Below are 56,126 nucleotides of genomic sequence, written 5' to 3'. Positions count from 1 at the left end.
CAGTTTCAGCCAGAAAATCCTGATCGCCGCTTGCCTTGTGGTAATCGCGGCCTTTTCGGCATTTTCCCTTTACAACGATTACCTGCAGCGCAAGACGCTGCAGGACAATCTGCGCACTTATCTGAGTGATGCTGGCGGCTTGACTGCGGCCAATATCAGCAACTGGCTGTCGGGCCGGGTTCTGTTACTCGAGAACCTGGCCTCCAATCTGGCCGCCGACGATGGCAGTCGTATGATTGAGCTGTTGGAAGAACGCACGCTCAACCGCACCTTCGACTTCAGTTATCTGGGCGAAATGAATGGCGCCTTCACCATGCGGCCGGACTCACAAATGCCGGCTGACTATGATCCACGCACCCGGCCCTGGTTCAGGGACGCCAAGGCCGCCGGACGTACCGTTCTTACCCAGCCTTACACCGACGCCGCCACTGGCGACCTGATCATGACCATCGCCACCCCGTCGGGCAACGATGTGGTGGGTGGTGACCTGAACCTGAAAACTATCTCGACCATCATCAACGCACTGGACTTCAACGGCATGGGCTATGCGTTCCTGGTCAACCGCGATGGCACCATTCTGGTACACCCCAATGCCAGCCTTCAAACCCAGACTCTGAGCCAGATCTACCCTGGAGACACGCCACGCATCAACAGCGAGCTACAGGATGCAGTAATGGGCGGCGAAGCCCGCTTGCTGACCTTCATCCCGGTCACAGGACTGCCAGGCGTGGAGTGGCATGTCGGGCTGTCGATCAGTCGTGATCAGGCCTTTGCCAGCCTGACCAGCTTCCGTATTTCCGCGTTGATCGCCGCACTGATTGCCCTGATCGCCATTGTCGTGCTGCTCAGCCTGCTGATTCGCTACCTGCTAACACCCCTGACTTCGCTAGGCTCGGCGCTGGAAGATATCGCCCAGGGCGAAGGCGACCTGACCCGCCGCCTGCCGGTCACCAGCCGCGACGAATTTGGCCGCCTGGCTGCCGCCTTCAACCAGTTCGTTGAGCGGATTCACGCCTCGATTCGCCAGGTGGCAACCACCAGCCAGGAACTCAACGATGTCGCACTGAATGTGGTCAACGCCTCCAATGCCAATATGGCCAGCTCAGATGAACAGGCCAGTCGCACCAGCAGCGTAGCCACCGCGATCAATGAGTTGGGCGCCGCCGCCCAGGAAATTGCCCGCAACGCAGCAGATGCCTCACAGCAGGCCAGCGGCGCGCGCAGTGGAGCCGACCAGGGTAGTCAGGTCGTGGCCCAGACCATTCAGGCCATGCAGGACCTGTCGGCCAAGATCACCGCTTCCAGCCAGACCATCCAGTCCCTGAGCCACCGCACCGAAGATATCGGTAAGATCCTCGACGTTATCCAGGGGATTTCCGAGCAGACCAACCTGCTGGCACTCAATGCGGCGATCGAAGCCGCCCGTGCCGGTGAGGCCGGTCGCGGTTTTGCCGTAGTCGCTGACGAGGTCCGCAGCCTCGCTCACCGGACTCAGAGCTCGGCCAAGGAAATCCATGACATGATTGAAGAACTGCGCAGCGATGCCAGCACCGCGGTGAAAAACATGGAGGAGAGTCAGCGCTACAGCGAGCACAGCGTCGAAGTAGCCAGTCAGGCCGGGCAGCGGCTGACAGAGATCACCCAGGGGATTGGCGAGATTGACAACATGAATCAGTCGGTCGCCACCGCCACCGAAGAACAGACATCGGTGATCGAAAGCCTGAATATGGACATCACCGAGATCAACACCCTCAATCAGGAAGGGGTGGAAAACCTGCAATCGACCCTGCGCGCCTGTACCTCACTGGAGCAGCAGGTCAACCGACTACGTGAGCTGGTCGGCAGCTTCCGGATCTGAATCCGAGTCGGCGGCGGCCTCCTGGGTCGCCGCCAGATCGGCTACCGCAGCAAAGTCGGTACCGCTGTCAGCGTTCATAGCTTCAGGATCGAAGCGCGCCAGACAAACTCCACCTATGACCGGCGGCAAACCAGCCGCGGCCTGCCCCAACGGGTCATAGTCCTGATCATCATCGCGCCAGAGGCCGGTCATTTGGGGGCACCATGATGATTGTAGGCCTTGACCGCACGCAGAATATCCCGACGACTGATCTGCCCCACCAGCAGACCTTCATCCATCACCGGCAAACGCCGTCGATGTTTCTGAATGAAGTGTTCACCAGCCTTGATGATATCGGCATCGGCATCGATGGTTTCCACCACCACAGTCATCACCGACTCGACCCGACCACCGGCTTCCTCGAAGTAACTCCCGGACAAAATGCCTTTGAGGCAGTCACTTTCGGACAGCAAACCAAGCAAATGCCCCTCGCTATCCACTACCGGCGCACCGGAAATACGATGTTCGATCAAGGTGTCAATAGCCCGGAACAGGTCAGTTTCCGGACTAAATGTCACCAGATCAGTCGTCATGTAGTCACGCACTTTGACTGACTTGAGCATAGGGCCTCCTCTCTTGTCGGAGGGTCCGGCCACAACTTCAAGCCATCGTCAATTAAAAACCACGGTCTTGTTGTCGTGAACCAGTACCCTGTCTTCCAAGTGATAGCGCAAACCGCGTGAAAGTACCATTTTTTCCACGTCTTTCCCGAGCCGCACCATGTCTTCAACGTTGTGCCTGTGGGTGATGCGGGCCACGTCCTGCTCGATGATTGGTCCGGCATCCAGCTCTTCGGTCACATAATGGCAGGTGGCGCCAATCAGTTTGACCCCGCGCTGGGCAGCCTGGTGATAGGGCTTGGCGCCAACGAACGAAGGCAGAAAGCTGTGATGAATATTGATGATCCGATGCGCATAGCGCTGACAGAGTTCCGGCGGCAGAATCTGCATGTAGCGCGCCAGCACAATACAGTCGGCACCCTGTTCATCCACCAGCCGGGTCACTTCGGCAAAGGCCGGCTGTTTGTTCTGCGGATCGACCGGCACATAATGGAAAGGAATGCCGTGCCACTCGACCATGCTGCGCAGATCATCATGGTTGGAAATCACGCTGGTGATATCGCAAGCCAGCTCTCCGCTGTGCCAACGATGTAGCAAGTCGGCCAGACAGTGCGATTCGCGGCTGGCCATCAACACAACTTTCTTGCGCTCGGAGGAATCACTTACCCTCCAGTCCATTGAGAACTCGGCGGCAATAGGAGCAAAAACCGTACGCAAACCATCCAGATCAAATGGCAGGGAATCAGCCCGGATCTCATGACGCATGAAAAACCAGCCCGACAGGTTATCCGAATGATGATTGGCTTCACTGATCCAGCCATTATAGGTGGCCAGCAAGTTACTGACTTTAGCTACAATACCTACCCGATCCGGACAGGCGATTACCAAACGATAGGTACGCATTACTCAACTCCCACACTGCGCGCCTGACAAAGTTGACGCGACCAAGGCGGGCATTCTAGCCGGCCTGATGAATATTTTCAGCACTTGTCGAAAAGGCCTGCGACCTATCGACGCAGTCACATAGTTGTAATTTTCAATCAACCTCATTCCAACCGACACATTGTATAACTTTGTCGTTTTAACTATGATTGCCACGTCATCCCCAATTTCAGGAAACAAGGATCAACTTCCATGTCCAAGTTGCAAGAGTATCGTCAGATCGAAGAAACCATCCGTGAACTTTCCGAACGATTGAAGTCTCTGTCGAACGACGACAAGCTCAAGAAAGAAATCGAGTTTGAAGAAAAACTCAAAGGGCTGATGAGCCAATACGGGAAGTCGTTGAAAGATGTAGTCGCTCTGCTCGACCCGGATAACAAACTGACCCCCGCTGCCAAGGCCGGCAAGGCCACTGCAGGCGCCAAGCGCGCGCGCAAGGTCAAACAGTACAAGAACCCGAACACTGGTGAAGTTGTCGAAACCAAAGGCGGCAACCACAAGACCCTGAAAGCCTGGAAAGAGCAGTACGGTGCCGATACTGTTGAAAGCTGGGCCAAGGTGCTTGGCTAGAAGCACTGAAACAATAAAAAACGCCCATTGATCTGGGCGTTTTTTATTGACTCGGATCACTCCATCTTCACGGCCAGATAACGGGCCAGATCCTCGGCATAGCGCTGCCAGTCTTGCAGCAACTGCTGCTGTTGAGCAGAAGCTTGGGGCATCGCCTCACTCAAGACCCGATTAAAGTCTGCCAGGGTCAATGGTGCTCCGGGCAGCCGCCCCTGAAGCCGCTGCCGACAAAACTGCCGCCACTGTTCCTGCTCGCTTGCAGTCAGAGTATCGGGAAAGTTACGCGCCCGATAACGGAACAACAGATCAACCAACCGCTGGTCACGTAAGGGCCAGGAGTGTCGAGCCAGTGTATCGGGGTCAGCCTGGCGAATGTCCGGCAGCAACTGCCTGTCCGTATCGTTAAGAAACCCGTCATAGAGTTGCAACTCTGGATCAGACTGAGCCTCCTTCTGCTCAGCCGTATCACTGTAAACCTCCCTGAGCAGCGCCTGACCGGTTTCCCGCCATGCTCCCAAAGCCTGGGCATTAGCCAGCAAACGCGGCATATCCAGCCCCAGACGCGCAATATCTTCAGCGCGTAAGACCTTGAGGTCGGCCAGAAACGGACAGCGGTTGATATGCACCAACTTCAGCCCCGGACGCTGCTGCCCCTCGGCCAAATCTTCCTGACGAGCGTATAGGCGCTGACGCAACTGCTCGGCCGTCAACTCATTGAGCAAGCCCGGGTCGGCAGCGAGGTCATAGACAATCAATGCATTGCGATTGACCGGATGCCAGCCCAGCGGCAACACCAGCGCCAATCCGTGACGCTCACGCCCGAAACGACCAGACACATGGACCAGCGGTCGAACGTTGCGCAGATCAATCAGGGCATTAACCGCCGGCTTACGGCGCAGCCCCAGCAGATAGTTGAACAGTTTCGGCTGGGTCTGACGCAACAGGCGAGCCATGGCAATGGTCGCACGGACATCGGCCAAAGCATCATGAGCCTGACCATGATCAATGCCATTGGCGGCCGTCAGCAGCTCCAGGCGCAGGCTGACCAGCCCGTCTTGCTGTGGCCACTCGATGCCCTCGGGGCGCAAGGCGTGGGCGGCACGCAAGCCATCAAGCAGGTCCCAGCGACTATTGCCTGACTGCCACTCACGGGCATAGGGATCATAGAAATTCCGGTACAGGCTGAAACGGGTCATCTCGTCGTCGAAGCGCAGGTTGTTGTAACCCACGCTACAGGTGCCCGGCGTAGCCATTTCATGATGCAGACGCTGAATGAATTCAGCTTCGGGCAGCCCCGCCATGACCCGTTCCGGGCCTATCCCGGTAACCAGACAGGCCATCGGATGCGGCAGAATATCCGGCGACAGCTGGCAATCGATGCACAGTGGATCGTCGACCTCGTTCAGCTCTACATCGGTGCGAACGCCGGCCACCTGCAGAGGCCGGTCACGACGTGGATCGATGCCGGTTGACTCGAAGTCGTACCAGAAAAAACTCTCGGCCATGCCCTTCTCCCTGCAATACAAAGCCGCAGGGTACCCGATGCCGGGCGTTCAGGCATCTTCCGTGTGCATGAAACTGAAGTAGCGGGTCAGCGCGTCGGTCAGTTCGGCAAAGGCCGGCTGGTTACCCACCAGACTGAAGCCGGTATCAAAGTGCCCCGGAGTGACATCCTCGCGACACCAGTGGCTTTGGGCCTGAAAGTCCAGTCGCTGATAGGGATGCAAACTGGACGGCAGGCGCAATTGCAGTTCGAACAGTTCATCGACCATCAACGGCAACGGGCTGATCAGCATAAGGCCCTGATGCGATACATTACCCAAATAGCCTATCGGCCGACCGGTGCACTGATTGAAAACCTGCAGGTAAGCTCCTAGCTGATGCCGGGTGATCTGGCGTTTTTCGATATGCTCCGGGGACTCCGGAACAGGCGTCGTCTGCATATTCAGCAACGCTCCCTGATTTCAGCTTGCAAGGCGTTCTTGCGCGCCTCGACTCGTTTAGGTTCTACCTCCACCCGTGTGCCGTTGGCATCCTCCTCGTACCAGAGGACCCGGCCATCGAACCGCGCCAACTCTCGGCGCAGAGCGTCACAATGGCTTTGTTGCCTGGCCCGCTGTTCAAGTACAGCGGTTTGTCGCGCCGCACGTTCCTCGGTGCGCACATCCATCAGACGTTGGAGATTCTGTTCCCGCTGGCGCACCTGGGCATCACGCTCGACCACCTGAGGTCTCACTTCAACCCGTTGTGCGCCCTCACGCGGGCGCTCACCGAAATGGACCTGGCCGTGCTCGTCCACCCAGCGATAGATCTCGCTGGCGGCAACCGGGCCAAACCACAGCACCAGGCAGATGATGACAAGCTGACGAATTCGCATAGCCGCTAGGGTCCAGGAGCTGATACCAGTCGGGTATCAGTTCGCTAAGCATAGCCCAGCCCCAGGGTACGGCCAAGGGCCATATAGTGAACCGCACACTCAGGGGCGCTCAGGCGGCAAGCGCTGATCCGGCTGGTAATGACCCAATTGACGCAGGGTCTCCAGACGTGCGCCGGCCCGATAACTATACTCACTATTGGGGTAATGCCGGAGCAGGTAACGGTAAGTCTGCGCGGCATCCACGTACAGAGCCTGACGCTCCAGACACAGCCCCCTCAACAATGAGATTTCCGGTTGCAGATGCGGTCGCGAACGGCTGGCCCGCTCGGCCCGGGACAACTGGATAATGGTCAGGGCACAGTCGCCCCGATCATAGGCCTGATAGGCCTGATTCAGGTGACTGTTATGGGCGTTCGAGGCGCAACCGGCCAAAATGCCCAGGGCAAGTGCGGCTAGCAGAGTTTTTGACATGGCAATGATCTTTGCGATGGTTTGTCAGGTTATCGGCCAGTCCCGAGGTTTCTCAAGGGCAACGGTCAAATTGACCCAGATCAGTGTAAGGCTCTGATCAATGGCCTAACCTTGGAACATTCCCTTGAAAGGAGTAGATCATGGATATTCGACACATGCTGGTAGTCATCGACCCCACCAGTGAAGATGAGCAACCCTGCCTGCGTCGTGCCGAGCAGCTGAGCGCTCACTATCCGCAGGCTCGGATCACCCTGTTTCTGTGCGACTACATTCCTGCGCTCGACGGGGGTGTTCTGTTCGACACCCCCGGCCTGGAGAAGGCACGCGCATCGTTGATCAGACATCGTGAAGGCTTTCTCGAGCGGCTGGCCAAACCACTGCGCGACAAGGGCCTCAAAGTCGATACCGAAGCACTCTGGGGCAAGCGCCTGGACCGCCATATCCTGCGCGCCATCGCTGAATACCAGGCTGATCTGGTGCTGAAAACCACCCACCACCACAATGTGCTCAAGCGCCTGCTACTGAGTAATACCGACTGGCAGCTGATCCGCCATAGCGAAGTACCGGTCTGGCTGGTCAAGCAGGCCGATCGACCGCTGCAAAAACTCTGCGCCAGCGTCGATCCGCTGCACGAGGCGGACAAACCGGCGGCACTGGACTTGAAACTGATCTCCCTGACCCAAGGTCTGGCCAAGCTAACCAACAGCCAGCCCCATGTGGTGCACTGCTATAACCCGCTGCCGCGCACCCTGGTTTTCGATGCCAGTGTGATCACCGATTACGATGGTTATGCCGATGATGTTCGCCAACGCCACGCCAGCGCTTTTGAGCAACTGGCCAATCAGACCGGAGTAGACGCCGCACACCGAAATCTGCTGCAGGGCTATCCGGAAGAGGCAATTCCGGCGTTCGCCAGCGACCAGGATATCGACCTGCTGGTGATGGGGGCGGTATCGCGTTCACGTCTGGACAGCGCCCTGCTTGGACACACCGCCGAGCGACTACTCGACGATGTCCCCTGCGATGTGCTGGTGGTCAAACCGGACGGCTTTGTCGATCCCAGCAAGCCGAGCTGAGCCGTTGGGGAAATACTAGGGGCTGTTGACCTTGACATCATGTCAAGGCTCATGATCTGGTTGTCCTATCTTCAGGAGCTGGATCATGAGCACAGTCACCCTCCATATCAGCGGCATGAACTGCGCCAGCTGCGTGCGCCGGATAGAGCAGGCGCTTGGCGCAATTCCCGGGATCGGGACCGCCCAGGTCAACCTGGCCGCAGAAACGGCCCAATTGCAACTTGAACAACCTGAACAACTCGCGGCCGCCTGCGAGGCTGTGCAGCATGCTGGCTATGGCGTGGCTATCGAAGAGCGCCTGCTGAGTCTGAGCAACCTGACCTGCGCCGGCTGCGTACGCCGCAGCGAAACCGCCCTGCTCAAAGTCCCTGGCGTACTCAGCGCCGAGGTCAATCTGGCCAGTCAACAGGCCCGAGTCAGATTGCTCGCAGGCACTGACCCAGACAGTCTGTTACAGGCACTGGTCAAGGCCGGCTACCCCGGTCAGTGGCTGAACCAGCAGGAAACGACGGGCGGCAGTGAAACAGATCCCCAACACCAACGCCTGCAACGTGAACGCCGACACCTGATCGCTGCAGCCCTGCTCAGCGCGCCGCTAGCGCTGGGCATGCTGCCGGAACTGTTCGGCCGCCACGACCTGATGCTGCCTGCCCTGTTGCAACTGTTGTTGGCCTCAATCGTCCAGTTCGTGTTCGGTGCCCGCTTCTATCAGGGCGCCTGGCATGCCCTGCGCAACCGTACCGGCAACATGGACCTGCTGGTGGCCATCGGCACATCGGCTGGCTGGAGCCTGAGCACCTGGCATGTGTTCAGCACCCCGGCCGGTCAGATGCCGGTGCTCTATTACGAAGCATCAGCGATCATCATCAGTTTCGTGCTGCTGGGCAAATATCTGGAAAGCCGGGCCAAGGGCCAGACTCTGGAAGCAATCCGAGCTCTGACCGCCCTGCGCCCGGACAAGGCTCGGCGGCGAACAGCCCAGGGTGATGAACTGGTCGCCCTGAGCGAGATCAGGGTTGGTGACCAGGTAGTGGTTCAACCCGGTGAGCGCATTCCGGTCGATGGCCTGGTGCTCGAAGGTGGCAGCCATGTGGATGAATCGATGCTGACCGGTGAAAGCCTGCCGGTCAGCCGGCAGCCTGGCGACCGGGTCAGTGCCGGAGCGATGAATCAGGACGGCATGTTGCTGCTCGATACCGCCGCCATCGGCCAGGACACCCTGTTGTCGAAAATCGTCCGGCTGGTGGAAAGCGCCCAGGCGTCCAAGGCGCCGATCCAGCGTCTGGTAGACCGAGTCAGTGCGGTGTTCGTACCGGTGGTTCTGGTCATTGCCGTTGCGGCCTGGGCGCTGGGCAGCCTGTGGTTCGGCCCTGAGCAGGCCTTGCTCAATGCCATCGCCGTGCTGGTGATTGCCTGTCCCTGTGCACTCGGCCTGGCCACCCCTACCGCGATTATGGTCGGTACCGGGGTGGCCGCCCGCCATGGCATTCTGATTCGTGACGCTGAAGCGCTGGAGCAGGCCCATCGGGTCGATACGGTGATCTTCGACAAGACTGGCACCCTGACCCTGGGCAAGCCTGTGGTTCAAGCCTTTGAGCCACTGAATGGGGCGGAGCATGATGCTGCGCTAAGCCTGGCCCTGGCGGTTCAGCGTCAGGCCGAACACCCACTGGCCGCGGCCCTGCGTGACTATGCCATCCAGCACGGAATCAGCAGCGCCGACGCCGAGCAGTTCCGGGTTCAGGCCGGTCGCGGTGCCAGCGGTCTGGTCAACGGTCAGTCAGTCTGGCTTGGCAACCGCCTGCTGATGAATGAGTTGGGCGTGGAGCTGAACTCCAGCCAGGCCCAGGCCGACAACCACGAAGCCCAGGGCCATACCCTGTCCTGGCTGGCTGCCGGGCAGCCCGGGCAAGTCAAAGCCCAGGCCCTGCTGGCCTATGCCGACCAGATCAAGGACGGCGCCCGGGATACCGTCGCACAGTTGCGCCAGCAGGGTATAGACACCTGGCTGATTAGTGGCGACAGTCAGGCTGCCGCCAACAGCGTCGGCGCTGAATTGGGAATCAAGCATGTTGAGTCCCAAGTACTGCCCGAGGACAAAGCTCAACACGTTCAGCGTCTACGCGAACAAGGCCGGGTGGTGGCGATGATCGGCGACGGCATCAATGACGCCCCAGCCCTGAGCGCCGCCGATGTCGGCATGGCCATGGCTACCGGCACCGACGTGGCCATGCACAGCGCCGGTATCACCCTGATGCGCGGTGAACCGCAACTGGTCCCTGCGGCACTGGATATTTCCCGGCACACCTGGCGCAAAATCCGTCAAAATCTGTTCTGGGCCTTCATCTACAACAGTCTGGGCATCCCGTTGGCAGCCATCGGCCTGCTCAATCCGATGATGGCCGGCGCCATGATGGCGGCCAGCAGCGTCAGTGTGGTGACCAATGCCCTGCTGCTCAAGCGCTGGCGGCCAGACCTGGATAGAGAACAGCAATGAATATCAGCCAAGCAGCCAAACACAGTGGTCTGACCCCGCGCATGATCCGTCATTACGAGAGCATCGATCTGCTGCCCGATGCCGCTCGCAGCGCGGCAGGTTATCGCCGCTATGACGAACGCGACCTGCATACCCTGCGGTTCATTCATCGCGCCCGTGGTCTGGGCTTTTCGATCGAACAGATTGCCCAGCTTCTGGCTCTGTGGCAGGACCGCGAACGCAGCAGCGCGGAGGTCAAAACCCTGGTCCAGGGACATGTGCTTGAGCTGGAACAGAAGATTGCTGATCTTCAGGCTATCCGAGACACCCTCGCCCACCTGGCGCACTGTTGCCATGGTGATACCCGGCCAGACTGTCCGATTCTCGACAACCTGGCCGCTACCGGAAGCAACGACCAATGAGTCAGCCCATCGACCTGCGCGCCCTGCGCCATTTTGTTGCCCTGGTCGAACACCAGGGCTTTATTCGCGCTGGGGAAGCCATCGGCCTGAGCCAGCCTGCACTAACCCGCAGCATCCAGAACCTGGAGCAGCGCCTGGGTTGCCCACTGATCATTCGTGGCGGCAAGGGCGTGGAACTGACCCCACAGGGACAGTTGGTACTTGAACACGCCAAACGCCTGCTGGCCGGCAGTGCAGCGCTGAAAAACGCCCTGCAACAGTTCAACGATCTGGAGTCAGGCGAACTGCTGATTGGCGCCGGTCCCTTCCCGGCTGCCCGACTGGTGCCTGCAACCATGGGCCGGTTCAATCGCCAGCACCCCGGCGTGGCGCTGAAGCTGGTCATCCAGCATTGGGAAGAGTTACGCGAGCGCTTGCTGGCTGACACCCTGGAACTGTTCGTCGCCGATATCCGGGAGCTGGAGCAGGATCCGCAATTGCATGTGCTGCCGCTACGCCAAAACCCCAGCGTACTGTTCTGCCGGGCCGGCCATCCGCTTGCCAACAAGGCCGGACTAAACAATGCCGACCTCAACACCTATCCACTGGCAAGCTTCCGCTTGCCGCAACCGGTGCATGATTACATGAGCCGCACACTTGCCGGCCGCGAGCCACTGATCAACCTGGAATGCGACAACCTGGACGTACTGATGCGCCTGGTACGCCACAGTGACGCCCTGAGCTTTGCCACACGAGACATTCTGGACCCGGACCTGGCACGTGGAGAGCTGGTATTGCTGGACTGGCCGGAACTGCTGCCCGGTACCAGTTATGGCCTGGTAACCCGGGTCGGACGACCACTGTCGCCGGCCGCCCGGGCTTTCATACGATTATTGCAAGACGAGAACCGTCAACGCCTCAGCGCAGCAGATTGAACAGGCTCAGGCCGTTGATCTTGACGAAGCTCTGCTGTGACGCCTCCAGCAGCACGGTTTGCAGGCTGAGACGGCTGAGTGCCTCGGCATAGTCCAGATCCTGCAGCTCCGAGGTAACCGACTGGTTGATCAGGGTCAGATCAAGGTTCTCATCACGCCGGGTATCGATCACGTTGAGCCGCGCACCCAGTTCGGTCTGTTTGCTTAACACCGTGCCGATGGCATTGTCGATATTGAGCAGACCCACCGCCACTGCGTCGCGGGTGGCCAGATTACCGTCGGGAGTGTCTTCAGCATTTTCCAGTGCCTGGCGCAACACCCGGATACTGTCGAGGATGCCTCGCTTTTCCTCTCCACTGGGGGTAATGCTGAAGCTGTCGCCCGCTGCGGGCTCGCCATTGAGGGTAATGGCTACCCCACCATAGCGGATGGTGTATTCATTGTCCTCGTTGGGGCTTAGCTGACCGGTGACCGGGGGCGCCAACGGATCGCCGTTGCTGTCGACAATCTCGTAGTCCGTGGTGCTGGAAAAGACGATCTGTACCCCACCCAGCGGATAGAGCTGATTGTCGAAGGCCAGCTTGTTCTCCACCTGCCCAAGAGAAATCCGCGCACTACCGGTATTACCCGGATCAGCAGCCGTATCGACCCGGTTGGCATTGGGAATATCGAGAAACAGCGCCTTGCCGTTATCATTGATGGCAATCTGGTTGCCGCTGGCGATCTCGAGAAACCGCTGGCCCTCATCACCCTGATAGCTGTAACTGCCATCGGGCTCGCGGATAAACGGCTGAGTCTTGCCCTGATAACCGGCAAACAGATACTCGCCACGGGCATTCTGGCTATTGAACAGCCCGAACAGCTCGTCTTCACGCTGCTTGAGTTCCTGCGCCAGACTGGCCCGATCACCGCTGTCCAGAGCGCCATTACCAGCCTGTACGGCAATCTCGCGGATCCGCTGCATGATGTTGACCACCGACTGCAACACAATCTCTTCCTGAGTCAGACTGTTTTCCGCAGCATCAAGATTGGCCTTGTACTGGCTTAGCCTGGAGGCCTCCTGATCCAGTTGCAACAGCCGCACCGAGGCCACCGGATCATCGGCAGGCGACAGTATGCGCATCCCGGTACTGATCTGCTGCTGAGTTCGGGTCAGGCTCGCATAGTTGGTCTGCAAGCCGTTGACGCCGTTATTGAAAGCCTGAATGGTCGAAATGCGCATAACCGGCACCGTTAACGGAAGGAACTGATCAATGTATCGAACAAGGAGCGAGCAACCTGAATGATCTGCGCCGAGGCATTGTAGTACTGCTCGAACTTGATCAGGTTGGCCGCCTCTTCATCCAGGTTGACCCCGGCAACCGAATCACGGTTGTTCTGGGCCTGGGCCAGCACTGCGCCACTGGCCTGTTCATCCATGCGCGCCTGAGCGGTCAGGGTTCCGACCCGCTGCACCATATCGCCATAGGAGTCGACGAAGGAGATCCCGCTGGCACCGCCCTGCAAGCCAATCACCGCCTTGTTTTGCAACTCCAGCAGTTTCAGCGTATTGCGGTTGTCCGATACACCTGGTGTACCGGTTGCCGGATCAGCGTTGTAGTTAACGCTGAAGCTATCGCCATCCTGGGGGTTACCGGCCACAGTGAAACGCAGCGTGTGAGTACCATCGGTCCACTCGACCTGATTCGGCTGCCCTGGGGTAATGGTCAGTGGCGAGGGCACGAAGCTGCCGCTACTGGCCGTCAACTCATTGTTATTGACCGTGAAGCTGAATGGCAGCATGGCCTGCAACGCGGCAGTGTCCAGCGGCTGCGGACCATCAATGATCTCAGGCTGACTGATGGTACCGTTACCCCGATTGTTCAGCGCTGCCTCGGCCGTGACTGGCAGAGCTAGTGCCAGTTGCTCAGGCTGGGTCATCACCGTGCCGATGGTGGCGGCGGCATTTCGGGTCGGCGTCAGGACAAAACGGTCCCCGGCGGCAAAGCTGCCGTTCAATGCAGAGATGCTGAACCCATCGACTTCCGGTGGTGGCACATCGTTGATGTTGAATACCCCGACCTGAGTATTGTCCGACAGCCGGCGTAAGGTGAAGGTGTCGGCACTGGTGAACTCCAGAGCGTAGTCGGAGGTGGTCAGCTTGCTGGTATCGGTGATATTCACCCCAAGCAGTGCGCTGTCATCACTGTTGCCGGCCCGGGCCAGGCTGCGCAGAGCAACATACTCGGGGCTGTTAATATTAGTAAACAGGTTGCCGCCGGCATTACCCAGCAGATCCAGACCCTGGCCCAGCTGGTTATTGATCTGTTCGGAAATCGACAGCGCCAGCCGACCGATGGTATTGAAGGCATCATCCAGCACTTCACTACGGTAACGTAGCAAACCACCCATTTCCCCACCGGTAATCAGGTCGGTTACCCCTTGCCGCGACCCGGCATTGACCAGTTGCACCTCAGAGCGTGACGGATCACGCAAACCCGGCACCACTTCCAGCCGCGACGCGCTATTACCAACCACCAGTGGCTGGCCGGAACCAATGAACAAGTTGATAGTGTTGTCATCCTGAGGAACCGCGGTCACCCCGATATAGGTGCTCAGTTGACGGATCGCCTCGTCGCGGGCATCGATCAGATCATTAGGCTGCTGACCACTGGACGCAGCTACCGCAATCGCATTGTTGTAACCGGCGATACTCGCCGACAGCCGGTTGACCTGATCGGAAACCAGCCCCATCTGCTTGTTGATGAAGTTGTTCTGGGTTTCCAGTTGCGCATACAGGCTGTTGAAACGGCTGGCCAGCCCCTGGGATTCGGAAATAACCAATTGCCGGGCCGGAATATTGGCCGGATCTTCGGCAGCGGTCTGTAGCGCGGCAAACAGCTTCTGGATACCCGGGCCAATACCGGTGGTGGTCCCACCGAGCAACGCATCGAGCTGATCGATCTGGCTCTTGTAAGCCTTGACGTCGCTGTTGATCGCGGTGCTGACCTGCAACTGGTTGGTATAGAACGAGTTGTATATCCGCCGCACATCGACGATGGTCGCCCCGGAGCCGATATAGCCGCCACCGGTGAACTGGGCCGGACGGGTGGACTGGATCGCGCCCTGGCGGGAAAAGCCGGGGGTGTCGACGTTGGTGATGTTATGTCCGGTGACCGCCAGATTGGTTCGGGCGATGGACAGGCCACTCAGGCCAATCGATAACAGGTCTGCCATGCTTTACTCCCTGTTCAGCTCAGCTGACGGTTGTCATTGCCGGCTGTAGTCTGCTGGCTGAGCAACTGGCGGGCAATGCGCGATACCTTGCTGGCGTACTGCGGGTCGGTGGCATAACCGGCGCGCTGCAGCTCACGGAAAAAGGCATCAGGGTTGTCGGTAGTCTGCAAGGCCTGCTGATAACGGCCATTGCGGTGCAGGAATTCAACGTAGTCGTCAAAGCTCTGCTCGAACGAGGCATAGGCACGGAAGTTGGCCCGTTCACGATTCAGCGCGCCGTCACGGAACTCATGGGTCATGGCCGAGGCCGAATCTCCCTGCCAGCCGCCATGAGCCTTGATACCAAACAGGTTATGGCTGTTACCGCCGGCAAATGAGCGGCCCCAGCCGGTCTCCAGAGCTGCCTGGGCTACCAGGTAGTGTGGGTCGATGCCAAGGCGTTCAGCGGCACGTTCGGCCATCGGCAGCATGGTGGCAACGAACTCGGCCGGATTGGCAAAGCTGCGCCGCCCGGCAATCGCAGCGTCACTGACTGAACTCTGCGCTGGCGCAGTGCGACTGACACCCTGCATAGCCCTGAGCGGCTGCCAGTTGGTCACGCTCTCGGCCTGGCTAACCGGGCGCTCATTGTTAACCGGAGCGGCGCCCTCTCCCATTACCGCCGGATTACGGCTGATCATCGCCAGCCGCCGACGCGCCAGCAGGGCCGACTGGTCTGCTGCCGGTGCAGCCTCAGCCGCTTGCGAACCACCAGACTGGCCCTTGGGTGACATTTGCCGCACCATCATGTCGGCCAGCCCAACGCCCTGCTTCTCGGCCAAATGCACACTCATCTGGTTGTCGTACATATCCTGATAGAAGCGGGTCTGATTGGTGTTGAGCGGATTGCCCTCGGCGAACACTTCGTTGGCATCGCGCATACTCTTGACCATCATGTTCAGAAACAGCGACTCGAACTGCTCAGCCACCCGCCGCAGGTTGCCCGGGCTGTTGGCCTGGCTACCATGCTTGAGCTGGCTCATGGCATTGAGGTCGGTGTAGTTGAGGCTCTGCTGGCTTGTAAGGTTCATGCTCGCTGCTCCGCTCAGATCACCACCAGGTCGGCATTCAGCGCACCGGCCTGACGCAGGGCTTCAAGAATCGCCATCAGGTCACCAGGAGCCGCACCTACCTGGTTGACCGCACGGACAATCTCATCAAGGGAAACCCCTGGGTTGAACACAAACATCCGGCCGTCGCCCTCCTCGATACCGATCTGCGAGCTGGGCGTCACCACGGTCTGACCGCCACCGAAGGGTGCACCCGGCTGGCTGACCTGCAGGTTTTCACTGATGGTCACGGTCAACCCGCCATGGGTCACCGCCGCCGGCTGAACCCGGACATCCTGACCGATGACGATAGTGCCGGTGCGCGAATTGATGATGACCTTGGCGGCGGCGTTGCCCTGTTCAATGCGCAGGTTCTCGACCATCGACAGGTAGTCGACCCGGTGATTCGGATCCAGCGGCGCCCGGACCTTGATAGCCCCGGCGTCCAGCGCCTGGGCCACATCAGGGCCAAAGGTGTTGTTGATCTGATCAACCACCCGCTTGGCGGTGGTGAAGTCCGGACGATTGAGGTTGAACACCAGGTGATCGCTGGAGGCAAACGGACTGGCCACCGCCCGTTCAACCGTAGCGCCGCCGGGAATCCGGCCAACGCTCGGTACATTGACGGTGATCCGCGAGCCATCGGCGCCCTCGGCACCGAAGCCGCCGACCACCAGATTGCCCTGGGCAATGGCATAGACCTGACCATCGATCCCCTTGAGCGGGGTCATCAGCAGGCTGCCGCCACGCAGACTCTTGGCATTGCCGATCGAGGACACGGTGATGTCGATGGTCTGCCCCGGGCGGGCGAACGGCGGCAGGTCGGCGTGAATCGCCACTGCGGCAACGTTCTTCATCTGAATCCGGGTCCCCGGCGGCACTGTGATGCCGAATTGGGTCAACATGTTGTTGAAGGTCTGCACCGTGAACGGGGTCTGGCTGGTCTGGTCACCAGAACCATCAAGACCAACCACCAGGCCATAACCGATCAACTGGTTGGTCCGCACCCCGGCAATACTGGCGATATCCTTCAAACGCTCGGCATGTACCAGCGGGCTGAGCAGAATCAGGCACAGGGAAAGCAGCAGGCTACGCATGATCGATGCTCCTAGAAAGGCCACAGCGGGCTCATGAAGAACTGACTGAGCCAACCGGGCTGGCTGGCATTGGCAAAGGCACCGGTGCCCGAATAGGTGATACGGGCATCGGCCACCCGGGTCGAGGGTACAGTGTTGTCCTGACCGATATCGTCGCTGCGTACCAGCCCGGCAATGCGGATCAGCTCATCGCCATTGTTTAGGGTGATCCATTTCTCACCGCGCACCCGCAGAATGCCATTGGGCAACACTTCGGCCACAGTCACAGTGATCGAACCTGTCAGGCTGTTGCTCTGATTGGCCGAAGCGTCACCGTTAAAGCTGCGCTCCCCCCCCATGTCAACCCCCATGTTCAGGCCACCCATGCGTACGCCATTGCCAAACAGGGTCGGGGTGCTGATCTGAGTCGAGCTACTCTTGCTGATCTCGTTGTCGGCGCTTTTGCGAGCGGCAGTGCGCTCCTGCAGGGTAATGGTAATGATGTCGCCCACCCGATGCGCCTTGCGGTCGTCATACAGGCTCATTTCAAACCCTGGCTGATAAATCGCACCATTGTTCAGCTCCTGCGGCATCGGCGTGCGCGGCAGTACCGGCGCATAGGCCGGATCGTCCGGGCGCGGCGGAGTTTGCACGCAAGCCACCAGACTCAGGCTGGCCAGCATCAACACAGTGGTTCTCAGGGCGTTCATTTCACATCACTCCCGTCAGAGGGTCTGACTGACGTATTGCAGCATCTGGTCGGCGGTGGAAATCACCTTGGAGTTCATTTCGTAGGCGCGCTGAGTGGTGATCATGTTGACCAGTTCCTCGACGACGCTGACGTTGGAATTTTCCAGGGTGTTCTGCAGCACAGTACCCAGGCCGTTCTGACCGGGGTTGCCAACCTGTGGCGCGCCGCTGGCAGCGGTCTCCAGGAACAGGTTGTTACCAATCGCCTGCATGCCGGCCGGGTTGATGAAGTCGGCGGTCTGGATCAGACCAATCTGCTGAATGCCCGGGTCGCCGAATACGGTGATGCTGACTGTGCCGTCTTCACCGACGGTCAGGGTCTGCACGTCATCGGGCAGGGCAATGCCTGGCTCCAACGCAAAGCCACTGGAAGTGACGATCTGGCCTTCGGCATCCAGGTGGAAGCTACCGTCACGGGTGTAACCGATGTTGCCGTCAGGCATCAGTATCTGGAAAAACCCGCGGCCGTTGATGGCCATGTCCAGCGGTTGCTCGGTAGTCTGCAACGAGCCCTGGGTGAAGATTTTCTGCGTGCCAACCACCCGCACCCCGGTCCCGACCTGCAGGCCAGATGGCAGTTGGGTGTCCTGGGTGCTTTGGCCGCCAGGCTGGCGTTTGACCTGATACAGCAGGTCCTCGAACTCGGGCCGGTCACGCTTGAAACCAGTGGTTGCGACGTTGGCCAGGTTGTTGGAAATGGTGGTGAGCATGGTGTCCTGAGCGGACAGACCGGTCTTGCTTACCCAGAGTGCTGCGTGCATGTTGTTTCTCCGATAACTTTAGCTGATCTGCAACAGGCGCTCGCTGGCCCGGCTGTTTTCTTCGGCGGTACGCATCATCTTGACGTGCAGCTCGAACTGCCTGGCCAGCGCCAGCATTGAGGTCATTTCCGACACCGCATTGACGTTGCTGCCTTCCAGAAAACCGGTAGCTACCCGAATCGCACCGTCAGCCGGCTGCTCCAGCTCACCCTCGACCCTCATCAAACCGTCTGGGCCCTTGCGCAACGAAGCGGGATCGGGATTGACCAGTTTGATCCGGTCAATCTCGGCCAGCACATTGGGCGCCTCACCCTGGGCACGAATGGTGATGGTGCCGTCTACGCCGATTTCGATTTTGTCGGCCGGAGGAATGGCGATCGGCCCGGCATTGCCCATCACCGGCAAACCATTGCTGGTGCGCAGAATGCCGAACACATCGACGCCCAGACTGCCGGCCCGGGTATAGGCCTCAGTGCCGTCCGGGGCCTGAACCGCGATCCAGCCATCACCTTCCACAGCGATATCCAGGTCACGACCGGTTTCCAGCAAGCTGCCCTGGGAAAAGTTGGTGCCCGGGCGCTCGGTCATCGCGTAGGCCCTGGTCGGATAGCTTTCACCGAATACCGGCATCGACCGAGCCTGCTCGAAATCACCGCGAAAACCGGTGGTATTGATGTTCGCCAGATTATTGGCGTGCGCCCGTTGTGCCAGCATGTTCTGACTGGCGCCGGTCATGGAGATGTACAACGATTTGTCCATGGGAACTCCCGGTTCGACAAAGAATTGCCGCTTTAACCTTATTCACCAGGAGTAATGCAGACATCGTGCCAGACCCGCTGAAACACCATTTATTCAGCAAAATCAAAAAGATATAAACTGGCAGAAAATAAAAACGGCAATAGCGGCAAAGACCATTGCCGCTATTGCCGTTCCAGCAAGCGAGAATCAGCGCAGGTTGATGATGGTCTGCGTCACCGCATCCTCGGTTTGAATAGTCTTGGCGTTAGCCTGATAGTTGCGCTGGGCCACGATCAGGTTCACCAGTTGATCGGACAGCTCAACGTTGGAGGCTTCCAGCGCCCCCGACTGCACCACTCCAAGCGTGCTCGACCCTGGCGTACCGATCACCGGTTCACCGGAAGTGAACGACTGCGCCCAAGCCGTTTTGCCCAGCGGCGTCAGGCCCTGCTGGTTGGCAAAGGTGGCAAGAATGAGCTGCCCCTGAACCCGGGTCTGACCGTTGGTGTAACGAGCGAAAATCACCCCGGTGTCGTCAATTTCAAGGCCCGCCAGTTCGCCGGTAGTAAAACCGTCCTGCACTACCGAGTTAACTCCAAAGGTCGATGCATACTGGGTCGAACCGGTCAGATTGATCGCCAGCTGAGCAACCGGCGAGGTGGCACCGGTGGGTTGACCGTTGGCGTCCAGCGGCACCCAGCCGGACAGGTTGAACGGCTGGGCCGTGGTCATTTGCCCGGCATTGTTGAAGTTGACATCAAAACGCGCACCAGCCGAAGGCGCATAAGCCGGATCAGAAGCCAGCACCCCGGTTTGCGGGTCGCGGCCATCGACCAGCACGATCATCTCCCAGGTATTGGCATCGGTCTTGACGAAGTACTTGGTCAGCACATGCGAGTTGCCCAGGCTGTCATAGACATCCACCGACGTCGAACTGTTATAGGAAGTCGAGTCAGTCGGATCGAAGGAAACCTCGGCGGCAGCCAGACCAGCAGCCTCGGCAGCCGCGATCTCGCCAGCGGTCGGGTTGTCCGGATCAGCAGCACCGGCAATCGAGGCGGCATAGGCCTGGTCATAGGCTTCCTGCCACAGAGCCGGACGCACATTGGTCGAATTCAGATTGAGGGTCGAGCGAATCTCGGTGGTGGCATTCGGCTCGGCGGCCCGGGTATCGATCCGCAGATCAGTCCGCACACCCTGGTTGATCTGCCCAGTGACCGGATTGACCCCATACCCCTGCAAGCGCTCACCGAAATTGTTGATGATGTTGCCTTCACGGTCAGTCCCGAAATAACCGGCACGGGTATAGCTGATCGCCCCATTGTTGCTGGTGACGAAAAAGCCATTGCCGTTGATCGCCAAATCCAGGGTGTTCTGGGTAAAGTTGACATTGCCCTGGGTAAACTGCTGGGCCACGTTGCTTAGCAGCACGCCACTGCCCTGCGGATTGCGTCCGGTACCCAGCACCGAGGCGGCATAGACATCGGCAAACTCGGCACGTGACTGCTTGAAGCCAATGGTACCGGCATTGGCGATGTTATTACCGGTAACATTCAGGTCGGCTGACGCCGCCCGGATACCACTCAAACCGATATTGAAGGACATGATCTGGTTCCTTGTATCAATACGTCACAGACGACGTTACTTGCCAATGATCTGAACTTGCGACAAGCCGATACTGCCAAGGCCCGCCACATTGAGAATCAGGTCGCCACCCGGCGTGCCCGGTAGCGATACGCTGTCGACATTGGCCGGCAGCAGAGTAATCAGTTGCTGGTTTTCACCCTCGATGCCAGCTTCAGCCTTGAAGCTATATTTGCCGGGCGGCAAAACATTGCCGTCACTGTCAGTGCCATCCCATTCGAACGCCACCAAACCAGACTGCTGACTGCCAAGGTTGATCCGTTGCACCAGAGTGCCTGCCTCGTCATAGATACCTACAAACACGTTGCTACTGGACTGCGGCAAAACCACATCGCCCTTGATTCCTTCAGCGGTATCGACAATTGCCTTGTCGGTCGGCACGATCACCGTGCGCCCAACCAGCGAGGATGCCTGCAGCGCCTGGGACGATTGGAAACCGCTCATGATCGCTTCCATGCTGTCATTCAGATTGCCGATACCCTCCACCGTACTGAACTGAGCCAACTGGGCAATGAACTCACCGTTTTCCTGAGGCGATAGCGGGTCCTGATTATTGAGCTGAACCACCAGCAGTTTCAGGAACTCGTCCTTACCCAGCTCGCCACCCTTGTTGAAGCGCTCATTGTCGATCTGGTAGTTGTCCAGGGCGCCGGCACCGACATTATTGGTGTACATGATTCAAGGCTTCCTTATCACTGCCCAAGCGTCAGCACGCGCTGCAGCATGGTCTTGGTGGTATTCATGATTTCCACGTTGGTCTGGTAGGCCCTTGATGAAGCCATCATGTTGGCCATTTCCTCGACCACATTGACGTTCGGGTAGTACACATACCCGTCCTCGTTGGCCATCGGGTGATCTGGCTCGTAGCGAGCCTGCAACTCGGCGTCCGACTCGACAATGCCCAACACCTGCACACCCTGCCCCGGCTCACTTTCAGGAGCGAACAGCGACGGCCCGAGGTTTTGCTGACTGCTGAATACGGTGGCGAACACCGGATGCCGGGCCCGATAGGTCTGATCGATACTGCTGGATACGGTTTCAGCGTTGGCTATGTTGCTGGCCACGGTATTGAGCCGCAGCGACTGAGCGCTCATACCGGAACCGGCAATATTGAAAATCTGGGTCAGGGACATGGTTATTCTCCACGCAGGGCAGTCATCAGCCCTTTGAACTTGCTGTCGAGGAAGGTGAAACTGGCCTGAAACTGAATGGCATTCTCGGCAAACTTGGCCTGCTCGACCTGGGTATCCACAGTATTACCATCGACGGCTGGTTGCAGCGGCACGCGGTAACGCAGCCCCGCCGCCTGATCAATCAGGCTTTCAGCAGCAATATGCCGAGCATGTGTCTGGTTAGCCTGAAAGCGTTGGGCGCCCCCCTGTTGCTGAGCCTCCAGCACACTGGCGAATTCCAGATCGCGGGCCTTGTAGTTCGGGGTTTCGGCGTTGGCGATATTGTTGGCCAACACTGATGAACGCTCGGCACGAAACTTCAGCGCTTGCTCATGCAGCCCCAGGGCACGCTCAAAATTCAGGCTCATAGTGACACTCCCACTCCGGCTGCTAGCCGACCGATAACTTTCAGGAGTTCAAAAGCAAAGCCCGTGCCAAAACACCAAGCCCTTTATTTTCAGGGGGATAGAAGAGAAAAAGAACGCCATGCGGCAAGACCTGACCGGCAAGCGGCAAAGCTGGCAACGGCAAAAGCGGCAAAGGCAAAAGGCAAAAGGCAAAAGGCAAAAGGCAAAAGGCAAATTGCCGCCCAGGGCGGGCGGCAATCAGAATCAGCAGAATCAGAGAACCCTACTTGACCTTGTAAACAATCCCCGGACTGCACTGCACCATCTGGTACAGCTCAGGCAAACCATTGAGCGCCTCGGAAGCACCCAGCATCAGGTACCCACCCGGCTTGAGCGTGGCATGCATACGTCGCAGGATGTCCTTCTTCACTTCCGCCGAGAAGTAGATCAGTACATTGCGGCAGAAGACGATATCGAACTTGCCGAGCATGGCGTAACTGTCGAGCAAGTTCATGGCCCGAAACTCAACCCGATTGCGAATCGCCGGCTTGACCGCCCAGCGCCCCGGCCCGAGAGGGTCGAAAAAGCGATTGAGGCGATCCTGGGACAACCCCCGGGCAACCGACAGACTGTCGTATTCGGCACCCTTTGCCGCATTGAGAATTCCGCCAGACAGATCGGTAGCAACGATCTGGGCACCACCGCGCAACTGACCCAGATTGGCGCGCTCGAACTCATCGATCGCCATACTCAGCGAATACGGCTCCTGCCCCGAAGAACAGGCCGCCGACCAGATCCGCAAACGCTGACCGGGATTATCTCGAATAAACTCAGGAATCAACCGGTTCTTGAGCACTTCGAAGGGATAGACATCCCGAAACCAGAGGGTTTCATTGGTGGTCATGGCATCAATAACTGCCTCGCGCAAGCCGCCACGCGGCTGGAACTGAATCCGCTTGACCAATTCACCGAGACTCTTGATGCCTTCCTGATCCATCAACCGATTGAGCCGGCTGGCCACCAGGTACTGCTTGTTGTCTCCCAACACAATGCCGCAGGCTTTTTCCAGAAACTCCCGGAACACCTGAAAATCCTGATTGGATGACGTCACGCAGCTTGCCCCATAATCAATTCAAATCCACTCTCAGGCACCCGCCTCTCCCCTCAGGGCATGCAGCCTGGCGACCACCCGGCCAGCCAGTTCATCCGGCTTGAATTTAGCCAGGAAATCATCCGCGCCAACCTTCTTCACCATGGCCTGATTGAACACCCCTGACAAGGAAGTATGCAGCATCACATGCAAGCCATTGAGACGAGAATCATTGCGAATCTCGGCAGTCAGGGTATAACCGTCCATTTCCGGCATTTCGATATCCGAAACCATCATCAACAGATGGCTGGAAACATCCTCGCCACTATCGGCCAACGCCTTGAGCCAGTCCAGAGCCTGCCTGCCGTCGTTGAGCGCAACCACCTCAACCCCGACCTCTTCCAGGCAACGCTTGACTTGCTTGCGCGCTACTGACGAATCATCAACGATCAGGACCTTGCGCGACACCGCTTCGGCCTGTGTCTGCTCGTCAACCAGGCCCTGAGACAAGTGCTCGTTGACCGGCACGACCTCTGCCAGCACCTTCTCGACGTCGATGATCTCGACCATCTGGTCATCAACCCGAGTCACCGCCGTCAGGTAGTGCTCACGTCCTGTCCCGCGTGGCGGCGGATGAATCTCTGACCAGTTCATGTTGACAATCCGCTCGACCGAGCGCACCAGAAAACCCTGAACCTTGGTGTTGTATTCGGTAATGATCACAAAGGTATTGTCCAGGTTGCTCAGCCCTGGACCGCCAGTTGCCTTGTTCAGGTCGAGAATCGGTAGCGTACCGCCACGGATATGCGCAACACCACGAACCACCGGGTTGAGTTTGGGCATCAAGGTCAGCTTGGGGCATTGCAGCACCTCTTTGACCTTGAACACATTGATGCCGTAAAGCTGGTTGCCCGCCAACCGGAACAGCAAGAGCTCCAAGCGATTCTGGCCAACCAACTGAGTACGCTGATTGACCGAATCCATCACGCCAGCCATGAGCAACTCCTTATAGACATTATGGGTCACGGTAAGCAGAACGGCACGCTTCTTGCTGGATTCAACGCAATGCCAACAACTTGACGGGCAGCAACCTTTGCCATCCAGGTGTATTGTATGCGTTTTCTCAAACAGTGCATGGCTTTGACGGTATTTTTTTCCGCCGCCAGCTCGGCCAATCCGCTGATTGATCAGCTTATCGGCGCGACTACTGCATTTCTTGAGGATGAAATAGAAATGCACCTGGCCCGCAGTGCCCGCGAGGCCCGCTATCAAATCCAGGTCAGCCGACTGGACCCGCGCCTGCGTCTGCCGCAGTGTGCCGACCAAGACCTCAGCGTCAGCCTGGAAAGTCCGGCAGTGCCGGTCGGCCGGGTCACGGTGCGCGTCAGTTGCGAAGGTGAAAATCGCTGGCGACTATTTGTTCCTGCCCAGGTCAGCCTGTATCAGAACGTAGTAGTGGCTGTCCGACCGCTGGGGCGCCATAACGTGATCGGCAACCAGGATATCGCCTTGCTGGAACGGGACATCGGCCAGTTGGGAGACACCTACCTGACCGACCCGAGCCAGGTGGTCGGCATGCGGGTACGCCGCCCGATCAGCGCCGATAGCGCCATCAGTGCCAGCCAGCTTGAACTCGATGAAGTGGTCCGGCGTGGCGACAAGGTAGTGATCAGCGCCGCCAACGCCCAGATAGCTGTGCGTATGCCCGGCGAAGCCCTGGAAGGCGGCATCACCGGCAGTCAGATCCGGGTCCGCAACACCCGATCGGGCAGAGTGGTCACCGCCCGCATTCTGGGCCCCGGGCAGGTGCAGGTGGCGATGTGAAGGAGCAACCGACTGGGTTATACTGCGGCATCAGCAACCTGCGGCATTTTGTGCGCCCTGTCACAGGTTTTTTTCCTAAAGTTTTTCCAACATCGGCCGTTACAGGTGTTGATAGAAAATATTAGGTCCTGAGGACAACAGAATGGTTATTGACTTCAACGCTTCCAACAATGCCAACGGCAGCAGCCGTAGCGCCCAGAGTGGCGCCGCAGCGGGTAAGCGCGATGCTGGGCTCGAAAGCGCCAGCAAAGACCAGGCCAATAAGGCTCCGGCCAGCCCGCCGGCGGCAGATACCGCAGTCAAGCTCAGCAGCCAGGCACAACAATTGCAGGCTATTGAAGAACGCCTGCGCGATTTGCCGGAAGTTGACAGTGAACGCGTCGCCCAGATTCGCCAGGCTATCGCCCAGGGCAACTACAGCGTCGACAGCACCCGTATTGCCGACAAGCTGCTGAACCTGGAAAACTGATCCCCGCCACTCCCCCTGTGCGAGTGGCGGCTAGCGCCAAGGAGCCACCGCATGCAAGACCTTAACGCCATCATTGAGCGTACCCTTGAGCACGGGCGTCAATTCATTGAGCTTCTGGACCAGGAACTGGCCGCTCTCAGCGCCCGCGACCTACAGCAGCTTGACACTCTGGTAGCCGCCAAAGCCCCCGTGATAGAAGCACTGAGCCAACTGGACAGCGCGCTCACCAGCTACTGCCAGAGCCAGGGCCTGGCCGCCACCGGCGAACTTGAGCGTCATATCCATGACACTCACGGCGAAGCCTTGCACACTCAATACCGGGAACTGCTTCAGGCTTTGCAACAATGCCGTGAAGCCAATGAGCGCAACGCCCGGCTGGTTCATCACAACCAGCACGTCACGGTGCGCCTGCTCGACATGCTGCGCAACCAAGGCGAACCCAGTAGCAATTTGTATGATCGCCTGGGTCAAATTCATGGCAGTCAAGGCAGGCCATTGAGCAAGGCCTGAGATGGCTGTCACAAGGCCATCAGCCTGCTATAGTTGACCGATTGTCGTTCGAGCCGAGATACCTAAGTGTCAAACCTGTTTGAAGAAGAAGCTGGCCCACAGCCGCCCCGCGAGATTCGTTCGAGCATCGAAATCCTGGCCCTGCTCAAAGGTTTGCAGCAACACCGTGAACCGCTGAAAATCAGCTTCGATGATCGCCACCAGGCGTTTCAGAGCTTTATCGTCCAATTGGACAATGATCGTCTATGGATCGATGAGTTGATCCCCCTGGAAGGCAATCGCTACATGAGCCAGCAGGAAGCCTTTCAGGTGGACGCCTGGCGTGACGGCGTGCATATTCGTTGGTACTGTCCGAGCGCCCGCCAGGTCATGCTCGATGACGCTCCGGCGTTTGAAACCAGCCTGCCGCTTGAATTGACCTATCACCAGAAACGTGGCGCGTTCAGGGCAGCTGTAGCCCGCGGGCTCAATACCAAACTCGGACTGGTCCACAGTCAGCGCAGCTATGAAGCCAACGGCCAACTGATCGACATATCCGCCACCGGCTGCAAAATCCGCCTTGCCGGTGCCTGGCACGAACGCCTGCAACCAGGCGAAGTGTTCGACCTCAGTTACTTGGAACTACCCGATAGCGGGCGCATGCCGGTAAGCGTGGAAATCCGTCATTGCCACTACGACGCCAACCAGGATGAAACCCAGGTAGGAATCAAGTTCAAGCAGGCCAGTCCCAATATCCAGCGCCAGATCGACCGCTTCGTCAACCAACTCCAGCGCGAGGCCCGCCGTTTTGAGAAGAATGATCTGTTCTGACCCTGTCTAGCCGGGGCGATGATCGGCCTGATCTTCGTCCCGCTCGCTCATTGCAGCCAGCGCATCACCATCGTCCAGCATCTGCTCGACCACCATCTGCTCATCAACCCGCGGATCCAAAGCAGCCGCCAGCGGTGAACTCACTACGTTACCGGCAGCCGGCATAAAATGAACTGGCGCCTCTTCGACCAGATGATCACCCGTTACCGTACCCGGTCTGACCTTGACCACCAGAATCATGCTGCAGCAGGCCATAAACACATAGAGCATCTCAATGCCCCATTGCTTCATCACCAGCGAACCCAGCAAAGGCCCCAAACTGGCACCCAGACCGAAGGTCACCAGCAACATTGCCGAGAGCGGCACCCGCTCCTCCTGCTCAACATGGTCGTTGGCCAACGCTACCGCCAAAGGATAAAGAGTGAAGGCTAGCACCCCAAACATCGCAGTCAGCACCAGCAAGGCAAAATCGGGAGCCGCCGTCAGAGCGATGATCAACACCACTCCGGTCAGCACAATGGCATTCAACTGAATGGTCCGACTGCGTTCAAAACGGTCCGACAACCAGCCTGCCGGCCACTGCGCGCACAAACCAGCACCAATGGCCACGGCCATGAATACCCCGATTTCCGAGGTGCTCAAACCAACACCGCTGGCAAACACCGGAGCAAGTCCATAGAACGCGCCCAGCAGCAAGCCGGCAACCGCGACAGTGGTCAAGGCCTGCGGAATCCGCTGCACAAATAACCGGACCTTGAGTGGTGCCGGGTGCAACGGTGCAGGATGCAGGCGCTTGGTAACCGCGACTGGTACCAGACACAGGGAGAAGCACATCGCGACCAACAGCAGATGCTTGATATCCAGCTCCGGCATGACCGTCAGCACCACCTGCCCCAAGACCAGCCCCAGATAGGTCACTACCATATAACTGGCGAATACCATGCCACGCTGATGGGACTCGGACTGCTCATTGAGCCAACTTTCAAGCACCATGTACTGACACATCATCGCCATGCCGACCAGAATGCGCAGCCCCAGCCAGATCTCGACACTACCGGTCAGAGCGTGCCCCAACACCGATGCTGTAACCACCCCAGCACTAGCCACGAAGGCGCGGATATGACCAACCTGAGCGATCAACCGGTGCCCTACCGACGCACCCAGCACCAGTCCCAGGTAATAGCCGGTCATCATCACACCGATCCACAGCTCGCTCACTCCGTCCTGGGCCAGTCGCAACCCAAGATAAGTACTGAGCAAACCGCTGCCAAGCAGCATCAACAGCGTGGCGAAATACAACGAGGAAAACGCAGTCAAGGTTCTGGGCATCGATCCTCCATGGAAACAACATAACCGACGTATAGAGCCAGTGTAGGCAACGATAACAGGGAAATGGTGCGCAAGGCCGGATTCGAACCGGCGACCTACCGCTTAGGAGGCGGTTGCTCTATCCAGCTGAGCTACAAGCGCACAGGGAACCACTGGTGGAATTACCACTCAAAGAGTGACTGGCCAACGGGGCCGTCGCTGAAATGGTGGCGGCATCTTACCCGAAAGCCAAGCCGCTTGACCACTCTAGACAGGCCAGACCGCCGGATAGTTCCAAAATGCCATCCGTCGGAATTTTGTCACAAAGATAGACATTATTTTGTCGCCAATGTGCCATCTGGTTCAAAAAAAGAGTATAAAGGCAGGCACTGAAGTAGAAATTGCTGTCAAAATTCATCTATGGCGCTGATGCCTGATTGGCAGGTGTTCTGGATGGCAGGAAGCCTCGCGGATTCCAATTGGCCAGTATCGATTAATCTTCAAAAGCGATTATTGTTGCCCTATGAAAACTGCAACCCAAAACTACACTAGCCGTACCGCCGACAAGTTTGTCGTTCGCCTGCCGCAAGGTATGCGCGACCGTATTGCAGACGTCGCCAAACAACATCACCGCAGCATGAACTCGGAAATCATCGCCCGGCTGGAACACAGCCTGCTGGATCTGCCCAGCCTGCCCGAGCATCCGAGCCGCCATGTTCTCAATGACCAACAACTGGACAACCTGAGCCACCCCGAACGCGAACTGCTTTTGCGCTTCCGGGAAATGAGCCGGCGCCAGCAAAACGCCCTGCTCGCCCTGCTGGCCAGCGAATCTGCCTGAGCCTGATCAGCTCACTCGCAGGCACCCCGTACCCGGCTTAGACCGGGCACAAAAAAACCCGCTTTCGCGGGTTTTTTTGTTGGCTGGAGCAGCTTATTAGCCGGCAAAGCTGAGCAGGATACCCGCCGCCACTGCCGAACCAATCACCCCGGCAACGTTCGGCCCCATGGCATGCATCAGCAGGAAGTTCTGCGGATTGGCCTCAAGACCGACCTTGTTCGAGACCCGTGCGGCCATCGGCACCGCCGAAACCCCAGCCGAACCGATCAGCGGATTGATCGGCTGCTTACTGACCAGGTTCATCAACTTGGCCATCAGAACACCAGCCGCGGTACCAACACAGAAGGCCACCATACCCAGTACAAGGATACCCATGGTGGTCAACTGCAGGAACGACTCGGACTTGAGCTGCGAACCTACCGCCAGACCCAAGGCGATGGTAACGATGTTGATCAACGCATTGCGGGCGGTATCGGCCAGACGCTCGACCACACCACACTCGCGCATCAGGTTACCGAAGCACAGCATGCCAACCAGAGGAGCCGCTGAAGGCAACAGCATCGCCACCAGCATCAGCAGCAACAGCGGGAAAATGATCTTCTCGGTCTTGCTGACGACCCTCAGCTGAGTCATGGTGATGGCCCGCTCTTTCTGCGAGGTCAGAGCACGCATGATCGGCGGCTGCAGCATCGGCACCAGCGCCATATAGGCATAGGCCGCCACAGCAATCGGTCCCAGCAGGTGCGGAGCCAACTGCGAGGTCACGAAGATCGAAGTCGGACCATCGGCACCACCAATGATGGCAATCGACGCGGCTTCCTGGATACTGAACTCAAAACCAGGAATACCCCAGGCCGTAAGCGCCAGAGCCCCAAGCAAGGTACCGAAAATACCAAACTGGGCCGCCGCACCAAGCAACAGAGTACGCGGATTGGCAAGCATGGGACCAAAATCGGTCATCGCCCCCACGCCCATGAAGATCAGCAGCGGGAATACTGTGGTTGGTACCCCGGCACTGTAGAACATGTACAACAACCCACCCGGATCACCCATGCCGGCGATCGGCAGGTTGGCGAGAATCCCGCCAAAGCCAATCGGCACCAGCAGCAAGGGCTCGAAGCCCTTGCGAATGGCCAGGTAGATCAAGCCCAGACAAATGACGATCATCACCAGTTGGCCAGGTGCGATATGGGCCAAACCAGTGGTTTGCCACAACTGGAGAAGCTTCTCCATGAACCTTCCCCCTTAACCGATGGTCAGCAAGGTATCGCCGACCGCTACCGCGTCGCCGACCTTGACGTTGACACTGCCAACAGTGCCGGCCTTGAAGGCTCGCACTTCGGTTTCCATCTTCATGGCCTCAAGGATCATCACCAGATCACCCTCCTGGACCTGATCGCCCGGATTGACCAGCACCTTGAAGATATTGCCAGCCAACGGAGCAGCCTGCGGGTCACCGCCACCAGCCGGCAACGCAGCAGGCGCAGCAGCCGGAGCGGCACCATCGGCAGAGACAGGCTTGATACCAGTGATATCACCACCATCGGCAACCTGAACCACGAACTCCTTGCCATTAACGGTCACGGTATAGACTTCCGGCTCGCCCGGCTTGGCCGCGGCACTGACTTCCTTACCTGTCGGCACCGGCTCGAAGGCATCGGAATTGCCACGATTTTCCAGGAATTTCAAACCGATCTGCGGGAACAGCGCATAGGTCAGCACGTCGTCGATTGCATCGGCGGCCAGCTTGATCCCTTTCTCCTGAGCAATTGTCTGGAGCTCGGCGCTGAGCTTGTCCATTTCCGGCTCGAGCACATCAGCCGGGCGGCAGGTAATGGCTTCAGCGCCATCCAGTACACGGGCCTGCAACTCGGCATTGAACGGGGCCGGCGCAGCGCCGTACTCGCCTTTCAGAACACCGGCAGTTTCCTTGGTGATCGACTTGTAGCGCTCACCGGTCAGGACATTGATCACCGCCTGGGTACCAACGATCTGTGAGGTAGGAGTTACCAGCGGGATAAAGCCCAAGTCTTCGCGCACGCGTGGAATTTCGGCCAGCACGGCATCGAACTTGTCACTAGCGCCCTGCTCCTTGAGCTGGCTTTCCATGTTGGTCAGCATGCCACCCGGAACCTGGGCAACCAGAATCCGCGAGTCCACACCCTTGAGGTTACCCTCGAACTTGGCGTACTTCTTGCGCACCTCACGGAAGTAGGCGGCGATTTCTTCCAGCAGATCCAGATTCAGACCGGTGTCGCGATCAGTATCCTTGAAGATCGCTACTACCGACTCGGTCGGCGAGTGGCCATAGGTCATGGACATTGAGGAGATGGCAGTGTCGACATTGTCGATGCCGGCCTCAACAGCCTTGAGGATTGCAGCAGTCGACAGACCGGCAGTGGCATGGCACTGCATGTGAACCGGAATATCCAGAGTCGCTTTCAGGCGCGAGACCAGCTCAAAGGCCGTGTATGGAGTGAGAATCCCAGCCATATCCTTGATCGCAATCGAGTCCGCCCCCATGTCCTCGATTTGCTTGGACAGGTCGACCCACATGTCGATGGTATGTACTGGGCTGGTGGTATAGGAGATCGTGCCTTGAGCGTGCTTGCCCTGCTTCTTCACAGCCTTGAGGGCGGTTTCAAGATTGCGCGGATCGTTCATCGCGTCGAATACCCGAAACACATCTACGCCATTGACGGCGGCACGCTCAACGAACTTTTCCACCACGTCGTCGGCATAGTGCCGATAACCCAACAGATTCTGACCGCGCAACAGCATTTGTTGACGGGTATTGGGCATGGCCTTCTTCAGCTCACGGATACGCTCCCAAGGATCCTCTCCCAGATAACGGATACAAGCATCGAAGGTCGCTCCGCCCCAGGACTCAACCGACCAGAAACCAACCTGGTCGAGTTTGCCGGCAATCGGCAGCATGTCTTCCAATCGCATCCGGGTCGCAAGGATCGATTGATGGGCGTCGCGCAAGATTACATCGGTAATGCCCAGGGGCTTCTTGGTATCGGTCATAGGGTTATGGCCTTTGTTTGTAATGGGAAACCGTGATTAAAGAAAAATGGGTGTCAGGAGCGGCGCTTGGCGCGGTGCTGCTTGATCGCGGCACCGATGACGGCGATGGTCTCGGCATCGACCGCAGCCGGAGCGGCAGGCCGGGCAGCGGCGGCAGCCGGTGCAGGGGCCGCTTCAGGGAAAAAGCGTCCCAGAATTCTGGACATGAGGGTTGTCGCGATCACCAGGATCACCAGGAAAGTGAACACCGAGCCCATGCCGATGAGCATCAGTTCCACACCTTCAAGCAGCAAGTCGGACGAAGTCATTGTATCTCCTGCAATAATAAGGCACGCCAATCGGCATGCCTTTAAGATATCAGCGGAACAAATCGGCGACTGATCAGCCGCAACCCTCCCAGATTGATCCCGCCTATAGCAAAAACCGGGCTAATGTATCCTGATGTGACATTTTTAGCAATCCAGGCGACATCACTGACCACTCGGTCAGCCTATTTCAGAGCAGGAAGATAGTTGCGAGCCCCAGGAAGATAAAAAAGCCGCCACTGTCAGTAATTGCGGTGATCATAACACTTGAGCCCAGCGCCGGATCACGCCCCAGGCGTAGCCGGATCAAGGGTATGAATACCCCCATAACAGCAGCCAGCAACATGTTCAGCGTCATTGCCGAGAGCAGTACGACCGACAACGGCAGATTGCCATAGAGCAGATAGGCCACTCCAGCCAGTACCATTCCCCAGAACAAGCCATTGAACAGCGCCACACCGACCTCTTTGCGCAACAGCCGCTTACCGTGAGCGACCTGAACCTGGCCGGTGGCAATCCCGCGCACGATCATGGTGATGGTCTGATTACCCGAGTTGCCACCAACCCCGGCAACGATTGGCATCAAGGCTGCCAGCGCCACCAACTTCTCAATCGAGCCCTCAAACAAGCCAATCACCCGCGAAGCGACCAGCGCAGTACAAAGGTTGATTGCCAGCCAGGCCCAACGGTTGCGCACCGACTTCCAGACCGAGGCGAAGATATCCTCCTCTTCGCGCAGACCCGCCGCATTCAGCACTTCAGCTTCACTCTCCTCACGGATATAGTCGACCATCTCATCGATAGTCAGACGCCCGCACAGCTTGCCCTTGGCATCCACCACCGGCGCCGTCACCAAATCATAACGCTCGAACGCCTGGGCAGCCTCCCCGGCATCATCCTCCGGATCGAACACCACCGGATCCTCGGCCATGACTTCCCCCACCAGAGCATCGGGGGAACCAACCAACAGCTTCTTGATCGGCAACACGCCCTTGAGAGCGCCTTCGGTATCAACCACGAACAGCTTGTCGGTATGGTCAGGCAACTCATCGAAACGTCGCAGATAGCGAATCACGACCTCAAGGGTGACATCATCGCGAATGGTCACCATATCGAAGTCCATCAACGCCCCAACCTGATCCTCGTCATAGGACAAGGCCGACTTGAGTCGCTCACGTTGCTGGGCATCCAGCGTATCCATCAGCTCACGAACCACATCGCGCGGCAGATCCGGAGCCAGATCAGCCAGTTCATCAGCATCAAGGGAATTGGCAGCCGCGATGATCTCGTGGCTGTCCATGTCGGCAATCAGGGTTTCCCTGACCGCGTCGGAGACCTCAAGCAGGATGTCGCCATCACGCTCGGAACGTACCAACTGCCAGATCGCCAGACGCTCTTCCAGCGGCAGCGATTCTAAAATGAAGGCAACGTCAGCCGGGTGCAACTCGTCGAGCTTGCGCTGCAGCTCAGCCAGGTTCTGCTGATGCACCAGATGCTCAACCAACTCCTGATGCTGACCCTCCTGCTTGTGCACGAGGTTCTCCACCAGACGATGGCGATTGAGCAACTGCACCACCTGGTCCAGCCGGTCCTGAAGACTTTCCGGAGATTTTCTGTTGAGCTCTGACATAGCCATACTTCCATGACAGGACAAACCAGCGCTGGTCGACCCTTGCGAATCAACGATAGCCAACGCTTCCAAGCCTAGCAGGCTTTGGACGCCGGCTCAGCCTCGGCGGCCACCCTTCGGGCAAAAAAAAACCCACTGACATGTCAGTGGGTTTTCTGTATGGCGCACTCGGGAGGATTCGAACCTCCGACCGCTCGGTTCGTAGCCGAGTACTCTATCCAGCTGAGCTACGAGTGCGTTGTGGGTGCGAATTATAGGGCTTTTAAACCACCTGTCAAACATTTTTTTCTTTAATTTCAGAAACTAACGTTTGACGCCACTACAACAAGCAAAAGTGGCGGAGAGGGCGGGATTCGAACCCGCGATACCCTTTTGAGGTATACTCCCTTAGCAGGGGAGCGCCTTCAGCCTCTCGGCCACCTCTCCGTAACACGCGCAGAATACTAACTGCGCGCCGCCGCGAATGCAACGAAAAATTCAATAAAATTAGCTATTTGGTTCTTCATCCTTTTCTTTCTGGATGCGCTGGTAGATTTCCTCGCGATGCACCGCCACTTCTTTCGGGGCGTTGACGCCAATTCGCACCTGGTTTCCTTTGACACCCAGTACGGTTACAGTCACTTCATCGCCCACCATCAGGGTTTCACCAACCCGTCGAGTCAGAATAAGCATTCCATTTCTCCTTGCTTTGATCAGGACACAGCAGTCTGCAAAAAACCGGCTTGTTGCCTGTCGATACAGCCGGGACGGCTAGTCATCTTGACTGCTATCCCTGCCCCGTGTTCGTCCGCTTTAGTCGCAGATTGTTTCCACGGTTCCTCGACCGGCGGACACGGCAGCCAGACACCGTGCCCTGAGGGGCAAAAAACCCCAACCCATCAATCAGATTATAGGTGATCGCCAGCTGCCGCTTCGGCATCCAGGTCGAATGCGGTGTGCAAGGCACGTACCGCCAGCTCCAGATACTTCTCGTCGATTACTACCGAGATCTTGATTTCCGAGGTGGAGATCATCTGAATATTGATACCGTCGCGCGACAGCGCCTCAAACATTTTGCTGGCAACGCCAGCATGGGAGCGCATGCCAACCCCAACGATCGAGACCTTGGCGATCTTGTCGTCGCCACCGACCTCCCGGGCGCCGATATCTTCGGCCACCTTGCGCAGAATGTCTTCCGCCTTGCGCAAGTCATTGCGGTGCACGGTGAAGGTAAAATCGGTAGTGTTATCCTGAGCCACGTTCTGAACAATCATGTCCACTTCAATATTAGCGGCACTGATCGGCCCCAGGATCTTGAAGGCCACACCCGGGGTATCAGGCACACCACGAATGATCAGCTTGGCTTCATCACGATTGAAGGCAATACCGGAAATGACTGGTTGTTCCATTGAAGCACCTTCCTCAAGGGTAATCAGGGTCCCGGGACCCTCTTTGAAGCTGTGCAGCACGCGCAGCGGGACGTTGTACTTGCCGGCGAACTCGACCGAGCGGATCTGCAGCACCTTAGAGCCCAGACTGGCCATTTCCAGCATCTCCTCAAAGGTGATTTTGTCCAGTCGACGGGCGCGCTCCACTACTCGCGGATCGGTGGTATAGACCCCATCCACATCAGTATAGATCTGACACTCGTCAGCCTTGAGCGCAGCGGCCAGAGCTACTCCAGTGGTATCGGAGCCACCACGACCAAGCGTAGTAATGTTGCCTTGCTCATCGACCCCCTGGAACCCTGCAACAATCACCACCCGACCCGCCTCAAGATCAGCGCGGATATTGGCGTCATCGATATGCTGGATGCGGGCCTTGTTGTGGGCGCTGTCGGTAACGATGCGAACCTGGCTGCCGGTATAGGAAACCGCCGGCACGCCCCGGGACTTCAGGGCCATGGCCAACAGACCAATGGTTACCTGCTCACCGGTGGAAACGATGACATCCAGCTCACGCGCATCAGGCACTGCCTGCATTTGCTTCGCCAGATCGATCAAACGGTTGGTTTCGCCACTCATGGCCGACACCACGATCACCAGATCGTGACCCTGCGCCTTGAACCCCTTGATTTTCTCGGCCACCTGGGCAATGCGTTCAACGCTACCCACCGAGGTACCACCAAACTTCTGGACAATAAGTGCCATGTGTTGCACCAACCTCCATTAAAGTCGGTTATCCCGACCCCGCCACCAGGCACCGACAGGTGCCTGCCCCAAACTACTGTTGCGCCAACCACTCCAACGCCCCGGCGAGCGCACCATCGAGCGCCGCCACGTCGGTACCGCCGCCCTGGGCCATGTCCGGACGTCCGCCACCCTTGCCACCAACATTGGCAGCAGTGTTGCGGATCAGGTCACCAGCCTTGACCCTGGCCGTCAGATCCTGAGTGACCCCGGCAACCAGCACCACCTTGCCATCCAGTTCGCCGCCAAGCAGGATCACCGCCGAGCCGAGCTTATTCTTCAACTGATCAACCAGCGCCAGCAGAGCCTTGCCATCGAGGCCATCCAGGCGCTTGACCAACACGGTCAAGTCACCCAGAACCTGAGCCTCTGCAACCAGATCGCTGCCGGCAGCGCTGGCAGCCTTGGCCTTGAGCTGCTCGACATCTTTCTCCAACTGGCGATTGCGCTCAACCAACCCGGATACCTTGTCCAACAGGTTGTCGCGACTACCCTTGACCAGTTGCGCCACCTGGCGCAACTGGTCCTCGGCCTCAGCCACATAATCCAATGCGCCTTGACCAGTTACCGCTTCCAGACGACGCACGCCAGCGGCAATCCCACCTTCACTGATAATCTTGAACAGGCCGATATCGCCGGTGCGCTCGACATGAGTACCACCGCACAGCTCGACCGAAAAACCGCCGCCCATGGTCAGTACCCGCACCTGCTCACCGTATTTCTCGCCGAACAGGGCCATTGCCCCCTTGCGCTTGGCGGTCTCAATATCGGTAACTTCAACCTGCACCGCTGAGTTGAGCCGAATCTGTTCATTGACCCGCAACTCCAGTGCACGCAACTGTTCGGCGGTGATCGCCTCGAAATGACTGAAGTCAAAGCGCAGACGCTGACTATCCACCAGTGAGCCCTTCTGGGTCACATGCTCACCGAGGATCTCGCGCAACGCGGCATGCAGTAGATGGGTAGCCGAGTGGTTGAGCTTGGTAGCTTGGCGCACCCCGGCATCGACCACCGCCTTGAGCGATGCGCCGACACTCAGACCGCCCTTGACAACCACACCATGGTGCAGATGAGCCCCGCCAGCCTTAGTCGTGTCGCGGACATCGAAACGCACACCAGCCCCTTCCAGGTAGCCGGTATCGCCCACCTGGCCGCCGGACTCGGCATAGAACGGAGTTTGATCCAGCACCACCACGCCAGTTTCACCATCAGCCAGTTGATCGACTGCCTTACCGTCGCGGAACAGAGCCACAATCTTGCCTGCCCCATCGGTACTGGCGTAACCCTCGAACCGGGTATCGGCATCGACCTTGACCAGGCTGTTGTAGTCCAGGCCGAACTGGCTGGCCGAACGGGCGCGCTCGCGCTGAGCGTCCATCGCCACCTCAAAACCGGCCTCATCGATTGACAGGCCGCGCTCACGGGCGATATCACCAGTCAGATCCACCGGGAACCCATAGGTGTCGTACAGCTTGAACAACACATCACCGGGAATTTCATTGCCCTCAAGACCCGCCAGATCCTGCTCGAGAATCTTCAGGCCCTGCTCCAGAGTTTTGGCGAACTGCTCCTCCTCGCTCTTGAGCACCCGCTCGATATGCGCCTGCTGCGCCTTGAGTTCAGGGAAGGCCTCGCCCATCTCAGCCACCAGAGCCGCCACGATCTTGTGGAAGAACAAGCCCTTGGCCCCAAGCTTATTGCCGTGCCGGCAGGCACGACGAATGATCCGGCGCAGCACATAGCCACGCCCTTCATTGGAAGGCAGCACACCATCTGCGATCAGGAAACCGCAGGAGCGAATGTGGTCTGCCACCACCTTGAGCGAGGCAGCATCATCGTTGGCACAACCAATCGCCTGGGCAGCCGCCTTGAGCAGGCTCTGGAACAGGTCGATCTCATAGTTCGAGTGCACATGCTGCATCACCGCACTGATGCGCTCCAGCCCCATCCCGGTATCGACACTGGGCGCCGGCAACGGCTGCATCTGGCCGTCGGCAGTCCGATTGAACTGCATGAACACGTTGTTCCAGATCTCGATGTAACGGTCACCGTCCTCTTCCGGGCTGCCAGGCGGGCCACCCCAGATTTCCGGGCCGTGGTCAAAAAAGATCTCGGTACAGGGGCCGCAGGGGCCGGTATCGCCCATCGCCCAGAAGTTATCCGATGCATAGGGCGCACCCTTGTTGTCACCGATGCGCACCATGCGCTCGGCCGGCACGCCAATTTCCTTGTTCCAGATCTCATAGGCTTCATCGTCACTGGCATAGACGGTGACCCAGAGCTTTTCCTTGGGCAAGTTCAGCCATTTATCCGAGGTCAGAAACTCCCAGGCATAGTGGATGGCGTCACGCTTGAAGTAGTCGCCAAAGCTGAAATTGCCGAGCATCTCGAAGAAGGTATGGTGACGCGCGGTGTAGCCGACATTCTCCAGATCGTTGTGCTTGCCGCCGGCACGCACACACTTCTGACTGGTAGTGGCGCGGGTATAGCCACGCTTCTCAAGCCCGAGAAAACAGTCCTTGAACTGATTCATCCCGGCATTGGTGAACAGCAGGGTGGGGTCGTCCGCGGGAATCAACGAACTGGAGGCGACACGGGTATGCCCCTTCTCTTCAAAGAAGCGGAGGAAGGCTTCACGGATCTCAGCGCTTTTCATAGGTCCCTTACCACAAGATTGTCGGCCCATGCGCAGGCCCGGGCACAAGCCGGCCGCACGCATGGCAAAGGGTTGCATTATATAGGTATAAGGTGACAGCGCGCATCAGCCGCCGGTTTGATAATCCCTATGATGTTGATAGATCACAGGGCTTTTTCCAGCGCCTCGATAAAGCGTGGATCATCCGGACTGACAGCGCTGGGAAAACTGGCCTTGACCTGACCGTCACGCCCGACAATGTATTTGTGGAAATTCCAGCGTGGCCGCTCGCCCGCCTGCTCAGCCAGAGCACGATACAGCGGATGCGCCTGCTTGCCGGTGATCACCTGCGGTTCGCTCATGCGAAAGGTGACACCATAATTGACATAACACACTTCGGCAATGGCTGCCTGATCCCTGGCTTCCTGACGAAAATCATTGGAAGGCACGCCCAGAACCTCCAGGCCTTGTTCGCGATAGCGTTGATAAACATTCTCCAGCCCTTCGAACTGCGGGGTATAACCGCAAAAGCTGGCGGTATTGACGATGATCAGCGGCTTGCCAGCAAAACCGCACAAGTCGATGCGATCCTGCGAGCGCAACGCCGGCAACTCATGCTGCAACAAAGCTGGACACTGCCCGGCGAGCGCCCATACCGGTAGCAGCATCAGCAACACCAGTAGACCTCGCATGAACTGAACCTCCCTCATATGATTGGATAATTCAGTATAGAAGACCCGGCAATCAGCCGTCAGCCCGGCAGTTGGTAGGGGTCAAGCATGCTATCCCCCTGCCGGCCGACCAGCGACACAGCCCGCACCGGAGTTCCGGCACGCAACCCCAGCCGCTCAGCGGTATCCGGCGCCACCACCAAAGTGCCCGCTGCCACACGGGCCGAAGCCGCGACTATCCGGCAATTGTGGCGGCCGCGATTATGGATCAGATAGGAACTGGCTTCATCTCCCGGCGTACCAACCGCCAGCAGCAATATCTGACTATCACTGACTGCACGCACTTGGGCCAGCGGTGCCTCCAGGGTCGCACCACCATCGAAGATATCGATATAGCCTTGATAGCTCATGCCCTCCTCGCGCAGCATCGACAGCCCTGGCTCGGAATCAGGGTGCACCTGACCGATGGCAGCACGCGCCTCATCGCTGAGAAAGCAGGCATACAGTGGAAATTTTGGCATCATCTCAGCAATGAAGGCCTTGCTGCCGATCCCGGTCAGGTAATCGGCCCGGGCAAACTCCATCTTGAAAAAATGCCGGCCCAGACTATCCCAGAACGGTGAGCGCCCCTGCACATCGGAACGTCCACGCATCTCGGCGATGACCCGGGCAGCAAAATCCTGGGCATACTCGGCCATGAACAGGAACCGGGCCTTGGACAACAATCGCCCCTTGAGCCCCTGCCGGTGTTCCGGCGGCAGGTACAGCGAGCACAACGCCGTGGCTCCGGTCAGATCATTGACCAAAAACAGCGTCGGCTGCTGCCGATAGACATTCAGTTCCCGGCTAGCCGTGACCGTCAACCCCATGCGATAGCTGTACCAGGGTTCGCGCAGACCTGCGGCGGCGACCATCCCGCTCGTGCCTATCACCTTTCCTGCCTCGCTTTCGAGCACGAACAGGTAGTCCGCATCGGCCATCGGCATGCCCCCACGGAAACTCTGCTCAACAACCTGCAAGCGTCTGGCAAGGCGCTCCTCACTGGCCGGCAAGGTGGTCAAACCGGAGCCAGCGGCGCTGGCCATTTCCAGCAGCGCCTGCAAATCCCGGCTACCCGCAGCTCGTACCAGCATATTCAGACCTCCTTGACCAACCGAACCGCGTCACCGGCGGCCACCTGCAACAACTCGGCCTGACGATTATCCAGGGTTAGCGGCTGCCCAGGCTGCCAGTCCAGCTCCAGCATCGTGGCCCGGAAACCGCCAACCTGACCATTGGCCACCAGCCAGCGCTGCGAACCGCCCGCGCTTTTGCCAACCTGAACCGCAGCCTGATAGCTGTGCCGCACACTGAGCAGGTCGGCGGTTTTGGCATGCACTACCGGCCCACCATCGAAGATATCGACATAATTGTCGGTTTCGAACCCCTCGCGCAGCAGGATATCGAACACCCCCTGTGCCGACGGATGAACCTGACCGATCACCTCCTGCGCTTCATCCGACAGCATCGGCACATAGATCGGATAACCCGGCATCAGCTCGGCCAGGAAACTGCGCCCACGACTACTGCCAATTTGCTCGGCCTCGCTATAGCTGACCGCGAAGAAATGTCTCCCGACCGCATCCCAGAACGGCGCATTCCCCTGCTCATCGCTGATACCGACGATCTCGACCGCAATCGACTCGGCAAAACGTTGCGGATGACTGGCCATAAACAGCAACCGGCCACGGGCGTTGAGCGCCATGGCCGAACAGTGCTGCTGGTATTCAGGCTGCAGATGAAACCCGGCCAACAGGCTGTAACCGGTCAGATCATGACACAGCGACAATACGTGAATACGGTTGTGCAACCCCAGTTCACGCGAGGCATGCACGAACATTTCGTTGCGGAAGGTATAGAACGGCTCACTGAAACCCGCCGCCGCGATGATACTGCTACAGCCGACCAGACGCCCACTGTCAGCATCCTCCAGCACGAAGAAGTAGCGCTCCTCACCGCTGAAGGCGACCTCTTCAGCCATTGACGCTTCAGAGCTTTCAATGATCTCGGCCAGCCGCTGACGGTCCGCCGGCAATGAGGTCACCCCCACGGGACTGGCGGCGGCCAGCGCTTCAATGGCGCTCAGGTCGGCGGTGCAGCACAGGCGTTGGACCAGCATGAAAGCCTCCGGGTATCAACCAGCCAGACTGGCCAGTGCTGCGCGCAAGCGCTGCAACGCTTCGCGGATATCCGCTTCAGGGATTACCAGACTCGGAGCCAGGCGCATCACATCAGGCCCAGCCTGCAGTACCAACAAGCCATGGCGCTGAGCAGCCTCCTGAATCTCCCGGGCCCGGCCACGCCAGGCCTCGGTCAATACCGCGCCAATCAGCAACCCACGCCCACGAATCTGTTCGAATACCGGAAACTCGGCGGACAGCGCCATCAAGCCTTCGGCCAGCAACTGATGACGCGCGTCGACACCCTGCAACAGCTCCGGGGTATTGACTATATCCAGCACCCGTTCGGCCACTGCACAGCCCAGCGGGTTGCCACCATAGGTGCTGCCATGGGTACCCACCCCGAAATGCTGGGCAATTCGGTCACTGGTCAGCATTGCGGCAATCGGGAAACCGCCGCCCAGACTCTTGGCGCTGGTCAGTATGTCCGGCACCACGCCACTGTGCATATAGGCAAACAGCTTGCCGGTACGACCCATTCCGCTTTGCACTTCGTCGAAGATCAACAGGGCATTGTGCTTGTCACACAGCGCCCGCACGCCTTGCAGGTATGCATCCGTCGCCGGAATCACCCCACCTTCACCCTGAATCGGCTCAATAACCACCGCACAGGTACGCGCTGACATAAGCCGCTCAAGTGCCGTCAGGTCGTTATACGGTACATGACTGATACCTTCGATTGCCGGACCAAAGCCCTGCGAGTATTTTGGCTGACCGCCAACACTGACGGTAAACAGGGTCCGACCATGGAAGCTGTTGGTGCAGGCGATGATCTCATGCTTGTCCGGCCCGGCGGTTTCATGCGCCCAGCGCCTGGCCAGCTTGAACGCCGCCTCATTGGCCTCGGCGCCAGAGTTGGCAAAGAACACTTTCTCGGCGAAAGTCGCTTCAATCAGTTTGGCCGCCAGCCGCAGGGCCGGCTCATTGGTCAACACATTGGAGACATGCCAGAGCTTGCCGGCCTGCTCGGTCAGTGCCTCGACCAGACCAGGATGGGCGTGCCCCAGGGCATTGACCGCAATGCCGCCGGCCAGATCGATATAGTCACGACCCTGCTGATCCCACAGGCGCGAGCCCAGGCCACGAACAGGTACCATGTCCACTGGCGCGTAATTGGGAACCATGACCCGATCAAAATCCGACCGGTCGACCTGCATTGAATCCGACATTGCTCTCCTCTCCTCTGCCCGCCCCTTGGCGGAATAATCACGACTGAAGCCCGGCAGCCCCCGGCTCATTGTTCTTGCGTATCCTTGGCACCGGCATCCATCGCCTGCTGGGCACGACGTTGGTTGCGATCCTCTCGCGGAGTGATGCCAAAGCAGTTCCGGTAAGCACTGGAAAAGTGCGGACCAGATGAAAATCCGCAGGACAAGCCGATCTGAATGATCGACTTGCTGGTTTGCAGCAGCATTTGCCGCGCGCGATTCAGACGCAGTTCCAAGTAATACTGCGACGGTACGCTATTGAGGTATTGCTTGAAAATCCGTTCCAACTGGCGCCGTGACACGCACACATGGCGGGCAATTTCATCAGTGGTCAGAGGCTCCTCGATGTTCGACTCCATCAGGATTACCGCCTGGGTCAGCTTCGGATGAGTACTGCCCAAACGGTTGCGCAGCGGCACCCGCTGACGCTCACTGCCATCGCGAATCCGCTCAAGCACCAGATCCTCAGCTACCAGGGCTGCCAGATCCTGCCCATGATCTTCGGCCACCAGACTCAAGAACAGATCCAGCGTGGCCTGACCACCGCTGCTACTGAGCCGGGCCCGGTCCTGCTCGAACAATTGGCTGGAAGCAGTCACCGCCGGAAAACGCTCGCGGAACTCATCGATCATCCGCCAATGCACCGCACAGCGGTGCCCATCGAGCAACCCGGACATCGCCAGAGGGAAAACACCGCCTTCAATCGCCCCCAGCGGCAAGCCATCACGCGCCAGCGTCCGCAACTGTTGCACCAGGGTTGCCGGTAGGGTCTCGGGCAACTGATCGGCAACCAGCCACAGCCGGCGCAATTCGGGATACGGGGCTTGCCATTGCCGGGCAGGCATCTGCAACCCTTCCGGGCTGACCAGCGGCTGGCCGTCCAGGCTGAAGCAGTCGACTTTGTAACAGAGGCTCTCAGCCATGCGATTGGCCGAGCGCAATACCGAAAGCGCAGGCACCAGAGTGGCCGGGTGTGTTCCCGGCCAGAGAAGAAAAGCAACCCGCCGCGTATCAGCAGCCATCCGTGACTCCGCGCCCGCAGTTGAACAACATGATACGCCTCAGCCCTGCCCTTTCAGGTCAAAGACGCATTGTGCCACAACCACAGCGCGCTGCCACTGGGGCGGCGCGGTTATTCGGCCAGCGGCAAACCCATTTTTTTCGACGCAAGGCGTGCCATATCGTCGTAAATGACCTGCGGGTCGGCCTGTTTGAGCGCCCAGGCCTGTTTGCCAGCCTCGTGCGGCAGGATCATGAACTGATCCGCCTGACTTTCCCGATAAATGATGTCGGCCACCTCGGCCGCAGTAATGGGCGAGCTTTCCAAAAGTTTAGCCACTTGCTGCTTGCTCTGTTGGTCCGGGCCGCGGAAGGAGTCCAGCAGATTGGTCTGAAAGAACGACGGACACACCACACTGACCTTGATACCCAGCGGACGCAGCTCGGCCAGCAGGCTTTCCGACAAGGCCACAACACCAGCTTTGGCTACGTTGTAATTGCTCATCCCTGGTGACTGCATCAGTGCCGCCATCGAAGCAATATTGATGATCTGACCCTGGCGCTGCTCGGTCAGCATTGGCATGAACGCCTTGCAGCCCTTGACCACGCCCATCAGGTTGATGCTGATCTGCCAATCCCAATCCTCAAGCGACAGATCCCAGAAAAATCCTCCGGAAGCTACTCCGGCATTGTTGATCAGTACCTCGACACCACCCAGGCGCTCCTGACAGGTCTGGGCCAACGCCGCCAACTGACTGAAATCGCGTACATCGCAGCGCTGAGTCAACGCCCACCCACCAGATGCTTCGACCAGCGCCCGGGTTTGCTTCAAGCCCTCATCCTGAATATCGGCCAATAGCAGCCTGGCGCCTTCGCGAGCATAGCGCAGAGCCAGCTCCCGGCCCAACCCACTACCCGCTCCAGTGATCACCACTCGTTGCCCAGTCAATTGCATAAATGCCTCTCTAATCGCAGCAGTTCGCCATAATTCGGCGATTGAGTTCTTGTTTTTGTATGGCCTCAGTCTAGCGACTGAAAACCCGGCTGATGAGCAAAGATGGGCAACATCACTGCGGCGAATGGGCCACCCCCATCAGTCACTGATGGGGGTGATGCGCATGATAGGTATCCAGGCCCATGGCCTGAATCTGCCCCTCGATCATTCGCTCGAAGGGCTTTAGCAGGGGAGAGAAGTCCGTTTGCGGTTCGATCAGGCTCAAGGCCAGAACACCAGCCTCAATGGTTGCCAGGGATTCGGCCGAAGGCGCCTTGCGCAACCGGTACCGGCTCTTGCCGGCAACTGGCAGCGCCACCCTTGGCAACTCCTGCAGCAGCGGATTGAGATACAGCAGCTTGCGGGCCTTGCGCCAAGTGCCATCGAGCAACACCAATTGTCGCGGGCGCGAATCTTCCACCGCGGCACTCAGCAGCGGCACATCCGGCCCTGGGAACAGCAGTTCGGTACGCCAGTTCGAGTCACGTAGCCAGGCCTGCCACTCGGGCTGCTCATCCAACCGCTCCACCACCAGCAATTGGCACTGACGCAGCCCCAGAGCCAGCAGGCGTGCAGTATTGAGCGCATGCTGGCGTTCGCTCGGGTGCTGGATAATCAGCACTCGCGTGCGAGACTCCAGGTCGGGTATCCAGGGACACAGGCAGTGATCAAGAGGGCGCTGGCAGCGCTGACAGCGAGGACGCTTGGATAAAGTAGTCATGCCACTATTCTACTGCGCTCAGACCCTAGCTACCGTCACTGACATTCAAAACAACCCCATTTGTTGACCTGGCGGGGCAAACTGCGAACAATCCAGCTCGCTGCTACCCTGCGCCCGTTGCAGCCCCAGACGCCGACAGGCCAACTGAAAGCGCTGGGCCAGCAACTCGGCAAACGGCCCCTCACCGCGAAAGCGCTTACCAAAGCTGGCATCATAAAGTTGGCCACCACGCGACTGGCGCAACAGACTCAGTACATGCTCGGTCTTGCCCGGATAATGCTGTTCTAGCCAGTCCTGAAACAGGCTTGCCACCTCACGCGGCAAACGCAACAGCATATAGCCGGCACTGTCGGCACCAGCCGTCACCGCCGCGTCCAGCAGATGCTCCAACTCATGATCATTGATCTGCGGAATCATCGGCGAGCACAGCACCCCAACCGGGACCCCCCGCTCACGCAGCGCGCGAATTACCCGCAGACGCGCCGCTGGAGAAGCCGCGCGCGGCTCTAGTCGGCGCTTCAGGTCATCGTCCAAGGTAGTCAGACTGATCATCACCCGGACCAGACGCCGCTCAGCCAGAGCCACGAGCAGATCCAGATCACGCAATACCAAAGCCCCTTTTGTAACCAGGGTCAGCGGATGGCGATAGCGCAACAACACCTCAAGACACCTTCGAGTCAGGCGGTAGTTGCGTTCGATTGGCTGATAAGGATCAGTATTGGCTCCCAGATTGATTGGCGCACAACTGTAGCCAGGCCGTGACAGCTCCTGTTCCAGCAAGTCAACGGCATTGGTGCGGGCAATCAACCGGGTCTCGAAATCAAGCCCCGGCGACAGATCCCAATAGGCATGACTTGGTCGGGCGTAACAGTAGATACAACCGTGCTCACAACCTCGATATGGATTGAGCGAGCGATCAAATGGCAAGTCCGGCGAGTTGTTACGGCTGATGATGTGCCGCGACTGTTCTTCGCGCACCTCAGTCACGCAGCGTTCAGGCAACTCCTGGAACCAGCCGTCATCACAAGATTCGCTGTGCAGCGGGGCAAAACGATTGACCGGGTTAGCCTGGGCACCGCGCCCCGATTGGTATTGAGAAGTCATGGCAAACCTCAATAACTGTATTTATATACAGTATCACAGTCACACCCACCCACTACCACCAGCAACAAAAAAAAGGCGGTCAACCCAGAAGGTGACCGCCAAAGGCCTTGCGAGCCATGCACTTGAAAACCATTGAGGCCTGGTCTCAGACCAGACCGAAAAACTCAGGAACGCTTGTTCTTGGCCTTGCGACTATCGGACCAGATGAAATAACCGACCCCTCCCAAGAACGCGATCATCAAACCAACCGTCAACACACCGGCAATCACTGCATCATCGATATACATGGGCTTCTCCCCACCTTGCGTCCATCAACGATTGCAGAATATCCACAAAAAAAATCCGGGTTATTGACCCGGATCAATTTTGCGAACTTTTCTAACGTTTGCGGGATTTCTTCTTGCCGCGAGCCGGCTTGGCGGGCTTGCTCTTGAGCGGGAAGGCTTGCTCAAAGGCCGAGCGCACCTGCTGCAGCCTGGCCTCGTGAATGTCGTGAATACGTTCGCGGCGTGCTTCATCAAAATCAATGATGGCGGGTTGCTGGGGTTTATCCATGATAGGTCACCTGCAATTGTCCCTTACAGACTACCACCGGCTCAGACTTCGATGTCAATCAACAAGCCTTTGCTGGGCAACTCAACCGGCTCAACCGTCGCAGCGCCTGACTCGGCATCAGCCTCTCCCAGCCTGCGCCGGCGGCTGCGGCGCCGCTCGGGCAAGTGGCCAATATCGCGTTGACGCCTTTCCAGATATTTGTCGTCCACGGCCTCGCGAGTCGGCCCGGTTTCCGCCGTCGGCTGGACCTGGCGCTTGGGCTTGATCACGTCTTGTTGCGCTCCCACGTTCGGGAGCCCGGGAATCAGCATGGCTCACCTCGTACGGTCGAAACGGATTTCCGAGAACGACATAAAGTGCCGCCGACCATCAGCACTGAACTACTCTTCTATCTATCGACAGCAACCACGCAAGTTTTATCCCCAAACCTGTGACGCAACCGACAAAACCGGACAACACACTGCCCTTGGCAACCTTATTAAAAACAAGGCCAGACAGCGGTTTGTGAGGCTCGGCCTATCGGTTACCATAGCGCCCTTTTTTGCAGACGGGTAGGAGCAGCACATGACAGTATTCACTCCTGGGCAACGCTGGGTCAGTGACAGTGAATCGGAACTGGGGCTGGGCACGGTCTTGTCACAGGATGAACGCTTGGTAGTACTGCTGTTTCCTGCCAGCGGCGAAACCCGTCACTATGCACTGCGCAACGCACCTCTGACCCGCGTGCGCTTTTCACCAGGGGATCAGATCAGCCACCACGAGGGCTGGACCCTGACCGTCAGCGATGTCCGCGAAGACAGCGGCCTGCTGGTATACAGCGGCCTGCGCGACAATGGCAGCCAGACCGAATTCGCCGAAACCATGCTGGATAACTTCATCCAGTTCCGCCTGGCCAGCGATCGCCTGTTCGCCAGTCAGATCGATCCGCTGGCCTGGTTCAGTCTGCGCTACGAAAGCCTGCGTCACTACTGCCGGACCCAACGCTCACCACTGCTTGGCCTGTCCGGGGTTCGCACCCAGCCGATCGCACACCAGCTTCATATTGCCCGCGACGTGGCAGACCGGATTGCCCCGCGAGTGCTGCTGGCCGATGAAGTTGGCCTGGGCAAAACCATCGAAGCCGGCCTGGTACTGCACCGTCAACTGCAGACCGGGCGCGCCCGGCGGATCCTGATTCTGGTACCGGAAAACCTCCAGCACCAATGGCTGGTGGAAATGCGTCGGCGCTTCAACCTGCGCTTTGCCCTGTTCAATGATGATCGCTGCCAGGGCGCCGAGGACAACCCCTTTGAAGAAGAGCAACTGGCCCTGGTCTCTCTGGAGCTGTTGCAACTACGGCCCCAGATACATGACTGGCTGCTGGCCAGCGACTGGGACCTGCTGGTGGTCGATGAAGCCCACCACTTGGTCTGGCACGAAGAACAGGCCAGCCCCGAATACCAACTGGTGGAAACCCTGGCCCGATTGATTCCCGGCGTCCTGCTGCTGACCGCAACCCCAGAACAACTGGGCCAGGCCAGCCACTTCGCCCGCCTGCGCCTGCTTGATCCGGACCGGTTCCATGACCTGGAAGCCTTTCGCGCCGAAAGTGCCGGCTACCGCCCAGTTGCCGAAGCAGTCCAGCGCCTGCTCGACGGCCAGTCATTGAGCGCCAGCGACCAACAAACCATGATCAACTGGCTGGGTGACAGCGCCAGCGCCTTGCTGGCCAACCTGGAACAGCCAGGCGAGGCCGGCGAAGCCGCCCGCGACAGCCTGATTCGTCAGTTGCTCGACCGTCATGGCACCGGTCGAGTGCTGTATCGCAACACCCGCGCGGCAATCGCCGGTTTCCCTGAGCGGCAACTGCACCCCTACCCGCTCCCGTGCCCAGGCATCTACACCGATATTGAGGGCCGTGCCGCGCTGTATCCGGAAACAGCCCTGCAAGGACAAACCAGCGCCGAGGAAGCTGCCTGGTGGCAGGACGACCCCCGGGTTGAGTGGCTGATAGACACCTTAAAAATGCTCAAGCGCAGCAAAGTACTGGTGATCTGCGCCCATGCTGAAACGGCACTGGATCTGGATGATGCCCTGCGTCTGCGCAGCGGCACCCCGGCCACTGTGTTCCACGAAGGCATGAGCATTGTCGAGCGGGACCGGGCGGCTGCCTTCTTTGCCGACGAAGAGTTTGGTGCCCAGGTGATGATCTGCTCAGAGATTGGCAGTGAGGGCCGCAACTTCCAGTTCGCCCATCACCTGGTGATGTTCGATCTGCCCAATCACCCTGACCTGCTGGAGCAGCGCATTGGTCGCCTGGACCGAATTGGCCAGCGCCAAACAATTCAACTGCATATCCCCTACCTGGAAGGCACGGCCCAGGAACGCCTGTTCGACTGGTATCACCGGGCCCTGAATGCCTTCCTCGCCACCTGCCCAACTGGCAATACCCTGCAACACCAGTTCGGCACCCGATTGCTCGCACATCTGGATCACCCGGACGACAGTGACTGGGAAGCCCTGATCCAGGAAGCTGGCGATGCCCGCCAGGCCTTGGAGCAGGAACTGCACGACGGTCGCGACCGCCTGCTGGAAATCCACTCACGCGGCCATGGCGATGCCGAGCGCATGATTGCCCAGATCGAACGGCAGGACCACGACCCGCAATTGGCTATTTATATGGAACGACTGTTCGATGTGTTCGGTATCGACAGCGAAGACCATTCCGACAATGCGCTGGTCCTGCGCCCTGGCGAGCGCATGCTCGACGCCGGATTCCCGCTGGGTGACGATGAAGGCGTGACCATCACTTATGATCGCGAAACTGCCCTGACCCGCGAGGACATGCAGTTCATCACCTGGGAGCATCCGATGCTCCAGGGAGGCATGGATCTGGTGCTATCGGGCAGCATGGGCAACAGCGCGGTTGCCCTGCTCAAGAACAAAGCGCTCAAACCTGGAACCCTGCTGCTCGAATGCCTGTTCGTCAGCGAGGCCATTGCCCCAAGGCATCTGCAACTACACCGTTTCCTGCCGCCCACACCGGTCCGTTGCCTGCTCGATAGCAACGGTCACGATCTGGCCGCCAAGGTCAGCTTCGACACCCTCGATGCGCAACTTGAACAACTGCCCAAGCACCTGGCCAGCAAGGTTGCCAAAAGCCAGCGAGAGGTGGTCGAGCGCCTGCTTGACCGCGCCGAGGCATTGGCCGATCTGCAGCACTATGAGTTGGTCGACAGCGCGGCGAACCAATACAGCCAGCAGATGGATGAGGAAATCGAGCGTCTGAAGGCTCTGGCAGCGGTCAACCCACTGGTCAAACCGGCGGAAATCCAGGCTCTGGAGCAACAGAAACAGGTTGGCGAGCAAACCCTGCGCCAGGCCAAGGTGCGGCTGGACGCCATTCGCATTCTGCTTGCCGGGTAGCTCTCTGGGCTGGTGGGAGCCCCGTTCCCACCAGCCCTACAAAGGGCAATATAGTCCGAGAAACCTCTGCAAGGCTTCACGCTGGGCTAAGGCATCCTTGCGCCCCAGCTCAATCAGCTCCTGGCAATACTCAGCCTCGAACAACAGGTAACTCAAGGCACTGCCACCCGAAGCCCGGGTTGCACCACTGCCGCGCATGAAGGCCCGCAGCCCTGCCGGCAGCGCCTTACGATGGCGGCTGGCAATCACATCCAGCGGCTCGCTGGGCGAGATGATCTGCACTTCCACCGGGCGCACACCCTTGCCATGCTGGCGGGCCGCCAGCGGCAGATAGCCTGACAACCGATTGAGCCGTTCGAGCAACTCGACATCGGCCTCCAAGTGGTCAACGAAGGTGCTGTTGAGCAGGTGTCCACCAATCTGTGCCAGCGTCGGCGGCAGCGCTGTACGCAAGCGCGGACCACGCCGACCACCAGCCGCCTCGCGCTGACTCAGGTTGTCCGACACCCCGATGATCAGTACCCGGTTGGCTCCCAGGTGCAGCGCCGGACTGACAGGCGTCCGCTGACGCACCGCACCGTCGCCATACCATTCGCGATTGATCAGCACCGGCGGAAACACCAGAGGGATGGCTGCCGAAGCCATCAAATGCTCCAGGCCCAACTGGGTCTGCACCCCAACCCGACGATGACGGCTCCAGGGCACAATGCGCTCATGGCCCTGATAAAAACATACCGACTCCGACGACTGATATCCAAAGGCACTGACCGATACGGCCCGCAAGTACCCACTCTGCAGCGCCTGTTCAATCTTGTGAAAGGACAGCCGGCTGGCCAGAAGCTCGCGCAATGGACTGTTGTCCAGCAGTGAAGTCGGCTGGCGCCCACCCCAGCCCAGCAAATTGGCCCGACTCCAGCGCCAGGCCTGAACCAGCAGGCACAGCCAGTCGGTGCGATAGACCTGATGGCAGCGGAACTCAGACCACACCTCCAGCATCCGCTCGACCCCGGCACTGAAATCATCGGCATGAGTAGCCAGCGCCAAGGCATTAATCGCCCCGGCAGACGTGCCACAGATCACCGGGAACGGATTCCTTGAATGATCGGGCAGCAGCCCGGCAACCACCGAGAGCACCCCGGCCTGATAGGCCGCCCGAGCACCGCCGCCGGACAGAATCAGTCCGGTACAGGCCTGTTCGCTCAGACTTCCGTGCATGCCCATCCTCAGTTTCTGCGCTTGCGGCGTTGACGTTTCGGGTAAGGCCGAGCCTCACCCTCTGGCCGGGTCTTGAAGCGTCGGTGCACCCACATGTACTGCTCAGGATGCTCGCGTATCGCCTGCTCCACCCATTGGTTGATACGCAGAGCATCAACATGATCATCACCCGTTGGAAAACCCTCCAACGGCGGGTGCACCACCAGTCGATAACCACTCCCATCATCCAGCCGGACCTGGGTAAAGGGCACCACCAGTGCCTTACCCAATCGAGCAAAGGTGCTGGTCGCAGTCACCGTGGCCGCTGGCACACCAAACAGCGGCACAAAGATGCTGGCCTTGCGCCCATAATCCTGGTCCGGGGCATACCAGATTGCCCGTCCGGCGCGCAGCGACTTGAGCATCGAGCGCACATCCTCGCGCTCAACCGCCTTGGCATCGGCATTGTGACGCTCTCGGCCACGCCGCTGCACAAAATCGAACGCGGCGTTGTCATGCTCACGGTACATACCATCAATGGTCACCGCCTGCCCCAGCAGCGCTGCACCAATTTCCAGAGTAGTGAAATGCAGCGACATGAGCACCACACCCCGCCCCTCGGCGGCAGCCCGCTGCAGATGCTCCAGCCCTTCGATGTGGGCCAACCGGGCCAAGCGCTTGGGTGGCCACCACCAGGCCATGGCCATTTCGAACAGAGCGATGCCATAATTGGCAAAATTTTCACGCACCAGAGCCTCACGCTGCGCCTCGGACCAGCCAGGCAGGCACAGCTGCAGGTTGATCCGGGCAATGCTGCGTCGTTCCCGCATCAGGTGGTACATTGCCCAACCCAGCACCCGGCCAAGCCGCAGCAACAACGGATATGGCAAACGGGTAATCAGCCAGAGCACGCCCAAGCCCGACCACAGCGGCCAATAGCGGGGGTGTACCAGGCGGGCACTGAAACCAGGACGACTCATTCTCGGCAAACCATTCGGCAAAAGGCGCATTCTACCCTGTGAGAGGCACCGAACAACTCTTGGGAACCTCTGAAGAACGTAGGCGAGGCAGGCAAGACAAGGAAAAACAGCCGAAAAAGCGCAGTTTACGCGGTGTAAATGAGCATTTTGAGGCTGTTTTTAACGCAGTATTGCCAACGCAGGTAGTTTTTCAGAGGTTCCCTTGCGATTAGCATAGCCAGCCTATATAAGTGTCCGCATCACTTGAGCCTGGAACCAACATGAGCGTTGAAACCACCCTTGACCTGCTAGATAACGACCCCGTCTTCCATCTCAAGGGCGGCATGCTGACCATGACCGTACTTGAGCTGGTGCGCCAGGAGCCGGAACGCTTTGCCCGGCAACTGGCCGAAAAAGTCGAGCAGGCTCCCAACTTCTTTCAGGACACCCCTGTGGTCATCGGTCTCGACAAACTAGACGGCCAGCCAGACCCAAGCAGTCTGGCCAGCCTGCTGCGCATCTGCCGTGAGCATGGGCTGCTGCCAGTTGGTTTGCGCGGCAACGAAAGCTGCCGACCACTGGCCCAGGACGCAGGGCTAGTACTGATGCCGCCGGGACGCAACCGCGACAAACCCCAGGAACTTGCCGGTGAGCCGACCAAGCCGGCCGAACCGTCTCCAGCCCCAGCCCCCAGTGAGGCGCCGCCCAGCCAGGGCCGGATCATCACTCAACCGGTCCGCTCCGGGCAGCAGGTTTATGCCCGTGGCGGCGATCTGGTGGTTCTGGCTCCAGTCAGCGCCGGAGCAGAACTGCTAGCCGATGGTCATATCCACGTCTATGGCCCACTGCGTGGCCGGGCCCTGGCTGGCGTGCGCGGCAACACCGAAGCCCGCATCCTGTGTCAGAGCCTTGAGGCTGAACTGATCTCAATCGCCGGGCACTACAAGGTAGCCGAGGATCTGCGTAAGGACAGCCTCTGGAAACAGGCCACTCAGACATTCCTCGACGGCGACAACTTGAAGATGACGAGTCTTTGACAGATACTGTGCGCCATCCGGGAGTGCCCGCCATATCTGGCCTGAAGCCAGTACCCGGGCCACCCAAACCAATTCGAACCGACCGGCGCAGAGCGCTGTAACGCCGGTACCAGAGCAACCTCACATATATCGACAGGAAGGTCATCTTGGCAAAGATTCTAGTCGTTACCTCAGGCAAAGGCGGTGTTGGCAAGACTACGACCAGCGCCGCCATCGGTACCGGACTCGCCCTGCGCGGCTATAAAACAGTGATCGTCGACTTCGACGTTGGCCTGCGCAATCTGGACCTGATCATGGGCTGTGAACGTCGCGTGGTGTATGACTTCGTCAACCTGATCAACGGCGACTCCAACCTTAATCAGACCCTGATCAAGGACAAGCGCGCCGACAACCTCTACATCCTGCCGGCGTCCCAGACCCGCGACAAGGATGCCCTGACCGAGGAAGGCGTTGAAAAGGTTCTCAACGAACTGAAAGAAACCTTCGATTTCATCGTCTGTGACTCCCCGGCCGGCATCGAGAAAGGTGCCCACCTGGCCATGTACTTCGCCGACGAGGCAATTGTCGTGACCAACCCGGAAGTCTCCTCGGTACGCGACTCCGATCGCATGCTCGGACTGCTGGCCAGCAAATCACGGCTGGCCGAACAGGGCGGCAAGGTCAAGGAAAATCTGCTGTTGACCCGTTACAACCCGGAGCGGGTGGAAAACGGCGAAATGCTCTCTGTCAGCGATGTCGAAGAAATTCTGTCGATTCCGCTGCTGGGGGTAATCCCCGAATCCCAGGCCGTACTCAAGGCCTCGAACCAGGGTATCCCGGTAATCATGGATGACAAGAGCGATGCCGGCCAGGCCTACAGCGACGCTGTCGACCGCTTGCTCGGCAAAGACGTTCCGCATCGTTTCCTCGAAGCGCAGAAGAAGGGCCTGCTGCAGCGCCTGTTTGGTGGCCGTTAATGAGCATTTTCGATTATTTCCGCGACCGTAAGAAAAGCACCACGCCGGCCTCCGTCGCCAAGGAGCGCCTGCAGATCATCGTCGCCCATGAGCGTGGCCAGCGTACTCAACCTGATTACCTGCCGCAGCTCCAACAGGAAATCATCGACGTGATCAGCAAGTACGTGCCGATCGACCGCGAGCAGGTACATGTGGCCCTGGATAATCAGGACCACTGCTCGATTCTCGAACTGAACATCACCCTGCCCGACCGCCCCTGATGACAGGCGCCGCTACGGCGGCGCCTTCAGAGTTTGCATGCCGCTGACCAATATCGGGATCCTGCACGAGGATCCGTGTTTTCTGATCGTCGACAAGCCCAGCCTGCTGCTATCGGTTCCCGGCCGTGCTGAAGACAACAAAGACTGCCTGATCACCCGTCTGCAGGACAACGGCTATCCCGAAGCCCGGATCGTCCATCGGCTCGATTGGGAAACCTCCGGTCTGCTGGTGATCGCCCGCGACCCGGACAGCCATCGCGAACTGTCTCGCCAGTTCCACGACAGGGAAACCGAGAAAACCTACATTGCCCTGTGCTGGGGGCAGCCGGACAGCGACAGCGGCCACATCGACCTGCCGCTGCGTTATGATCCACCGAACAAGCCCCGTCATATCGTCGATCATGAACTGGGCAAGCCGGCCCAGACATTCTGGCAGGTACTGGAACGACACAGCGACTATTGCCGGGTTGAGCTGACCCCGATTACCGGGCGCTCGCACCAGCTGCGGGTACACATGCTGTCCATCGGGCACCCGCTGCTGGGCGATCAGCTCTATGCCCACAGTCAGGCCCTGGCCGCCTGCCCACGCCTGGCGCTGCACGCGGCCCGGCTCGGCATTCGCCACCCGCAGAGCAAAGAACGCCTGGTTTTCGACAGCCCAGCCCCTTTCTGAACAAGGAACATGCCATGCCCCACAGCACCCTGAACCAGGATCTGGCCGACTTCA

59 protein-coding genes and 3 tRNA genes (2 of these 62 cut by a window edge) are annotated in these 56,126 nt (G+C 58.8%); 18 read left to right on the top strand and 44 right to left on the bottom strand.

Annotation, left to right across the window (positions count from 1 at the left end; all coding sequences use genetic code 11):
• Positions 1 to 1,858, top strand: the 3' portion of a protein-coding gene (locus tag C2846_RS05920; protein WP_119700948.1) for a methyl-accepting chemotaxis protein. Its footprint begins 14 nt before the window's first position; 1,858 of the gene's 1,872 nt are visible here — the last part of the coding sequence; the start codon falls outside the window, past its left edge; its stop codon occupies positions 1,856 to 1,858.
• On the opposite strand, the gene C2846_RS05915 is transcribed toward C2846_RS05920, so the two are convergent.
• The 3 genes from C2846_RS05915 to purU are packed head-to-tail and all read right to left on the bottom strand — an operon-like array spanning position 1,826 to position 3,360.
• Positions 1,826 to 2,050 (bottom strand): hypothetical protein, encoded by a 225-nt coding sequence (locus C2846_RS05915; protein WP_119700947.1) that lies wholly within the window; start codon positions 2,048 to 2,050, stop codon positions 1,826 to 1,828. The two genes, C2846_RS05920 and C2846_RS05915, sit on opposite strands and share 33 nt — an antisense overlap.
• The gene (locus C2846_RS05910; protein WP_119700946.1) at positions 2,047 to 2,460 is read right to left on the bottom strand and encodes a CBS domain-containing protein; all 414 of its coding nucleotides are present in this window, start codon (positions 2,458 to 2,460) and stop codon (positions 2,047 to 2,049) included. Before C2846_RS05910 ends, C2846_RS05915 begins: the two co-directional genes overlap by 4 nt.
• 48 nt (positions 2,461 to 2,508) lie before the next feature.
• A complete protein-coding gene (gene purU / locus C2846_RS05905) occupies positions 2,509 to 3,360 on the bottom strand; it encodes a formyltetrahydrofolate deformylase (RefSeq protein ID WP_095625398.1) in 852 nt (283 codons plus the stop codon).
• 231 nt (positions 3,361 to 3,591) lie between these two features.
• Here purU and mvaT point away from each other — a divergent pair, with 231 nt between their 5' ends.
• Positions 3,592 to 3,969 (top strand): histone-like nucleoid-structuring protein MvaT, encoded by a 378-nt coding sequence (mvaT, locus tag C2846_RS05900; protein ID WP_080050019.1) that lies wholly within the window; start codon positions 3,592 to 3,594, stop codon positions 3,967 to 3,969.
• 56 nt (positions 3,970 to 4,025) lie between these two features.
• Here mvaT and sbcB read toward each other — a convergent pair whose 3' ends face one another.
• The 4 genes from sbcB to C2846_RS05880 all read right to left on the bottom strand — a co-directional run bounded on the left by sbcB (position 4,026) and on the right by C2846_RS05880 (position 6,817).
• Entirely contained in the window at positions 4,026 to 5,474 is a 1,449-nt protein-coding gene (gene sbcB, locus C2846_RS05895; protein ID WP_119700945.1) for an exodeoxyribonuclease I, read from the bottom strand.
• A gap of 48 nt (positions 5,475 to 5,522) precedes the next feature.
• A complete protein-coding gene (locus C2846_RS05890; protein WP_119700944.1) occupies positions 5,523 to 5,912 on the bottom strand; it encodes a PilZ domain-containing protein in 390 nt (129 codons plus the stop codon).
• Positions 5,913 to 5,914: 2 nt separating this feature from the next.
• Complete coding sequence (locus tag C2846_RS05885; protein ID WP_119700943.1) at positions 5,915 to 6,346, bottom strand: DUF4124 domain-containing protein; 432 nt, start codon at positions 6,344 to 6,346, stop codon at positions 5,915 to 5,917.
• A 99-nt stretch (positions 6,347 to 6,445) separates the two neighbouring features.
• Complete coding sequence (locus C2846_RS05880) at positions 6,446 to 6,817, bottom strand: tetratricopeptide repeat protein (protein ID WP_119700942.1); 372 nt, start codon at positions 6,815 to 6,817, stop codon at positions 6,446 to 6,448.
• Between the two features lie 140 nt (positions 6,818 to 6,957).
• Between C2846_RS05880 and C2846_RS05875 the strand changes: the two genes are divergently transcribed.
• The 4 genes from C2846_RS05875 to C2846_RS05860 all read left to right on the top strand — a co-directional run bounded on the left by C2846_RS05875 (position 6,958) and on the right by C2846_RS05860 (position 11,705).
• Positions 6,958 to 7,893 carry a universal stress protein gene (locus C2846_RS05875; RefSeq protein ID WP_119700941.1) on the top strand — a complete coding sequence of 312 codons (936 nt, stop codon included), beginning with the start codon at positions 6,958 to 6,960 and terminating at the stop codon, positions 7,891 to 7,893.
• Between the two features lie 85 nt (positions 7,894 to 7,978).
• Positions 7,979 to 10,390, top strand: a complete 2,412-nt coding sequence (locus tag C2846_RS05870) for a heavy metal translocating P-type ATPase (RefSeq protein ID WP_119700940.1) — start codon at positions 7,979 to 7,981, stop codon at positions 10,388 to 10,390.
• Positions 10,387 to 10,791 carry a Cu(I)-responsive transcriptional regulator gene (gene cueR, locus C2846_RS05865; protein ID WP_080050012.1) on the top strand — a complete coding sequence of 135 codons (405 nt, stop codon included), beginning with the start codon at positions 10,387 to 10,389 and terminating at the stop codon, positions 10,789 to 10,791. Before C2846_RS05870 ends, cueR begins: the two co-directional genes overlap by 4 nt.
• Positions 10,788 to 11,705 (top strand): LysR family transcriptional regulator, encoded by a 918-nt coding sequence (locus C2846_RS05860; RefSeq protein ID WP_080050011.1) that lies wholly within the window; start codon positions 10,788 to 10,790, stop codon positions 11,703 to 11,705. The genes cueR and C2846_RS05860 overlap by 4 nt, the downstream gene beginning before the upstream one ends.
• On the opposite strand, the gene flgL is transcribed toward C2846_RS05860, so the two are convergent.
• From flgL to flgB, 11 genes are all read right to left on the bottom strand, one after another.
• Positions 11,689 to 12,927: a flagellar hook-associated protein FlgL gene (gene flgL, locus C2846_RS05855; protein ID WP_080050010.1), complete on the bottom strand. Its 1,239-nt coding sequence runs from the start codon at positions 12,925 to 12,927 to the stop codon at positions 11,689 to 11,691. The genes C2846_RS05860 and flgL overlap by 17 nt on opposite strands.
• Positions 12,928 to 12,938: 11 nt before the next feature.
• On the bottom strand, positions 12,939 to 14,921 hold the full coding sequence (gene flgK, locus C2846_RS05850) for a flagellar hook-associated protein FlgK (protein WP_119700939.1): 1,983 nt from the start codon (positions 14,919 to 14,921) through the stop codon (positions 12,939 to 12,941).
• Between the two features lie 14 nt (positions 14,922 to 14,935).
• Positions 14,936 to 15,991, bottom strand: a complete 1,056-nt coding sequence (flgJ, locus tag C2846_RS05845; protein ID WP_080050008.1) for a flagellar assembly peptidoglycan hydrolase FlgJ — start codon at positions 15,989 to 15,991, stop codon at positions 14,936 to 14,938.
• A 14-nt stretch (positions 15,992 to 16,005) separates the two neighbouring features.
• Complete coding sequence (locus C2846_RS05840) at positions 16,006 to 17,106, bottom strand: flagellar basal body P-ring protein FlgI (protein ID WP_119700938.1); 1,101 nt, start codon at positions 17,104 to 17,106, stop codon at positions 16,006 to 16,008.
• An 11-nt stretch (positions 17,107 to 17,117) separates the two neighbouring features.
• The gene (flgH, locus tag C2846_RS05835; RefSeq protein ID WP_080050006.1) at positions 17,118 to 17,795 is read right to left on the bottom strand and encodes a flagellar basal body L-ring protein FlgH; all 678 of its coding nucleotides are present in this window, start codon (positions 17,793 to 17,795) and stop codon (positions 17,118 to 17,120) included.
• A gap of 15 nt (positions 17,796 to 17,810) precedes the next feature.
• Entirely contained in the window at positions 17,811 to 18,596 is a 786-nt protein-coding gene (flgG, locus tag C2846_RS05830) for a flagellar basal-body rod protein FlgG (protein WP_080050005.1), read from the bottom strand.
• A gap of 18 nt (positions 18,597 to 18,614) precedes the next feature.
• Positions 18,615 to 19,355, bottom strand: coding sequence for a flagellar basal-body rod protein FlgF (gene flgF / locus C2846_RS05825; protein ID WP_119700937.1), 741 nt, complete (start codon positions 19,353 to 19,355; stop codon positions 18,615 to 18,617).
• Between the two features lie 186 nt (positions 19,356 to 19,541).
• On the bottom strand, positions 19,542 to 20,939 hold the full coding sequence (locus C2846_RS05820; RefSeq protein WP_080050003.1) for a flagellar hook protein FlgE: 1,398 nt from the start codon (positions 20,937 to 20,939) through the stop codon (positions 19,542 to 19,544).
• 36 nt (positions 20,940 to 20,975) lie between these two features.
• Positions 20,976 to 21,653 (bottom strand): flagellar hook assembly protein FlgD, encoded by a 678-nt coding sequence (gene flgD / locus C2846_RS05815; protein WP_095625381.1) that lies wholly within the window; start codon positions 21,651 to 21,653, stop codon positions 20,976 to 20,978.
• 17 nt (positions 21,654 to 21,670) lie between these two features.
• Complete coding sequence (flgC, locus tag C2846_RS05810; protein WP_080050001.1) at positions 21,671 to 22,111, bottom strand: flagellar basal body rod protein FlgC; 441 nt, start codon at positions 22,109 to 22,111, stop codon at positions 21,671 to 21,673.
• Between the two features lie 2 nt (positions 22,112 to 22,113).
• The gene (gene flgB, locus C2846_RS05805; RefSeq protein ID WP_119700936.1) at positions 22,114 to 22,518 is read right to left on the bottom strand and encodes a flagellar basal body rod protein FlgB; all 405 of its coding nucleotides are present in this window, start codon (positions 22,516 to 22,518) and stop codon (positions 22,114 to 22,116) included.
• Between the two features lie 63 nt (positions 22,519 to 22,581).
• Here flgB and C2846_RS18550 point away from each other — a divergent pair, with 63 nt between their 5' ends.
• Positions 22,582 to 22,788, top strand: a complete 207-nt coding sequence (locus tag C2846_RS18550; RefSeq protein ID WP_131038205.1) for a hypothetical protein — start codon at positions 22,582 to 22,584, stop codon at positions 22,786 to 22,788.
• Here C2846_RS18550 and cheR read toward each other — a convergent pair.
• Positions 22,781 to 23,608 carry a protein-glutamate O-methyltransferase CheR gene (gene cheR / locus C2846_RS05800; protein ID WP_095625378.1) on the bottom strand — a complete coding sequence of 276 codons (828 nt, stop codon included), beginning with the start codon at positions 23,606 to 23,608 and terminating at the stop codon, positions 22,781 to 22,783. The genes C2846_RS18550 and cheR overlap by 8 nt on opposite strands.
• 33 nt (positions 23,609 to 23,641) lie before the next feature.
• Positions 23,642 to 24,583: a chemotaxis protein CheV gene (locus tag C2846_RS05795; protein ID WP_080049998.1), complete on the bottom strand. Its 942-nt coding sequence runs from the start codon at positions 24,581 to 24,583 to the stop codon at positions 23,642 to 23,644.
• 117 nt (positions 24,584 to 24,700) lie between these two features.
• Between C2846_RS05795 and flgA the strand changes: the two genes are divergently transcribed.
• From flgA to C2846_RS05775, 4 genes are all read left to right on the top strand, one after another.
• The gene (gene flgA / locus C2846_RS05790; protein ID WP_080049997.1) at positions 24,701 to 25,411 is read left to right on the top strand and encodes a flagellar basal body P-ring formation chaperone FlgA; all 711 of its coding nucleotides are present in this window, start codon (positions 24,701 to 24,703) and stop codon (positions 25,409 to 25,411) included.
• A gap of 142 nt (positions 25,412 to 25,553) precedes the next feature.
• On the top strand, positions 25,554 to 25,880 hold the full coding sequence (flgM, locus tag C2846_RS05785) for a flagellar biosynthesis anti-sigma factor FlgM (RefSeq protein ID WP_080049996.1): 327 nt from the start codon (positions 25,554 to 25,556) through the stop codon (positions 25,878 to 25,880).
• Between the two features lie 51 nt (positions 25,881 to 25,931).
• The gene (locus C2846_RS05780; protein WP_119700935.1) at positions 25,932 to 26,390 is read left to right on the top strand and encodes a flagella synthesis protein FlgN; all 459 of its coding nucleotides are present in this window, start codon (positions 25,932 to 25,934) and stop codon (positions 26,388 to 26,390) included.
• A 66-nt stretch (positions 26,391 to 26,456) separates the two neighbouring features.
• Entirely contained in the window at positions 26,457 to 27,200 is a 744-nt protein-coding gene (locus C2846_RS05775) for a flagellar brake protein (RefSeq protein WP_119700934.1), read from the top strand.
• A 6-nt stretch (positions 27,201 to 27,206) separates the two neighbouring features.
• On the opposite strand, the gene C2846_RS05770 is transcribed toward C2846_RS05775, so the two are convergent.
• Positions 27,207 to 28,529 (bottom strand): MFS transporter, encoded by a 1,323-nt coding sequence (locus tag C2846_RS05770; protein WP_080049993.1) that lies wholly within the window; start codon positions 28,527 to 28,529, stop codon positions 27,207 to 27,209.
• A 64-nt stretch (positions 28,530 to 28,593) separates the two neighbouring features.
• Positions 28,594 to 28,670 (bottom strand) — tRNA-Arg (locus C2846_RS05765).
• 361 nt (positions 28,671 to 29,031) lie between these two features.
• On the opposite strand from C2846_RS05765, the gene C2846_RS05760 reads away from it, so the two are divergent.
• Complete coding sequence (locus C2846_RS05760; RefSeq protein WP_080049992.1) at positions 29,032 to 29,349, top strand: Arc family DNA-binding protein; 318 nt, start codon at positions 29,032 to 29,034, stop codon at positions 29,347 to 29,349.
• Between the two features lie 96 nt (positions 29,350 to 29,445).
• On the opposite strand, the gene C2846_RS05755 is transcribed toward C2846_RS05760, so the two are convergent.
• The 20 genes from C2846_RS05755 to C2846_RS05670 all read right to left on the bottom strand — a co-directional run bounded on the left by C2846_RS05755 (position 29,446) and on the right by C2846_RS05670 (position 47,899).
• Positions 29,446 to 30,582: a sodium ion-translocating decarboxylase subunit beta gene (locus C2846_RS05755; RefSeq protein WP_080049991.1), complete on the bottom strand. Its 1,137-nt coding sequence runs from the start codon at positions 30,580 to 30,582 to the stop codon at positions 29,446 to 29,448.
• Positions 30,583 to 30,594: 12 nt separating this feature from the next.
• A complete protein-coding gene (gene oadA / locus C2846_RS05750; RefSeq protein ID WP_080049990.1) occupies positions 30,595 to 32,379 on the bottom strand; it encodes a sodium-extruding oxaloacetate decarboxylase subunit alpha in 1,785 nt (594 codons plus the stop codon).
• Positions 32,380 to 32,432: 53 nt separating this feature from the next.
• Positions 32,433 to 32,687 carry an OadG family protein gene (locus tag C2846_RS05745; RefSeq protein WP_080049989.1) on the bottom strand — a complete coding sequence of 85 codons (255 nt, stop codon included), beginning with the start codon at positions 32,685 to 32,687 and terminating at the stop codon, positions 32,433 to 32,435.
• A gap of 187 nt (positions 32,688 to 32,874) precedes the next feature.
• A complete protein-coding gene (gene mgtE / locus C2846_RS05740) occupies positions 32,875 to 34,314 on the bottom strand; it encodes a magnesium transporter (protein WP_080049988.1) in 1,440 nt (479 codons plus the stop codon).
• A gap of 160 nt (positions 34,315 to 34,474) precedes the next feature.
• Positions 34,475 to 34,551, bottom strand: a tRNA-Arg gene (locus C2846_RS05735).
• Positions 34,552 to 34,649: 98 nt separating this feature from the next.
• Positions 34,650 to 34,740: transfer RNA gene (locus C2846_RS05730), tRNA-Ser, on the bottom strand.
• A 60-nt stretch (positions 34,741 to 34,800) separates the two neighbouring features.
• On the bottom strand, positions 34,801 to 34,986 hold the full coding sequence (gene csrA, locus C2846_RS05725) for a carbon storage regulator CsrA (RefSeq protein WP_022963267.1): 186 nt from the start codon (positions 34,984 to 34,986) through the stop codon (positions 34,801 to 34,803).
• A 215-nt stretch (positions 34,987 to 35,201) separates the two neighbouring features.
• Complete coding sequence (locus C2846_RS05720) at positions 35,202 to 36,443, bottom strand: aspartate kinase (RefSeq protein ID WP_080049987.1); 1,242 nt, start codon at positions 36,441 to 36,443, stop codon at positions 35,202 to 35,204.
• A 73-nt stretch (positions 36,444 to 36,516) separates the two neighbouring features.
• A complete protein-coding gene (gene alaS, locus C2846_RS05715; RefSeq protein WP_119700933.1) occupies positions 36,517 to 39,138 on the bottom strand; it encodes an alanine--tRNA ligase in 2,622 nt (873 codons plus the stop codon).
• A 143-nt stretch (positions 39,139 to 39,281) separates the two neighbouring features.
• Positions 39,282 to 39,809 (bottom strand): glutathione peroxidase, encoded by a 528-nt coding sequence (locus C2846_RS05710; RefSeq protein WP_080049985.1) that lies wholly within the window; start codon positions 39,807 to 39,809, stop codon positions 39,282 to 39,284.
• A 59-nt stretch (positions 39,810 to 39,868) separates the two neighbouring features.
• A complete protein-coding gene (gene astA / locus C2846_RS05705; protein WP_080049984.1) occupies positions 39,869 to 40,921 on the bottom strand; it encodes an arginine N-succinyltransferase in 1,053 nt (350 codons plus the stop codon).
• A 2-nt stretch (positions 40,922 to 40,923) separates the two neighbouring features.
• Entirely contained in the window at positions 40,924 to 41,946 is a 1,023-nt protein-coding gene (locus C2846_RS05700) for an arginine N-succinyltransferase (RefSeq protein ID WP_119700932.1), read from the bottom strand.
• Positions 41,947 to 41,961: 15 nt separating this feature from the next.
• Positions 41,962 to 43,176 (bottom strand): aspartate aminotransferase family protein, encoded by a 1,215-nt coding sequence (locus C2846_RS05695; RefSeq protein WP_119700931.1) that lies wholly within the window; start codon positions 43,174 to 43,176, stop codon positions 41,962 to 41,964.
• A gap of 65 nt (positions 43,177 to 43,241) precedes the next feature.
• The gene (locus C2846_RS05690) at positions 43,242 to 44,237 is read right to left on the bottom strand and encodes a GlxA family transcriptional regulator (protein ID WP_119700930.1); all 996 of its coding nucleotides are present in this window, start codon (positions 44,235 to 44,237) and stop codon (positions 43,242 to 43,244) included.
• Positions 44,238 to 44,347: 110 nt separating this feature from the next.
• Entirely contained in the window at positions 44,348 to 45,169 is an 822-nt protein-coding gene (locus C2846_RS05685) for an SDR family oxidoreductase (protein ID WP_080049980.1), read from the bottom strand.
• A 142-nt stretch (positions 45,170 to 45,311) separates the two neighbouring features.
• Entirely contained in the window at positions 45,312 to 45,929 is a 618-nt protein-coding gene (locus C2846_RS05680; RefSeq protein WP_119700929.1) for a tRNA-uridine aminocarboxypropyltransferase, read from the bottom strand.
• 45 nt (positions 45,930 to 45,974) lie between these two features.
• A complete protein-coding gene (locus C2846_RS05675; RefSeq protein ID WP_119700928.1) occupies positions 45,975 to 47,033 on the bottom strand; it encodes a PA0069 family radical SAM protein in 1,059 nt (352 codons plus the stop codon).
• Positions 47,034 to 47,197: 164 nt separating this feature from the next.
• The gene (gene ccoM / locus C2846_RS18925; RefSeq protein ID WP_269434083.1) at positions 47,198 to 47,320 is read right to left on the bottom strand and encodes a cytochrome c oxidase subunit CcoM; all 123 of its coding nucleotides are present in this window, start codon (positions 47,318 to 47,320) and stop codon (positions 47,198 to 47,200) included.
• 91 nt (positions 47,321 to 47,411) lie between these two features.
• Positions 47,412 to 47,588 (bottom strand): hypothetical protein, encoded by a 177-nt coding sequence (locus C2846_RS18625; protein WP_165443776.1) that lies wholly within the window; start codon positions 47,586 to 47,588, stop codon positions 47,412 to 47,414.
• Between the two features lie 41 nt (positions 47,589 to 47,629).
• Positions 47,630 to 47,899: a hypothetical protein gene (locus tag C2846_RS05670; protein ID WP_080049977.1), complete on the bottom strand. Its 270-nt coding sequence runs from the start codon at positions 47,897 to 47,899 to the stop codon at positions 47,630 to 47,632.
• 253 nt (positions 47,900 to 48,152) lie between these two features.
• Between C2846_RS05670 and rapA the strand changes: the two genes are divergently transcribed.
• Complete coding sequence (gene rapA / locus C2846_RS05665) at positions 48,153 to 50,993, top strand: RNA polymerase-associated protein RapA (protein ID WP_080049976.1); 2,841 nt, start codon at positions 48,153 to 48,155, stop codon at positions 50,991 to 50,993.
• Between the two features lie 36 nt (positions 50,994 to 51,029).
• Here the strand turns inward: rapA and C2846_RS05660 are convergent, their stop codons facing one another.
• Together C2846_RS05660 and C2846_RS05655 are read right to left on the bottom strand one after the other, a co-directional pair.
• Positions 51,030 to 52,208: a patatin-like phospholipase family protein gene (locus C2846_RS05660; RefSeq protein WP_119700927.1), complete on the bottom strand. Its 1,179-nt coding sequence runs from the start codon at positions 52,206 to 52,208 to the stop codon at positions 51,030 to 51,032.
• 8 nt (positions 52,209 to 52,216) lie between these two features.
• A complete protein-coding gene (locus C2846_RS05655; protein ID WP_080049974.1) occupies positions 52,217 to 53,167 on the bottom strand; it encodes a lipid A biosynthesis lauroyl acyltransferase in 951 nt (316 codons plus the stop codon).
• Positions 53,168 to 53,427: 260 nt separating this feature from the next.
• Between C2846_RS05655 and minC the strand changes: the two genes are divergently transcribed.
• The 5 genes from minC to C2846_RS05630 all read left to right on the top strand — a co-directional run.
• A complete protein-coding gene (gene minC, locus C2846_RS05650; RefSeq protein WP_080049973.1) occupies positions 53,428 to 54,183 on the top strand; it encodes a septum site-determining protein MinC in 756 nt (251 codons plus the stop codon).
• 146 nt (positions 54,184 to 54,329) lie between these two features.
• Positions 54,330 to 55,139, top strand: a complete 810-nt coding sequence (gene minD, locus C2846_RS05645) for a septum site-determining protein MinD (protein WP_080049972.1) — start codon at positions 54,330 to 54,332, stop codon at positions 55,137 to 55,139.
• A complete protein-coding gene (minE, locus tag C2846_RS05640) occupies positions 55,139 to 55,399 on the top strand; it encodes a cell division topological specificity factor MinE (RefSeq protein WP_080049971.1) in 261 nt (86 codons plus the stop codon). The genes minD and minE overlap by 1 nt, the downstream gene beginning before the upstream one ends.
• A gap of 37 nt (positions 55,400 to 55,436) precedes the next feature.
• Positions 55,437 to 56,072: an RluA family pseudouridine synthase gene (locus C2846_RS05635; protein WP_119700926.1), complete on the top strand. Its 636-nt coding sequence runs from the start codon at positions 55,437 to 55,439 to the stop codon at positions 56,070 to 56,072.
• A gap of 14 nt (positions 56,073 to 56,086) precedes the next feature.
• Positions 56,087 to 56,126: the start of a M18 family aminopeptidase gene (locus C2846_RS05630; protein WP_119700925.1), read on the top strand. Its footprint extends 1,256 nt past the window's final position; the window shows 40 of its 1,296 coding nt (coding positions 1-40); it begins with the start codon at positions 56,087 to 56,089; its stop codon lies beyond the right edge, outside the window.

Source organism: Pseudomonas jilinensis (assembly GCF_003586265.1).
Taxonomy (GTDB): Bacteria; Pseudomonadota; Gammaproteobacteria; order Pseudomonadales; family Pseudomonadaceae; genus Halopseudomonas; species Halopseudomonas phragmitis.
Note: the sequence above shows the minus strand (reverse complement) of the source record. Positions and strands in the feature narration are given on the sequence as shown.

Excerpts from the sequence above, each read along its gene's own strand:
- C2846_RS05915 (WP_119700947.1), bottom strand. The coding sequence starts at position 2,050 with ATGACCGGCCTCTGGCGCGATGATGATCAGGACTATGACCCGTTGGGG.
- C2846_RS05910 (WP_119700946.1), bottom strand. The coding sequence starts at position 2,460 with ATGCTCAAGTCAGTCAAAGTGCGTGACTACATGACGACTGATCTGGTG.
- purU (WP_095625398.1), bottom strand. The coding sequence starts at position 3,360 with ATGCGTACCTATCGTTTGGTAATCGCCTGTCCGGATCGGGTAGGTATT.
- mvaT (WP_080050019.1), top strand. The coding sequence starts at position 3,592 with ATGTCCAAGTTGCAAGAGTATCGTCAGATCGAAGAAACCATCCGTGAA.
- sbcB (WP_119700945.1), bottom strand. The coding sequence starts at position 5,474 with ATGGCCGAGAGTTTTTTCTGGTACGACTTCGAGTCAACCGGCATCGAT.
- C2846_RS05890 (WP_119700944.1), bottom strand. The coding sequence starts at position 5,912 with ATGCAGACGACGCCTGTTCCGGAGTCCCCGGAGCATATCGAAAAACGC.
- C2846_RS05885 (WP_119700943.1), bottom strand. The coding sequence starts at position 6,346 with ATGCGAATTCGTCAGCTTGTCATCATCTGCCTGGTGCTGTGGTTTGGC.
- C2846_RS05880 (WP_119700942.1), bottom strand. The coding sequence starts at position 6,817 with ATGTCAAAAACTCTGCTAGCCGCACTTGCCCTGGGCATTTTGGCCGGT.
- C2846_RS05875 (WP_119700941.1), top strand. The coding sequence starts at position 6,958 with ATGGATATTCGACACATGCTGGTAGTCATCGACCCCACCAGTGAAGAT.
- C2846_RS05870 (WP_119700940.1), top strand. The coding sequence starts at position 7,979 with ATGAGCACAGTCACCCTCCATATCAGCGGCATGAACTGCGCCAGCTGC.
- cueR (WP_080050012.1), top strand. The coding sequence starts at position 10,387 with ATGAATATCAGCCAAGCAGCCAAACACAGTGGTCTGACCCCGCGCATG.
- C2846_RS05860 (WP_080050011.1), top strand. The coding sequence starts at position 10,788 with ATGAGTCAGCCCATCGACCTGCGCGCCCTGCGCCATTTTGTTGCCCTG.
- flgL (WP_080050010.1), bottom strand. The coding sequence starts at position 12,927 with ATGCGCATTTCGACCATTCAGGCTTTCAATAACGGCGTCAACGGCTTG.
- flgK (WP_119700939.1), bottom strand. The coding sequence starts at position 14,921 with ATGGCAGACCTGTTATCGATTGGCCTGAGTGGCCTGTCCATCGCCCGA.
- flgJ (WP_080050008.1), bottom strand. The coding sequence starts at position 15,991 with ATGAACCTTACAAGCCAGCAGAGCCTCAACTACACCGACCTCAATGCC.
- C2846_RS05840 (WP_119700938.1), bottom strand. The coding sequence starts at position 17,106 with ATGCGTAGCCTGCTGCTTTCCCTGTGCCTGATTCTGCTCAGCCCGCTG.
- flgH (WP_080050006.1), bottom strand. The coding sequence starts at position 17,795 with ATGAACGCCCTGAGAACCACTGTGTTGATGCTGGCCAGCCTGAGTCTG.
- flgG (WP_080050005.1), bottom strand. The coding sequence starts at position 18,596 with ATGCACGCAGCACTCTGGGTAAGCAAGACCGGTCTGTCCGCTCAGGAC.
- flgF (WP_119700937.1), bottom strand. The coding sequence starts at position 19,355 with ATGGACAAATCGTTGTACATCTCCATGACCGGCGCCAGTCAGAACATG.
- C2846_RS05820 (WP_080050003.1), bottom strand. The coding sequence starts at position 20,939 with ATGTCCTTCAATATCGGTTTGAGTGGTATCCGGGCGGCGTCAGCCGAC.
- flgD (WP_095625381.1), bottom strand. The coding sequence starts at position 21,653 with ATGTACACCAATAATGTCGGTGCCGGCGCCCTGGACAACTACCAGATC.
- flgC (WP_080050001.1), bottom strand. The coding sequence starts at position 22,111 with ATGTCCCTGACCCAGATTTTCAATATTGCCGGTTCCGGTATGAGCGCT.
- flgB (WP_119700936.1), bottom strand. The coding sequence starts at position 22,518 with ATGAGCCTGAATTTTGAGCGTGCCCTGGGGCTGCATGAGCAAGCGCTG.
- C2846_RS05795 (WP_080049998.1), bottom strand. The coding sequence starts at position 24,583 with ATGGCTGGCGTGATGGATTCGGTCAATCAGCGTACTCAGTTGGTTGGC.
- flgA (WP_080049997.1), top strand. The coding sequence starts at position 24,701 with ATGCGTTTTCTCAAACAGTGCATGGCTTTGACGGTATTTTTTTCCGCC.
- flgM (WP_080049996.1), top strand. The coding sequence starts at position 25,554 with ATGGTTATTGACTTCAACGCTTCCAACAATGCCAACGGCAGCAGCCGT.
- C2846_RS05780 (WP_119700935.1), top strand. The coding sequence starts at position 25,932 with ATGCAAGACCTTAACGCCATCATTGAGCGTACCCTTGAGCACGGGCGT.
- C2846_RS05770 (WP_080049993.1), bottom strand. The coding sequence starts at position 28,529 with ATGCCCAGAACCTTGACTGCGTTTTCCTCGTTGTATTTCGCCACGCTG.
- C2846_RS05760 (WP_080049992.1), top strand. The coding sequence starts at position 29,032 with ATGAAAACTGCAACCCAAAACTACACTAGCCGTACCGCCGACAAGTTT.
- C2846_RS05755 (WP_080049991.1), bottom strand. The coding sequence starts at position 30,582 with ATGGAGAAGCTTCTCCAGTTGTGGCAAACCACTGGTTTGGCCCATATC.
- oadA (WP_080049990.1), bottom strand. The coding sequence starts at position 32,379 with ATGACCGATACCAAGAAGCCCCTGGGCATTACCGATGTAATCTTGCGC.
- C2846_RS05745 (WP_080049989.1), bottom strand. The coding sequence starts at position 32,687 with ATGACTTCGTCCGACTTGCTGCTTGAAGGTGTGGAACTGATGCTCATC.
- mgtE (WP_080049988.1), bottom strand. The coding sequence starts at position 34,314 with ATGTCAGAGCTCAACAGAAAATCTCCGGAAAGTCTTCAGGACCGGCTG.
- csrA (WP_022963267.1), bottom strand. The coding sequence starts at position 34,986 with ATGCTTATTCTGACTCGACGGGTTGGTGAAACCCTGATGGTGGGCGAT.
- C2846_RS05720 (WP_080049987.1), bottom strand. The coding sequence starts at position 36,443 with ATGGCACTTATTGTCCAGAAGTTTGGTGGTACCTCGGTGGGTAGCGTT.
- alaS (WP_119700933.1), bottom strand. The coding sequence starts at position 39,138 with ATGAAAAGCGCTGAGATCCGTGAAGCCTTCCTCCGCTTCTTTGAAGAG.
- C2846_RS05710 (WP_080049985.1), bottom strand. The coding sequence starts at position 39,809 with ATGCGAGGTCTACTGGTGTTGCTGATGCTGCTACCGGTATGGGCGCTC.
- astA (WP_080049984.1), bottom strand. The coding sequence starts at position 40,921 with ATGCTGGTACGAGCTGCGGGTAGCCGGGATTTGCAGGCGCTGCTGGAA.
- C2846_RS05700 (WP_119700932.1), bottom strand. The coding sequence starts at position 41,946 with ATGCTGGTCCAACGCCTGTGCTGCACCGCCGACCTGAGCGCCATTGAA.
- C2846_RS05695 (WP_119700931.1), bottom strand. The coding sequence starts at position 43,176 with ATGTCGGATTCAATGCAGGTCGACCGGTCGGATTTTGATCGGGTCATG.
- C2846_RS05690 (WP_119700930.1), bottom strand. The coding sequence starts at position 44,237 with ATGGCTGCTGATACGCGGCGGGTTGCTTTTCTTCTCTGGCCGGGAACA.
- C2846_RS05685 (WP_080049980.1), bottom strand. The coding sequence starts at position 45,169 with ATGCAATTGACTGGGCAACGAGTGGTGATCACTGGAGCGGGTAGTGGG.
- C2846_RS05680 (WP_119700929.1), bottom strand. The coding sequence starts at position 45,929 with ATGACTACTTTATCCAAGCGTCCTCGCTGTCAGCGCTGCCAGCGCCCT.
- C2846_RS05675 (WP_119700928.1), bottom strand. The coding sequence starts at position 47,033 with ATGACTTCTCAATACCAATCGGGGCGCGGTGCCCAGGCTAACCCGGTC.
- ccoM (WP_269434083.1), bottom strand. The coding sequence starts at position 47,320 with ATGTATATCGATGATGCAGTGATTGCCGGTGTGTTGACGGTTGGTTTG.
- C2846_RS18625 (WP_165443776.1), bottom strand. The coding sequence starts at position 47,588 with ATGGATAAACCCCAGCAACCCGCCATCATTGATTTTGATGAAGCACGC.
- C2846_RS05670 (WP_080049977.1), bottom strand. The coding sequence starts at position 47,899 with ATGCTGATTCCCGGGCTCCCGAACGTGGGAGCGCAACAAGACGTGATC.
- rapA (WP_080049976.1), top strand. The coding sequence starts at position 48,153 with ATGACAGTATTCACTCCTGGGCAACGCTGGGTCAGTGACAGTGAATCG.
- C2846_RS05660 (WP_119700927.1), bottom strand. The coding sequence starts at position 52,208 with ATGCACGGAAGTCTGAGCGAACAGGCCTGTACCGGACTGATTCTGTCC.
- C2846_RS05655 (WP_080049974.1), bottom strand. The coding sequence starts at position 53,167 with ATGAGTCGTCCTGGTTTCAGTGCCCGCCTGGTACACCCCCGCTATTGG.
- minC (WP_080049973.1), top strand. The coding sequence starts at position 53,428 with ATGAGCGTTGAAACCACCCTTGACCTGCTAGATAACGACCCCGTCTTC.
- minE (WP_080049971.1), top strand. The coding sequence starts at position 55,139 with ATGAGCATTTTCGATTATTTCCGCGACCGTAAGAAAAGCACCACGCCG.
- C2846_RS05635 (WP_119700926.1), top strand. The coding sequence starts at position 55,437 with ATGCCGCTGACCAATATCGGGATCCTGCACGAGGATCCGTGTTTTCTG.